The sequence below is a fragment of the Rouxiella silvae genome (genome assembly GCF_002093625.1).
GTDB classification, from domain to species: domain Bacteria; phylum Pseudomonadota; class Gammaproteobacteria; order Enterobacterales; family Enterobacteriaceae; genus Rouxiella; species Rouxiella silvae.
On record NZ_MRWD01000008.1, the window covers coordinates 1 to 57528 of the forward strand.

At 51.0% G+C, this 57528-nt stretch carries 56 protein-coding genes and 1 other RNA gene; 28 read left to right on the forward strand and 29 right to left on the reverse strand.

From position 1 onward, the window contains the following. From BS639_RS04665 to BS639_RS04675, 3 genes are all read left to right on the forward strand, one after another. The coding region (locus BS639_RS04665) for a hypothetical protein (protein WP_407690299.1) at positions 1–435 on the forward strand (435 nt) is incomplete at its 5' end. A 293-nt stretch (positions 436–728) separates the two neighbouring features. Then, positions 729–1097 (forward strand): Hha toxicity modulator TomB, encoded by a 369-nt coding sequence (tomB, locus tag BS639_RS04670; RefSeq protein WP_055776852.1) that lies wholly within the window; start codon positions 729–731, stop codon positions 1095–1097. Between the two features lie 44 nt (positions 1098–1141). Next, positions 1142–1345 carry an HHA domain-containing protein gene (locus BS639_RS04675; protein WP_055778183.1) on the forward strand — a complete coding sequence of 68 codons (204 nt, stop codon included), beginning with the start codon at positions 1142–1144 and terminating at the stop codon, positions 1343–1345. 173 nt (positions 1346–1518) lie between these two features. Here the strand turns inward: BS639_RS04675 and BS639_RS04680 are convergent, their stop codons facing one another. After that, positions 1519–2448, reverse strand: coding sequence for a LysR family transcriptional regulator (locus tag BS639_RS04680; RefSeq protein WP_084982371.1), 930 nt, complete (start codon positions 2446–2448; stop codon positions 1519–1521). Between the two features lie 154 nt (positions 2449–2602). Here BS639_RS04680 and BS639_RS04685 point away from each other — a divergent pair, with 154 nt between their 5' ends. Next, on the forward strand, positions 2603–4390 hold the full coding sequence (locus BS639_RS04685; protein WP_084982406.1) for an adenine deaminase: 1788 nt from the start codon (positions 2603–2605) through the stop codon (positions 4388–4390). Positions 4391–4485: 95 nt separating this feature from the next. Further along, positions 4486–5829, forward strand: a complete 1344-nt coding sequence (locus tag BS639_RS04690) for an NCS2 family permease (RefSeq protein ID WP_055776846.1) — start codon at positions 4486–4488, stop codon at positions 5827–5829. A gap of 74 nt (positions 5830–5903) precedes the next feature. On the opposite strand, the gene ffs is transcribed toward BS639_RS04690, so the two are convergent. Then, positions 5904–6000: signal recognition particle sRNA small type (gene ffs, locus BS639_RS04695), an RNA gene on the reverse strand. 142 nt (positions 6001–6142) lie between these two features. Between ffs and BS639_RS04700 the strand changes: the two genes are divergently transcribed. Next, positions 6143–6451, forward strand: a complete 309-nt coding sequence (locus BS639_RS04700) for an MGMT family protein (protein WP_055776841.1) — start codon at positions 6143–6145, stop codon at positions 6449–6451. A 68-nt stretch (positions 6452–6519) separates the two neighbouring features. On the opposite strand, the gene BS639_RS04705 is transcribed toward BS639_RS04700, so the two are convergent. Further along, entirely contained in the window at positions 6520–7089 is a 570-nt protein-coding gene (locus tag BS639_RS04705; protein ID WP_055776838.1) for a YbaY family lipoprotein, read from the reverse strand. Positions 7090–7380: 291 nt separating this feature from the next. On the opposite strand from BS639_RS04705, the gene tesB reads away from it, so the two are divergent. Then, entirely contained in the window at positions 7381–8247 is an 867-nt protein-coding gene (gene tesB / locus BS639_RS04710) for an acyl-CoA thioesterase II (RefSeq protein ID WP_084982372.1), read from the forward strand. A 119-nt stretch (positions 8248–8366) separates the two neighbouring features. Here the strand turns inward: tesB and amtB are convergent, their stop codons facing one another. From amtB to BS639_RS04735, 5 genes are all read right to left on the reverse strand, one after another. After that, the gene (amtB, locus tag BS639_RS04715) at positions 8367–9653 is read right to left on the reverse strand and encodes an ammonium transporter AmtB (protein ID WP_055776833.1); all 1287 of its coding nucleotides are present in this window, start codon (positions 9651–9653) and stop codon (positions 8367–8369) included. A gap of 54 nt (positions 9654–9707) precedes the next feature. Continuing rightward, a complete protein-coding gene (gene glnK, locus BS639_RS04720; protein ID WP_009639071.1) occupies positions 9708–10046 on the reverse strand; it encodes a P-II family nitrogen regulator in 339 nt (112 codons plus the stop codon). A 355-nt stretch (positions 10047–10401) separates the two neighbouring features. Continuing rightward, entirely contained in the window at positions 10402–12210 is a 1809-nt protein-coding gene (locus BS639_RS04725) for a SmdB family multidrug efflux ABC transporter permease/ATP-binding protein (RefSeq protein WP_324187971.1), read from the reverse strand. Then, positions 12207–13976: a SmdA family multidrug ABC transporter permease/ATP-binding protein gene (locus BS639_RS04730; protein ID WP_084982373.1), complete on the reverse strand. Its 1770-nt coding sequence runs from the start codon at positions 13974–13976 to the stop codon at positions 12207–12209. The genes BS639_RS04725 and BS639_RS04730 overlap by 4 nt, the downstream gene beginning before the upstream one ends. A 92-nt stretch (positions 13977–14068) precedes the next feature. Continuing rightward, positions 14069–14524 (reverse strand): Lrp/AsnC family transcriptional regulator, encoded by a 456-nt coding sequence (locus BS639_RS04735; RefSeq protein ID WP_055776826.1) that lies wholly within the window; start codon positions 14522–14524, stop codon positions 14069–14071. Positions 14525–14646: 122 nt separating this feature from the next. On the opposite strand from BS639_RS04735, the gene BS639_RS04740 reads away from it, so the two are divergent. Then, the gene (locus BS639_RS04740) at positions 14647–15690 is read left to right on the forward strand and encodes a PLP-dependent cysteine synthase family protein (protein ID WP_055776823.1); all 1044 of its coding nucleotides are present in this window, start codon (positions 14647–14649) and stop codon (positions 15688–15690) included. Between the two features lie 60 nt (positions 15691–15750). Here the strand turns inward: BS639_RS04740 and cof are convergent, their stop codons facing one another. Then, positions 15751–16590 carry an HMP-PP phosphatase gene (gene cof, locus BS639_RS04745; protein WP_084982374.1) on the reverse strand — a complete coding sequence of 280 codons (840 nt, stop codon included), beginning with the start codon at positions 16588–16590 and terminating at the stop codon, positions 15751–15753. Between the two features lie 125 nt (positions 16591–16715). Here cof and BS639_RS04750 point away from each other — a divergent pair, with 125 nt between their 5' ends. Beyond that, complete coding sequence (locus BS639_RS04750; RefSeq protein ID WP_084982375.1) at positions 16716–18437, forward strand: SgrR family transcriptional regulator; 1722 nt, start codon at positions 16716–16718, stop codon at positions 18435–18437. Between the two features lie 106 nt (positions 18438–18543). Then, positions 18544–19242 carry a 7-cyano-7-deazaguanine synthase QueC gene (gene queC / locus BS639_RS04755; protein ID WP_084982376.1) on the forward strand — a complete coding sequence of 233 codons (699 nt, stop codon included), beginning with the start codon at positions 18544–18546 and terminating at the stop codon, positions 19240–19242. Here the strand turns inward: queC and BS639_RS04760 are convergent. From BS639_RS04760 to bolA, 10 genes are all read right to left on the reverse strand, one after another. Further along, positions 19234–20187 carry a hypothetical protein gene (locus BS639_RS04760; RefSeq protein WP_084982377.1) on the reverse strand — a complete coding sequence of 318 codons (954 nt, stop codon included), beginning with the start codon at positions 20185–20187 and terminating at the stop codon, positions 19234–19236. The genes queC and BS639_RS04760 overlap by 9 nt on opposite strands. A 205-nt stretch (positions 20188–20392) precedes the next feature. After that, on the reverse strand, positions 20393–20785 hold the full coding sequence (locus BS639_RS04765; protein ID WP_084982378.1) for an acyl-CoA thioesterase: 393 nt from the start codon (positions 20783–20785) through the stop codon (positions 20393–20395). A gap of 104 nt (positions 20786–20889) precedes the next feature. Beyond that, entirely contained in the window at positions 20890–21273 is a 384-nt protein-coding gene (locus tag BS639_RS04770) for a ComEA family DNA-binding protein (RefSeq protein ID WP_084982379.1), read from the reverse strand. A gap of 150 nt (positions 21274–21423) precedes the next feature. Beyond that, on the reverse strand, positions 21424–23304 hold the full coding sequence (gene ppiD, locus BS639_RS04775; RefSeq protein ID WP_084982380.1) for a peptidylprolyl isomerase: 1881 nt from the start codon (positions 23302–23304) through the stop codon (positions 21424–21426). A gap of 284 nt (positions 23305–23588) precedes the next feature. Further along, on the reverse strand, positions 23589–23864 hold the full coding sequence (gene hupB / locus BS639_RS04780; RefSeq protein ID WP_009638628.1) for a nucleoid-associated protein HU-beta: 276 nt from the start codon (positions 23862–23864) through the stop codon (positions 23589–23591). A gap of 216 nt (positions 23865–24080) precedes the next feature. Beyond that, on the reverse strand, positions 24081–26435 hold the full coding sequence (gene lon, locus BS639_RS04785; RefSeq protein WP_055776802.1) for an endopeptidase La: 2355 nt from the start codon (positions 26433–26435) through the stop codon (positions 24081–24083). Between the two features lie 191 nt (positions 26436–26626). After that, positions 26627–27901, reverse strand: coding sequence for an ATP-dependent protease ATP-binding subunit ClpX (gene clpX, locus BS639_RS04790; RefSeq protein WP_055776798.1), 1275 nt, complete (start codon positions 27899–27901; stop codon positions 26627–26629). 224 nt (positions 27902–28125) lie between these two features. Continuing rightward, entirely contained in the window at positions 28126–28755 is a 630-nt protein-coding gene (gene clpP / locus BS639_RS04795; protein WP_055776795.1) for an ATP-dependent Clp endopeptidase proteolytic subunit ClpP, read from the reverse strand. A gap of 430 nt (positions 28756–29185) precedes the next feature. Beyond that, the gene (tig, locus tag BS639_RS04800) at positions 29186–30490 is read right to left on the reverse strand and encodes a trigger factor (protein WP_055776792.1); all 1305 of its coding nucleotides are present in this window, start codon (positions 30488–30490) and stop codon (positions 29186–29188) included. 405 nt (positions 30491–30895) lie between these two features. Beyond that, positions 30896–31210, reverse strand: coding sequence for a transcriptional regulator BolA (gene bolA, locus BS639_RS04805; protein WP_055776782.1), 315 nt, complete (start codon positions 31208–31210; stop codon positions 30896–30898). A 313-nt stretch (positions 31211–31523) separates the two neighbouring features. Between bolA and BS639_RS04810 the strand changes: the two genes are divergently transcribed. The 8 genes from BS639_RS04810 to BS639_RS04845 all read left to right on the forward strand — a co-directional run bounded on the left by BS639_RS04810 (position 31524) and on the right by BS639_RS04845 (position 40640). Beyond that, positions 31524–32102, forward strand: coding sequence for a lipoprotein (locus BS639_RS04810; protein ID WP_055778172.1), 579 nt, complete (start codon positions 31524–31526; stop codon positions 32100–32102). 153 nt (positions 32103–32255) lie between these two features. Further along, a complete protein-coding gene (gene ampG / locus BS639_RS04815; protein ID WP_055776781.1) occupies positions 32256–33734 on the forward strand; it encodes a muropeptide MFS transporter AmpG in 1479 nt (492 codons plus the stop codon). 543 nt (positions 33735–34277) lie between these two features. After that, a complete protein-coding gene (cyoA, locus tag BS639_RS04820) occupies positions 34278–35231 on the forward strand; it encodes a cytochrome o ubiquinol oxidase subunit II (protein ID WP_055776778.1) in 954 nt (317 codons plus the stop codon). A gap of 3 nt (positions 35232–35234) precedes the next feature. Beyond that, positions 35235–37226: a cytochrome o ubiquinol oxidase subunit I gene (gene cyoB / locus BS639_RS04825; protein ID WP_055776775.1), complete on the forward strand. Its 1992-nt coding sequence runs from the start codon at positions 35235–35237 to the stop codon at positions 37224–37226. Then, on the forward strand, positions 37216–37833 hold the full coding sequence (locus BS639_RS04830) for a cytochrome o ubiquinol oxidase subunit III (RefSeq protein WP_055776771.1): 618 nt from the start codon (positions 37216–37218) through the stop codon (positions 37831–37833). Before cyoB ends, BS639_RS04830 begins: the two co-directional genes overlap by 11 nt. Continuing rightward, positions 37830–38162, forward strand: coding sequence for a cytochrome o ubiquinol oxidase subunit IV (locus BS639_RS04835; protein WP_055776767.1), 333 nt, complete (start codon positions 37830–37832; stop codon positions 38160–38162). Before BS639_RS04830 ends, BS639_RS04835 begins: the two co-directional genes overlap by 4 nt. A gap of 17 nt (positions 38163–38179) precedes the next feature. Further along, positions 38180–39067, forward strand: coding sequence for a heme o synthase (gene cyoE / locus BS639_RS04840; protein ID WP_055776763.1), 888 nt, complete (start codon positions 38180–38182; stop codon positions 39065–39067). 160 nt (positions 39068–39227) lie between these two features. After that, a complete protein-coding gene (locus tag BS639_RS04845) occupies positions 39228–40640 on the forward strand; it encodes an MFS transporter (RefSeq protein WP_267893479.1) in 1413 nt (470 codons plus the stop codon). A 334-nt stretch (positions 40641–40974) separates the two neighbouring features. Here BS639_RS04845 and BS639_RS04850 read toward each other — a convergent pair whose 3' ends face one another. The 3 genes from BS639_RS04850 to BS639_RS04860 all read right to left on the reverse strand — a co-directional run bounded on the left by BS639_RS04850 (position 40975) and on the right by BS639_RS04860 (position 42595). Continuing rightward, positions 40975–41466 (reverse strand): YajQ family cyclic di-GMP-binding protein, encoded by a 492-nt coding sequence (locus BS639_RS04850; RefSeq protein WP_055776757.1) that lies wholly within the window; start codon positions 41464–41466, stop codon positions 40975–40977. 137 nt (positions 41467–41603) lie between these two features. After that, positions 41604–41927: an AzlD domain-containing protein gene (locus tag BS639_RS04855; protein ID WP_055776755.1), complete on the reverse strand. Its 324-nt coding sequence runs from the start codon at positions 41925–41927 to the stop codon at positions 41604–41606. Further along, positions 41924–42595, reverse strand: a complete 672-nt coding sequence (locus tag BS639_RS04860) for an AzlC family ABC transporter permease (protein WP_084982382.1) — start codon at positions 42593–42595, stop codon at positions 41924–41926. The genes BS639_RS04855 and BS639_RS04860 overlap by 4 nt, the downstream gene beginning before the upstream one ends. A 102-nt stretch (positions 42596–42697) precedes the next feature. Between BS639_RS04860 and BS639_RS04865 the strand changes: the two genes are divergently transcribed. The 5 genes from BS639_RS04865 (at position 42698) to BS639_RS04885 (ending at position 46217) form a co-directional block, all read left to right on the forward strand. Continuing rightward, positions 42698–43246, forward strand: a complete 549-nt coding sequence (locus BS639_RS04865; RefSeq protein WP_084982383.1) for a helix-turn-helix domain-containing protein — start codon at positions 42698–42700, stop codon at positions 43244–43246. Positions 43247–43404: 158 nt separating this feature from the next. Continuing rightward, entirely contained in the window at positions 43405–44319 is a 915-nt protein-coding gene (panE, locus tag BS639_RS04870; protein WP_084982384.1) for a 2-dehydropantoate 2-reductase, read from the forward strand. Then, entirely contained in the window at positions 44279–44869 is a 591-nt protein-coding gene (gene yajL / locus BS639_RS04875; protein WP_055776743.1) for a protein deglycase YajL, read from the forward strand. Before panE ends, yajL begins: the two co-directional genes overlap by 41 nt. A 73-nt stretch (positions 44870–44942) precedes the next feature. Beyond that, positions 44943–45368, forward strand: a complete 426-nt coding sequence (locus BS639_RS04880; protein ID WP_055776740.1) for a hypothetical protein — start codon at positions 44943–44945, stop codon at positions 45366–45368. Positions 45369–45515: 147 nt separating this feature from the next. Further along, positions 45516–46217 (forward strand): acid phosphatase, encoded by a 702-nt coding sequence (locus BS639_RS04885; protein WP_233427622.1) that lies wholly within the window; start codon positions 45516–45518, stop codon positions 46215–46217. Positions 46218–46310: 93 nt separating this feature from the next. On the opposite strand, the gene thiI is transcribed toward BS639_RS04885, so the two are convergent. After that, on the reverse strand, positions 46311–47759 hold the full coding sequence (gene thiI / locus BS639_RS04890) for a tRNA uracil 4-sulfurtransferase ThiI (protein ID WP_055776735.1): 1449 nt from the start codon (positions 47757–47759) through the stop codon (positions 46311–46313). Positions 47760–48005: 246 nt separating this feature from the next. On the opposite strand from thiI, the gene xseB reads away from it, so the two are divergent. From xseB to BS639_RS04910, 4 genes are all read left to right on the forward strand, one after another. Further along, positions 48006–48248 (forward strand): exodeoxyribonuclease VII small subunit, encoded by a 243-nt coding sequence (xseB, locus tag BS639_RS04895; protein ID WP_055776732.1) that lies wholly within the window; start codon positions 48006–48008, stop codon positions 48246–48248. Between the two features lie 6 nt (positions 48249–48254). Continuing rightward, positions 48255–49184, forward strand: coding sequence for a (2E,6E)-farnesyl diphosphate synthase (ispA, locus tag BS639_RS04900; protein WP_084982386.1), 930 nt, complete (start codon positions 48255–48257; stop codon positions 49182–49184). A gap of 67 nt (positions 49185–49251) precedes the next feature. Next, the gene (dxs, locus tag BS639_RS04905; RefSeq protein ID WP_084982387.1) at positions 49252–51114 is read left to right on the forward strand and encodes a 1-deoxy-D-xylulose-5-phosphate synthase; all 1863 of its coding nucleotides are present in this window, start codon (positions 49252–49254) and stop codon (positions 51112–51114) included. 132 nt (positions 51115–51246) lie between these two features. After that, positions 51247–52221, forward strand: a complete 975-nt coding sequence (locus BS639_RS04910) for an aldo/keto reductase (protein ID WP_055776725.1) — start codon at positions 51247–51249, stop codon at positions 52219–52221. A gap of 83 nt (positions 52222–52304) precedes the next feature. Here the strand turns inward: BS639_RS04910 and pgpA are convergent, their stop codons facing one another. The 6 genes from pgpA to nrdR form a co-directional block, all read right to left on the reverse strand. Then, on the reverse strand, positions 52305–52799 hold the full coding sequence (gene pgpA / locus BS639_RS04915) for a phosphatidylglycerophosphatase A (protein ID WP_055778168.1): 495 nt from the start codon (positions 52797–52799) through the stop codon (positions 52305–52307). Positions 52800–52885: 86 nt separating this feature from the next. Beyond that, positions 52886–53872: a thiamine-phosphate kinase gene (gene thiL / locus BS639_RS04920; RefSeq protein ID WP_084982388.1), complete on the reverse strand. Its 987-nt coding sequence runs from the start codon at positions 53870–53872 to the stop codon at positions 52886–52888. A 92-nt stretch (positions 53873–53964) separates the two neighbouring features. Then, on the reverse strand, positions 53965–54378 hold the full coding sequence (gene nusB, locus BS639_RS04925; RefSeq protein ID WP_055776719.1) for a transcription antitermination factor NusB: 414 nt from the start codon (positions 54376–54378) through the stop codon (positions 53965–53967). Between the two features lie 20 nt (positions 54379–54398). After that, entirely contained in the window at positions 54399–54869 is a 471-nt protein-coding gene (ribH, locus tag BS639_RS04930) for a 6,7-dimethyl-8-ribityllumazine synthase (RefSeq protein ID WP_055776716.1), read from the reverse strand. Between the two features lie 205 nt (positions 54870–55074). Then, positions 55075–56214 carry a bifunctional diaminohydroxyphosphoribosylaminopyrimidine deaminase/5-amino-6-(5-phosphoribosylamino)uracil reductase RibD gene (gene ribD / locus BS639_RS04935; RefSeq protein ID WP_084982389.1) on the reverse strand — a complete coding sequence of 380 codons (1140 nt, stop codon included), beginning with the start codon at positions 56212–56214 and terminating at the stop codon, positions 55075–55077. A gap of 41 nt (positions 56215–56255) precedes the next feature. Further along, positions 56256–56705 carry a transcriptional regulator NrdR gene (gene nrdR, locus BS639_RS04940; protein ID WP_009638660.1) on the reverse strand — a complete coding sequence of 150 codons (450 nt, stop codon included), beginning with the start codon at positions 56703–56705 and terminating at the stop codon, positions 56256–56258. A gap of 152 nt (positions 56706–56857) precedes the next feature. Here nrdR and BS639_RS04945 point away from each other — a divergent pair, with 152 nt between their 5' ends. After that, positions 56858–57415 (forward strand): DUF3251 domain-containing protein, encoded by a 558-nt coding sequence (locus tag BS639_RS04945; RefSeq protein WP_084982390.1) that lies wholly within the window; start codon positions 56858–56860, stop codon positions 57413–57415. Positions 57416–57528: the final 113 nt, after the last annotated feature.

The following is a 57528-nucleotide window of genomic DNA, read 5'->3' on the forward strand; positions in this document are numbered from 1 at the left end:
AATTATTTTTTCTCTTTTGCCACTTTACCTCGAAAATGTGTAATAATTAACGCTGACCATTTTAATGATCAGATAATTCTTATGAAGAAATTGATTACTTATGATACTCAGGGAAAAGAACTCAGCATTGCTGAACTTAAGCAGATAATAGAATCTAATATCCAAGTGATTGAGGACACATTAACTGCCGGGTTAACTTATTATTCGCAAAATGCTCGCTATACGCCGGGCACGCTGGTTATCAAATCTATTGAATTATTACATAATCAATTGTATTCAATGAGTTACACTTATGACTGGACCATTTTCAATGGCTGCCTTGACCTCAACTCAGAAGAAGACGCCAAAGAAACCGTGTCATTTATCGTTAAACCCAATGGTTTGGAGTTTGATATAATAGATTTTGATTCGGCCGGCACTGAGAATGAATTGTAAGTTTCAGTAATAGGTTTGCGCAGTTTTCAAAAATTAGATTATATTTATATTGTGAGTTCATTATTACGTCATGTCAGGTATCCTTGACAACATTCGATACGATAATGAGCGTGGCAATCAACCCTGAACCTGCCGCTTCTCAACAATAGTGATACGAAATATCATTTATTTTTAATAGGGTAATATTTTTTACTAAGCAGTCCCTGGTTCAGCTCGGCTTTTGTTGTTTATTTACAATTTTTGTTTACTCACAGAGTGTTATCACACCGAATAACCATTACGGAGGGGATGATATGGATGAGTACTCGCCTAAGCGACATGATATTGCGCAACTGCGGTTCCTCAACGAAAATTTGTACGACGAAGGAATTGCAACCCTGGGAGACAGCCATCATGGCTGGGTCAATGATCCAACTTCAGCGGTAAATCTGCAGTTGAATGACCTGATTGAGCATATTGCCTCTTTCATCATGAGCTTTAAAATTAAATACCCGGATGAAACGAACCTCAGCGACCTGGTAGAAGAGTATCTTGACGATACCTATACCCTGTTTAGCAATTACGGAATTAACGATTCTGATTTACGTCAATGGCAAAAAACCAAAAAACGACTATTCAGAATGTTCTCAGGGGATTATGTCTGTACCTTGATGAAAACATAAAAGATAATTTAATAAAGAATGTAGATACAGTTGAAAAGGCTATGATGAACAAAACCGACTATTTGATGCGTTTAAGAAAATGCACCACTATCGATACGCTTGAACGTGTTATTGAGAAAAATAAGTACGAACTTTCTAATGATGAGTTGGAGTTGTTTTACTCTGCGGCAGATCATCGCCTCGCCGAGTTAACAATGAATAAGCTTTACGATAAAATCCCCGTCGCCGTTTGGAAGTTTGTACGCTAATTTCTCATCCTTCCCTCATTGAGCCGATATTTTCTCGGCTCAATGCATTTTTACTTATCTTAAATTTATGCCCGATACCGTTATTAATTAATCAGGCTTAAATGTAGGATACATTTATCTTGCTAATGAGTTCCATCTACTGAAACTCACAGCTCTACTCGCCTATTTTCACCCTATAATTTTAGCCTTTGACGAAATGCCTGCAGTAAATATTGAAAACACTGCTCCGTTTGCGGTGAGCGCAAAGGTGAATGGGTTCTCATCATCGCTACCGTACGGGTTAATTCTGGCTGCTGTAAATGCATCACGGTTAATTCATCGTCATTAAGCGTCGACGTATACAGCTCGGGCAATATGGCCAGTGCCAATCTTGAGCGCACTAACCCGTAAAGTGTCTCCTGAAAATCGACCCGATAGGCGATGTCCAGATTTAAACGATGGCTTTCAATAAGCGAGTTAACCAGACGACTCACATTGCCCCTAAGGAAGATAGCAATGGGCCGCTGCGCCAGATGTCGCCAGGGTAAATGATGGCCATCGGCAAGCACGTCGTCCTTACGCATCACCACAACAAAAGGGTCCTCCAGCAGCGGAAAAACCTCTATTTTTGACGGTACCGTGCTGTCGAGCGACCCCAGTCCAAAATCAATTGACCCCTTCTCAAGCTCAATGACAAGCCGGTCATTGGTCAGGTCATGAAACTCGACCCGAAGATGTGGAAAACGCGTTGCCAGCAGCTCGGGAACCGCAGGAAAGAGTAGCGTACTGACCGAGGGCACCAATCCGATTCGCAACGTCCCGTCACCCCCCTGGGCCATAATCTGCAGCATGTCATCGAAAGTATTGTGCGCAATATTCAGCATTCTTTCCGCATAGGGCAAAATCGCCAGCCCCCTATCGGTCAGAGTCACCGCCTGCGCCGTGCGATTCACCAGCTTGCCGCCCAACACGGACTCAATCTGGCGCAGCGCGCTGCTTAATGCTGGCTGACTGATAGCCAAAAGATGTGCCGTAGCCGTAAAGCTGCGCAGTTCGGCGAGCGTAACAAAATACTGAATTTGTTTAAGCGATAACGCAGGCAACCTGCGCCAGGGTTCAGACATAAATCCCCGTCAGTTCAATGATGCAGCAGAAAGTATTCGCCAGCATAACCCCATCTTATCCACTGATAAAATAAATCATCTGTTAAATCGCTGTCGGCCTGCCTACAGTAAGGCCATTCCCTCGTTTTCGACTCCTAATTTGGCAGACAATATGATGACCACAGACAAACCGGCCATTTCGCTGCGGCGGCGCGCGGTTCAGGCAGCGATGGGTGAGACGCCTTTCGACCGGTTGCTAAAAAATGCCCGACTGATTGACATGGTCACCGGTGAAATTCGCGAGGTCGATATCGGCCTGTCCGGCTCGATTATTGCCAGCGTTCATCCGTGCGGTGACGACTTTGAGGCGACAATAACCCAAGACCTGGCTGGAGCCTTCCTCTCCCCCGGTCTGATTGACACCCACGTTCACGTAGAAAGCTCACACCTCCCAGCTCACCGCTACGCGCAAATTGTGGTTGCACAGGGCACCACCACCATTTACTGGGACCCGCACGAGCTCGCCAATGTGCTGGGTGTCGAAGGCGTACGCTATGCGGTGGAGTCAAGCCGCGGCCTGCCGCTGCGGGTGATCTGCGCCGCGCCTTCAAGCGTGCCATCAACGCCCGGCCTTGAGACATCGGGCGCTGATTTTCGCGGTAAAGAGATGCAAACCATGCTTGCCTGGCCAGAAGTTGCTGGCGTTGCTGAAATGATGGACATGCACGGCGTGATCACCGGCAGTGAACGCATGCTGGAAATTCTTGATGCCGGGCTCAGCAGCGGCAAGTTGATCGAAGGGCATGCGCGCGGGCTCAAAGGAAAAGAGCTGCAAGCCTATTTAGCGGCGGGCGTTGGCTCGGATCATGAGCTGACCTCGGCCGAAGACGCGCTTGAAAAACTGCGCGCGGGGCTGAATCTACAAATTCGCGGCTCGCATCCGTATTTACTGCCTGACATTGTCAGCGCACTTAAAACGCTGCCCCATCTGTCATCGCAAATCACGCTGTGCACCGACGACGTACCGCCAGACTTTTTGCTTGAGCGGGGCGGAATGATTGCTTTGGTCAATACGCTGATCGACTGCGGTTTACCCGCACAAGACGTGCTGCGCATGGCAACCTTTAACGCTGCTCTGCGCCTACAGCGTGCCGATTTGGGCCTGATTGCCGCTGGCCGCAGTGCCGATTTCTTCACCTTCGATTCGCTGGAAAAGATCTGCCCCGACAAAGTTTTTGTCGGTGGACAATGCATCGCCGACGGTGGTCGCATGCTGATTGAAGAAACTGAACCTACGACCCTGCTTCAGCCACCGCGCGACACCATGCACCTTACGCCGGTCGAAGAGTCTGACTTCGCCATCCGCATTCCAAGCGTCAACCATGGCAAAGCTACGCTACGACACATCAAGGGCGCGCGCTTCACCCAGTGGAGCGAAACCACAGTAGACGTACGGGCAGGCGTGGTGCAATTACCGGCGGAGTTTAGCCTGATTTGGGTTCTGCATCGTCACGGGAAATACCCGGCAAAGCCTCAGCTTGCACTGCTAGAGGGTTGGGGGGAATTACGCGGCGCGATTGCCACGTCCTATTCCCATGACGCGCATAATTTGGTGGTGCTGGGGCGTGACCCTGCCGAAATGGCGCTGGCGGCAAACCATCTTATTACCTGCGGCGGTGGCATGGCGTTAAGCCAGAATGGAAAACTGCTGGCCAATGTCGACATGCCGATTGCCGGGATGCTGTCTGACTTACCCGCCGAGCAGTTGGCCGCGCAGTTTAAAAATCTGCGCGATTTGAGTGCCAAAATTGCCGATTGGGAGCCGCCTTATCGGGTGTTTAAAGCGATTGAAGGCACCTGTCTGGCCTGTAATGCCGGCCCACACCTGACGGATTTAGGGCTGACCGACGGTGGAACGCGACAAATTATCGACCCGCTGACCGACGCTTGGGAAGTGCCATAAACAACTGTTTTATGTGAAGGGCAACTTATAAATAACACAAGCAATTGATAGCAAAGCATAAAAAAGATAATTCATTTTGTTCAGGGGAACACAACATGGCACAACCATCCGTTACTAACGCCGTCTCCGGTGGAGGCTGGCTACAAAGACGTTTCCAACTTTACCAACGTCAAACCAGTGTGAAAATAGAGTGTCTTGCGGGTATTACCGGTTTTTTGGCCGCCGCTTATCTTTTGGTAGTAATCCCAGGTTTGCTGGCAGTCGGCGGCATTGATAAAGGCGCTGCGCTGACAGGCACCATTATCGTTCTGGTTGCCGGCAGTTTGCTGATGGCCTTCTATGCCAACCTGCCGTTTATGGTCGGGCCTGGCATAGGCGGTTCGGTGCTGGTCGGTATCACGCTGGCAGGTGACGGCATTACATGGCCTGTCGGGCTGGGAATAGCCTGCTGGTCTGGTATCTTATTCTTTCTGTTGACCATTTTGGGACTTCGCGAAGTGGTTACCCGATCGATTCCGCAGTCGATCAAGCTGGGCCTGACGGCGTCTATCGGCATCTTTGTTGCCTTGCTAGGCTTTCGCAATGCGGGTCTGGTTACCGCCAACGTTAAAACACACGCCCTTGGGCTGGGTGATTTTACCGCGCCCGGTGCGCTGATTGCGCTGCTGGGTTTATTAATCGCGATAGGGCTGCAGGCGCGTCGCGTTCCCGGCGCTATTTTGTGGGCCATTCTGTTAGCCACGCTGGCCGGTCTGCCTTTCGGCATTACACATTTACCTGCCGAATGGATTTCCCTGCCGCATTCATTAACGCCGCTTATCGGTAAAGTTGACCTGCTGGGCGCGCTTAATATTGCCTTCCTGCCGTTCCTGTTTATCTTTTTTGCCTCAGAGTTTTTCTCGACCATGGGCACGACGCTGGCCGTTGGCGGTGAAGCAGGGCTGCTCGACGAACACGGCAATATGAAGAACATCAATCGTCCGTTCGTTGTCGATTCTATCGCGGCGGCATTAGGTCCTATTTTCGGCATTCCTGCGGCGACGGCGCTGATTGAGTCTGCGGCAGCAGCCGAAGCGGGTGGCAAAACGGGGCTAACGGCACTGACCGCTGCGGTGATGTTTTTACTGATGCTGTTGTTGACGCCGATAGCGCTGATGATCCCGAAAGAGGCAACGGCACCCGCATTAATTCTGATTGGGCTAAATATGTTCAGCGGCTTGCGCAAAGTCGATTTGAGCAACTTTACCGAAGGTCTGCCGGTATTAATGATGGTGATGGCTACGCTGATTTCTAACAGTTTCGGGACGGGTATTGCCGCAGGGTTGCTGTTCTATGTGGCGATAAAAGTCGTGGCGGGGAAAGCACGTGAAGTGCCGGTGAGTCTTTACGTTTTGGCTATTCCGCTGGTGTATTATTTCGCAACACTGACGCACCATTAACACTGGGTTGACGGATAAAATGGGCTTGATGGGGAAAGAAGGAAAATAGTGCGGTGGGGCCGAAATGGTGGAGGCCCTGCCAGCTACATCCCGGCACACACGACACCTGCTATGGCTGCTTCCTTCCGGACCTGACCGAGTTAACAAGTTAGCGTTGCGGGAGAACCAACAGGGCCCCCATTGACGTTGACGGCTTCAATACTGCGAAGCGGTGGGCATTATCAGGGATGGCCTAAACAAAAGCAAGTTAACTGCCGACAACCGTTGTTTTCTTATACAATCAACGGTGAATTCTTTTCACAAAGGTGTTTGCATGTCAGAAGTCGACAATTTTCGCCAGCGGGTGTTTCAAATCATCGCGGCTATTCCCTTGGGGCAAGTGACCACTTACGGCGAAGTCGCTCGCCTTGCAGGTTCACCGCGCGCCGCGCGTCAGGTCGGCGGTGTCTTGAAGAAATTGCCTGAGGGTAGCAGTCTCCCCTGGCATCGTGTGGTCAATCGTCACGGTGAGATTTCACTTCAGGGAGAAGATTTTAAACGACAGCGTCATGCGCTACTGGCCGAAGGTATTATCTTTAAAAAAGGGCAAATTGATTTGCTAAAGTTTGGCTGGAAGTTGTAACTCCCTTCTCCCGCAGGCGGAAGAAGGGACGGACTTAACGGCCCAATTCATTAATTAATAAGACTTAATTAATAAGAGGTAATAGGAGCCGGTTGGGGTACAGGTACCGCGTTAGGGGCTGTATCACCCGTGTTACCCATAGGACCTAAACCCGTAGGTTTGGTCGCAACAGGGACTGCCGTTACCGGAACCAGGTTCAGGTCAGCACGGGTGCCTTTCGCACCGTTAATCACTTCTTTAATGTTGTCGGTGATAAACACCAGACGGTCGTTCACCGTTACGGCAGCACTCAGGATAATACGGGCATTAGGCTGGATGTCCTGCGGGTTATACGGCAGGATGAAGCTGAATGGTGCCTGTTTACCGTCGGTGCGTGCCACTTTCTGCGCAATCACGCGAGAAGGTGCGTCCGCCAATGAGGCATCCGACAGAGTTACCGTCAAGACCGCATCAGGCGGTAGGGCAACGCGCTGCGAAATGTTCACCATCCCCGAAACATTGGGTCCGGTAATGGCCGGTGCCGACGTCGGGCTAGCGCTCGAATTGGGTGAAGACTGCGGCGGTGCCTGATGCTGTGTAGCACAACCTGCAAGAGCAAAAGACAGCGCGGTTCCACCTACTATCTGCCAAAGTTTCATTGATCGTACTCCTTTTATGATCATCTGCACGACACGGTTTTCTATATGCCGATTTGATTGGAATGGATTATTTAACCACTCGTATCAATAACTATGGCACACAAAACTGAATTATTCCTGCCGTGGCCTTAATCAACCCTTCTGCTGCTATGCGCTATCTACTATCATAAATTAAGTAATTCTCGCTGTGACAGACGATTAGCGTCGTTTTTTGCGCCGGTGAGTCGCCAAAATTAACGGCATTTATGAGAAAATTCCGACCCAGTAATCCCTACATTCACGAGGCAACCTATGACTCAGGCACTAAATAAACTACTGGATCTCCTCAATCTTGAAAAAATAGAAGAAGGGTTGTTTCGTGGTCAGAGTGAAGATTTGGGGCTGCGCCAGGTATTCGGCGGACAGGTGGTTGGGCAGGCGCTTTACGCCGCAAAGCAGACAGTACCTGGCGATCGTGGCATTCACTCTTTTCACAGCTATTTTTTGCGTCCAGGTGACAGTAGCAAGCCGATTGTCTATGACGTAGAGAACCTGCGCGACGGCAACAGTTTCAGCGCGCGTCGCGTTAAAGCCGTACAGAGTGGCAAGCCGATATTTTACATGACGGCGTCGTTCCAAAGTCTGGAGGAAGGCTTTGAGCATCAAAACAGCATGCCAGAAGTTCCGGCACCGGAAACGCTTATCACCGAGACCGAGATAGCCAAAAAGTTTGCGCACATCATTCCCGAAAAAGTCAGGGAAAAGTTTATCGGTCAAAGACCCATAGAGATGCGTCCAGTTAAGTTTCACAACCCGTTGCAGGGCAAGGTAGAGCCTCCGGAGCGCGCAGTGTGGATAAAAGCCAACGGCGCTATGCCGGACGACCTGCGAATTCATCAGTACCTGCTGGGCTATGCTTCAGACTTCAACTTTTTACCCACCGCCCTACAGCCGCACGGTGTGGGCTTTCTTGAACCGGGCATGCAGGTCGCCACCATCGATCACTCAATGTGGTTCCATCGCCCTTTCCGTCTCGATGAATGGCTGCTGTACAGCATTGAGAGCACCTCGGCTTCAGGCGCGCGGGGATTCGTTCGCGGACAGTTTTACACCCGAGAAGGCGTGCTGGTTGCCTCCACCGTGCAGGAAGGGGTCATGCGGCAGAGAAAGCCGGAGTAAGTGTCGCGTTATTTAGGGTGGCCAAAAATCAAAAAGAAGGGGGACGATAATTATCGTCCCCCTTTTTGCTATCTCATCATGCCCCATTTACAGGGAGAGTATAGGTTCGCCCACCAGGATTACTGGTTGTAAGCATTTTCGCCGTGGCTGTTAACGTCCAGACCTTCGCGCTCTTGTTCTTCAGGAACACGCAGACCCACAACCATGTCAGCAATTTTGTAAGCGATGAAAGCAACCACGCTTGACCAAACCAGAGTAACAACAACACTCAACAGCTGGATCCAGACTTGGTGACCCATAGTCACGCCTTCTGCATAACCGGTACCGCCCAGAGAGCTGGCACTGAATACGCCGGTCAGGATACACCCAACGATACCGCACACGCCGTGAACGCCAAACACGTCACAGGTGTCATCAACGTTGAGCCATTTTTTCAGGGTGACAACACCCCACAGGCCAGCAACGCCGCCTACTAGACCAATAATCAGAGCACCACCGACGCCGACGGTACCACAGGCTGGGGTGATAGCAACCAGACCCGCGATAGCACCGGAACATGCGCCCAGCAGAGAAGGTTTGCCGCGCACCATCCACTCAACCAGCACCCATGACAGGATTGCGCCTGCGGTTGCCATCACAGTGTTAAGGAACGCCAGCGCTGCGATTGAGCTTGCCGCACTTGCAGAACCGGCGTTGAAGCCGAACCAGCCCACGTAGAGGATAGCTGCACCGGTGAACACCATTGGCAGGTTGTGTGGTTTGAATGCTTCTTTACCGAAGCCCGCACGTTTGCCCAACAGGTAGGCACCGACCAGACCCGCGCTTGCTGCGTTGATGTGAACAACAGTACCGCCCGCAAAGTCCAGCGCGCCGTCTGCTGCCAGGAAACCACCCGCCCAAACCATGTGTGCGATTGGGATGTAGGAGAAGGTCAGCCAGATAACAGTGAAAATCAGAACCGCAGAGAAACGAACGCGCTCAGCGATGCCGCCCACGACCAGCGCAACCGTAATGGCCGCGAAAGAGCATTGGAAAGCAACGTGGATCATTTGCGAGAAGGTGCCGGTGACAGATGTCAGACCGATACCTTTTAGCATAGCATTGCTGAAGCCGCCGAAGAATGCGTTACCTTCGCTGAAGGCCAGGCTGTAACCGTAAAGCATCCACAGTACGCAAACCAGAGCAAAAGTGACGATAACCTGAGTCAGCATCGACAAAACGTTTTTTGAACGCAGTAAACCGCCGTAAAACAGTGCAACGCCCGGTACGGTCATAAACAGCACCAGCGCAGTACAAATCATCATGAAGGCATTATCAGCGCCATTGGCTACCGGGTCGGCAGCCATTGCCAGCGTAGGCAGCATCGCTACCGCAGCCAGGCCCATCATGGATAAGAGTTTTTTCATTATCAATCTACCCCTGTTTCTCTTATATAAAAGTTCTAATATCCGAGTCTGTAATTACAGCGCTGCTTCGTCGGTTTCGCCGGTGCGAATACGAATAACACGTTGCAATTCGGCAACGAAAATTTTGCCATCACCGATCTTGCCGGTGTAGGCCGCTTTACTGATCACGTCGATAACTTCATCGAGCTGATCGTCAGCGATTGCGATATCTATTTTTACTTTTGGCAGGAAGTTGACGCTGTACTCAGCACCACGATACAACTCCGCATGACCTTTTTGGCGACCAAAACCTTTAACTTCTGTTACGGTCAGCCCTTGAATGCCCACAGCAGACAATGCTTCACGCACGTCTTCCAGCTTGAAAGGTTTGATCACCACAGTAACCAGCTTCATTTTGCCACTCCTTAAATTAAGAGCTTATCGTGATGCGACTCACGCCCAATACAAAAGGGTTAAAGCAAAGGCTGTGCCAAATGTGTACAAAGTTGACGATTCAGCTAATTAACGCCAACCTGCGCCGTATTCGGTTTATTCAAGAAGCTCTTTGGCAAGATTAGTGCAGCAATAGATGAACAAAGTGTAGCCGATTGAGCACCAATTTGGTGCGTGGTGGTCACAAAGAGTGCAGAGGTATCAGAGCCCGCTGAGGCGCTGCATGATGATGGTGCGTTGAATCAATAGGAAGGATATTGAGGTGAGCGAAAAACGCGTCATAAAGCCGACACTTCGTCGACTTTATGACCTGAGTTTAGGCAAGCGGAAGCGCTTCAGACTGCTCGGCGCAGGCAAGCTCTTCACCCGCCAATTGCAGCTGATACATCTGATAATAGCGACCTTTTTCCTGCAGCAGCTGGAAGTGATTACCCTGCTCAACCGCCTGCCCACGATGCAGTACCAAGATGTTATCGGCGTCCACAATGGTCGAAAGACGGTGGGCGATAACCACCAAGGTGGTTTGCTGTCTTATGGCACGTAGCGCTCTCGAAATAGCCTGCTCGGTGCCGGAGTCGATATTTGCCGTTGCCTCGTCGAGGATCAGAATCTCGGGCGCTTGCACCAAAACACGTGCCATCGCCAGCAGCTGTTTCTGTCCAACGGAGAGATTATTGCCCTGCTCACCGAGCCGCGTGTGAATACCCTCGGGCATGGCCTTGACCAACGGCGCTAACTGCACGGTTTCAAGCGCGTGCCAGACCTGCTCTTCGTCAACATCGCGACCGAGGGTAACGTTGGCCAAAACTGTTTCTGCCAGCACAACCGGGTCCTGCTGCACCATCGCTACGCCCTTGCGCAGGCAGGAGTGGGACAGACTGGTCAACGGGCGACCATCAATCAGGATTTCTCCACGATTCAGCGGATAGTATCCCATCAGCAGGTTGGCTAAAGTGCTCTTGCCGCTGCCGGTGTGTCCAACCAGTGCCACAAATCCGCGTGAAGGCACATGCAACGAAATATCTTCAAGCACCCACTTGTCATCACGATAGGCAAAACTGACGTCGCGAAAATCAATTTCGCCGCTGGTCAACGGCTGTACGTCTTCACCGTACTCCTGCTGCGAGCGGTCCATTAAATCAAAAATGCGCTCGCCGGCCACCACCGCCTGCTGAAGAATTGACTGCTGCGAGGTGAGCGCAATCAGCGGTTCGTTGAGTCGCGAGAGATAGTTAATAAAGGCATAGAGCACGCCGACGCCAATACTGCCCTCCTCGCTAAAACCAAACAGTACCAGCAGCCCGCACAATATTAACGAACCAAAGAGGCTGAGCAGTGGGCGAAGCAGGAAACCTTCCAGTTTCAGCGTTTTCATGCGCGCCAGGTAGTGCGACTGACTGGCGCGACTTAGGCGCTCACCAAAGCGTTTTTGCTGACGAAACTGCTGCACCACGCCCATGCCATTAATTACTTCATTAAAGCCGTCGTTGATATCGGCCAAATAGGTGCGTACTTGCCGCACCACCGGTGTGCTGTAAACCTGATACAGCGCCATAACCACCAGCACAGCAGGGAAAATACAGATAGCAATCAGTGCCATGCGCCAGTCGAGCAGGAACATCGCCACCAGCATGGCACCAATCAGAGCAATACTGCGCAACACCGTTGACACCACGGTAACATAGAGGTCACGGATGACTTCGGTATCATTGGTGACGCGCGAAATAAGCTGCCCCACCGGCTGGGTATCGAATGCACTCAAAGGTTGGCGCAGCGCGGCGTCCATCACGTCGGTGCGCAAGCGCTGTACCACGCCGACCGCCGCGCGGTTAAACAACAGCGCCTGAGAATAGTGCAGGCTGGCGGCCAATATTTGCAGCACGATAAAAGTGACGGCAAGCAGGCTGACCATGCCCAGCGGCAACAGGCCTTTCGACACATAGTTGTCAATGAAATAGCTGATGAGGATCGGACCAAGCACCTCGGCAGCGGCGGCTATCCAAAGCATGACCACCGCAATAGACAGCGGTTTGCGGTAGGATTTCCCGTAGACCAGCAGCCGTTTGAGCGTGGGCCACAGTTTGATTTTTTTGGCGGGTGCCGCGTTTGAAAGAGTCTTACTCACGGTTTAACGGGCTCCTGTTGGGCAGGAACTTCATCCAATGCCGCTTCAAGCTGTTGATAACGATGCATATCACGATACCAACCTGCGTGGGTAGAGAGGGTTTCATGATTGCCTCTTTGGGCAATCGCTCCCTTATGGAACACCAGAATTTCTGCCGCATCAAACAGAGCAGACAGGCGGTGCGCACTGATAATCACCGTTTTATTGCTGCCCCACTGGCGCAAATTCTGCAAAATCTGGTGCTCGGTGCGGCCATCGACGGCGCTGAGGGCATCATCAAGAATCAAAATTTCAGCATCAAGCAGCAGGGCACGAGCAATCGAAATACGCTGCTTTTGACCGCCAGACAGCATCACGCCCCGTTCGCCCACTTCGGTTTCATACCCCTGTGGTAAACGCAAAATATCGTCATGAACACAGGCCATTTTCGCCGCCTGTTCAATTTCTGCCTGCGTGGCGTTTGGGCGACCCAGGGCAATGTTTTGCGCCACGGTGTCTGAAAATAGAAACGGTGTTTGGCTGACGATGGCCATTTTCGAACGCCAGTCGTCGAGCAGAACGTCGCTCAGCGTCTTATTCTGATAGCGAATGCTGCCTTCTGTGACATCAAACTGTCGCTGTATCAGGGATAGAAGCGTGCTTTTTCCTGCGCCGGTCGGGCCGCAAAGCCCCAGCATTTTGCCCGGGGCAAGGCGAAACTGAATGTCCTGCAGGGCGGGCGAATGGGTTTTAGGATAGTAAAAGTTATCAATATCAACATCGAGACTGCCGGGGTCGGCCGAAAGAGGCTGAGTACCGTCAACCACGCACGGCGCTTCTCGCAGAAGGCTGCGAATGCGGCTGTAGGCGGCGCTGCCTCGTTCCACGATGTTAAACATCCACGCTAATGCCAGCATCGGCCAGATCATTAATCCCAGATACATCACAAAGCTGGTGAGCTGGCCAAGAGTAAGATGGCCATTGACTACCATCCAACTTCCGCCACCGATAGCCAACATGTTAGCCATGCCGATAGAAACATAAATCGTTGGATCAAAGCGGGCATCGACGCGGGCAACGCGCATATTTTTGACGCCGGTGTCCTGCGCCACGTCGGCAAACTGTGAAGACTGATGGTTTTCGAGACCAAAAGCTTTGATCATGCGAATGCTAGTCAGACTCTCCTGCGCCTGATCGTTTAATGACGAAAAGGCCGCTTGGGCAACTTTGAAACGTTGATGCAGCTGGTCACCGTAGCGCTTAATCACCACCGCCATAATTGGCATAGGCACCAGGGAAAGCAGGGTTAGCTCCCAGCTGATTTGCGTCGCCATCACGATAAGCACGGCGAGGCCCATCACCAGCGAATCCACCAGCGTTAACACCCCTTCTCCGGCGGCAAAAACCACGCGGTCTACGTCATTAGTCGCGCGAGCAATCAGATCGCCAGTACGGTGACGTAAATAAAAGGCCGGATGCTGGCGGCTCAGCTGACGATAAAAATTCTGGCGCAGTTCGACCGCCAACTGATAGGAGGCGCCGAACAGCAGCACGCGCCACACATAGCGCAGCAAATAAACTAAAATGGCAGTGCCAAGGATAAGCCCGAGCCAACCAAAGAGTTTATTTGCAGGCAGCGTTTTGCTGGTCACGCCATCAATAATGATGCCCACAAGTTTTGGCGGCAACAGTTGCAGAATGGCGATGATAATTAACAGAGCGACGGCTCCCAGATACCTACGCCATTCGCGGCGGAAATACCAGGCCAGTTGGGCAAACAGTCTCACGCAGATTTTTCCATGATTTTAGTTTTAAAATTCTTTGATTTTCCGCCTTAGGATAACACCGATAGCCGCCTATTCTTACGAAACTTTTTTGCTTAAAGAGGTAAATGCGTGGTCGATTTTATTCTCTCCATCGCAAAATTTGAGGTGACATCCAATAGCCCCGGCACGGCACTGACCAGCTTCTTGTAGAAGTTATCGTAGCTTTTCATATCGGCCACCTGCACCTGCATCAGGTAGTCATATTCTCCGGCCATTCGATAAAATGACAACACCTCGGGAAACGATTCAATCTGCTCAACGAAGTTCTGATACCACTGGCTGCTGTGCTGCTGCGTCTTAATGCGCACAAAGGCAGTAAGCGTCAGCCCCAGTTTTTCAGCATCGAGAAGAGCGACTTTACCCAGAATAACGCCCTCTTCTTCCAGCTTTTTAATGCGTTTCCAGCACGGCGTGGAGGTCAAATTGACGGCCTCGGCCAATTCATTGAGCGACAGCGTACAGTCTTGCTGTAGGAGCGCCAATAGCTTGCGGTCAGTTTTATCTAACATTTTAACATCCAGGAGAATAATTTTCTCTATAACTGCCTTTGTTCATTAAAAATAGCAACCTTTTTCCTTAAAGACCAAGGTAAGCTACGTCCTATTAAATTTAACTTCTCTGGAAACACGCAATGAACAGCTGCTGGGTTAAAAATGCCATTAAAGAGATCGACGCAGATTTTCGACGATCTGCGGATACTCATCTGATCCGCCTGAGTATTGTGGATTTTCCGGGGATTTCGCTGTATCTAAAAGATGAAAGCACTCACCCAACTGGCAGCCTTAAGCATCGTTTGGCGCGTTCGCTGTTTTTATACGGCCTGTGCAATGGCTGGATTAAGCAAGATACGCCGATTATCGAATCTTCCTCTGGCAGCACCGCCATTTCAGAAGCCTACTTTGCGCGCCTGTTGGGGCTGCCGTTTATCGCCGTCATGCCTGCTTGCACTGCGCCGCGTAAAATACAGCAAATCGAATTTTACGGCGGCAAATGTCATTTTGTAGAAAACTCGAGCCAGATTTATGCGGCTTCCGAACAGCTGGCCAAAGAGTTGAAGGGTCACTACATGGACCAATTCACCTATGCCGAGCGTGCAACCGACTGGCGCGGTAATAACAACATTGCCGACAGCATTTATCGTCAGATGACCCTAGAGCCCTATCCGGTACCGCGCTATCTGGTGATGAGTGCCGGAACGGGCGGCACGTCAGCGACGCTGGGCCGCTATATCCGCTATCAGGGGCATCAAACGGAGCTGGTGGTGGTTGACCCGGAAAATTCTGTATTTTACGATTGTTATCAACAGGGTAACAAAGATATTGTCGCCCAGTGCAGCAGCCGCATTGAGGGCATTGGCCGCCCGCGCGTCGAACCTTCATTTATTCCTGGGGTAATTGACCGCATGATGCGTGTGCCTGATGCCGCGAGCGTTGCCACAGTTCACTGGCTGGAAACGATGCTGGGCCGCAAGGTCGGCGGTTCAACCGGCACCAACGTGTGGGGTGCCCTGCTGCTGGCAGAGGAGATGCGTGAAAAGGGAGAGAAAGGCTCGATTGTGACGCTGATTTGCGACAGCGGCGAGCGCTATCAGCATACCTATTTTAATCCACACTGGGTGGCCGAAAATCTCGGCGATCTGTCGCCGTTTCGTGAAAAACTCGCTAACCTGCGTTGATTTTCAGCGCTATGGATCGGAAAAAAGCCGACGTTAAGCACGTCGGCTGGCTGTAAGACCTTAGTATTCGGGGGAATAGGTCAGGGTTGGTGAGTTCAGCCAATGTTGTAAAAAGTGCGAAACTGCCTGGTCTTTGCAATGTCCGATCACTTCAAGATGCGCAACCTGCTGCTTGAGCTGCGGCAACGCGTTGCCCATCACCAGCCCTCTGCCTACGCTTTCAAGCATTTCTCGGTCGTTCATTGCATCGCCAAACGCCATGCATTCACTGAGCGATATCGCCAGCCTGTCGGTCAGCAGGGCCAGCGCGCTGCCTTTATTACTGCCGACCGGCATAACGTCGAGACAGTCGTAAGCCGAGAAGCAAAAATCCAGCCTGTCGCCAAAACAGGTCTGCAGTACGGGTAACAGCGCCAACAGCTCGTCGTGTGCGGCGCAGAAGCAGACTTTACTGTTGCCAGAGGCTGAAATATTCTCCAACTCACTGAGCTGGTAACGGAACCCGCTAAATTGATGGGCATGCAGTAGCTCTGGCATATCTTGATTCGTTACCCAACCGTCGTCACGAAAAACGTGAAAGCTGGCTGCCGTGGGCCATTTATGGGTAATCAGTGTCTTAAAACTTTCCTCGGGCAAATTGCTGGCGTGCAGCAACGTGCCGTTAAGGTCATGCACGCGCGTCCCGTTGCCGGTTATCAGATAGCCGGGGATATCGATATTCGCCAAAATTTGTTTCATTTCGAGATAGTGACGGCCGGTGGCAAACACCAGCGTAACCCGGCGCTCGGCCAACTGACGCAGGCTGGAGAGCGTCTTCTCTCCCAACCGGTGATCTGGCATCAGCAGCGTACCGTCCATGTCAAAAGCGGCTAAACGAAGCGGTTTTTCCTGTTCCAACATGCCGTTCTCCCAGAGCTAAAATTGCTGCTTACCCGTCATTAACGGAAGAAATTTCTGCAAAAAGTATCGTCTATTATATGCTGAACAAATAGTGACAACTTATTAAAAACACTTCCGGATTTATTATGCGTTTGCAGAACCGCCTTAACCAGTATCAACGTTTATACGATAAAATCGGCCTCGACGTGCAGGCGGTGACCGTGGCGTCGCTGGCGGCAATTTTTTTCTGTAGCGAACGCCATACGCGAACGCTGTTAACACAGTTTCAGGAGTCAGGCTGGATAAGTTGGTCATCACAGGCCGGGCGAGGAAAACGAGCACAAATAAGTTGCCTTAAAACGCCCGAAAGCCTGAGAGAATCCTATCTGCAAAAGTTGTTAAACGAGGGAGAACACTCGGCCGCGCTCCAGCTTACACAGCTGGATCCGCAGCATCTTAACTCCCTCTTAGCACCTCATTTAGGTGGCCAATGGCAGGAAGATGCGCCGACGCTGCGTATCCCCTACTATCGCCCAATGCAGGTACTTGACCCACAAACGCTCAACGGACGCGCCGAGCAGCACATCGCGCATACGCTGCACGCTGGGCTGACTCGCTTTATTACCGGTCAACCCACCCCGCAGCCGGATCTCGCACACCATTGGCAAATAAGACAAGAAGGCGAGGTTTGGCAGTTTTTTCTGCGTAGCCAACTTTATTGGCATAATGGAGAACCCTTGCTCACCCGCCAACTGTGTCAGCTGTTTGAGAAGCTGCGCCACTCTGCGCACAGCCGCCACAGTCTGGAAAATGTTGAACGCATCTCTCAACCTCACGCGCTTTGTCTGCAATTTAATCTAAAAAAACCTGACTACTGGCTGGCCCATCGTTTGGCCGACCTTAGCTGCCTGCTGTTTCACCCAACGGAACCGACCATAGGTTCAGGCCCATTCAAACTGGCTCACTTTGCCGCCGAAAGAGTCAGGCTAGAACAGCATCCTTATTACCATCTGCAGCGCCCTTACCTTTCGGCGATTGAATATTGGATTTCGCCGCAGCGTTATGAGCCAAAGGGTAACGATAACGTCAGTTGCCAACATCCGGTGCAGATAATACTCGGTGAAAAAAGCGAAATGGGTTTACTCAGGCCAGTCAAGCGTAGCACCAGTCTGGGTTTCTGTTATTTGGCCGTAAATCTTCAAAGACAGCACCTCACTCCTGCGCAGGCGCAAAAAATAATTGCTTTGATTCAGCACTCGGGGCTTCTTGATAACTTGCCTATCGACCACTCTTTGGTGAAACGTAGCCGTGAAATGCTGCCCGGTTGGCCGCTGCCTGAACGGAATGAAAATCATGCGAGAATAAATGACGTACAGCTCCCCCCCAAGCTTGCACTGATGTTTCATCCGCCGATAGAACTGAAACTTTTGGCCGATGAACTGAAGGTTATTCTTGCCACCCACGGGTGTGAGTTACACACCTCGTATCATCCCGGACGACTTTGGGACAGCGTCGAGCAGTTGGCCGAGGTGGATTTACTTCTCGGCGATCGGCTCATTGGTGAGGCTCCCGTCGCCACGCTGGAAAACTGGCTGCGCCAGGACCTGCTATGGCCCACGATTCTTGATGCTGAAAGTCTCGAGCAGCAAAATTGTCGCCTGCTTGAAATACAGCAGTTGCCCTCTGAATCGCTGCGCGAACAAAGGCTGCGTGAACATTTTTTCCAGCTCATGAAGCAGGGCAGCATTACGCCATTGTTCAATTATCAATACCAGGTCAGTGCGCCGCCGGGCGTTAATGGCGTGCAGCTTACCGCCTGGGGCTGGTTTGATTTCTGCCAGGCATGGTTGCCGCCGCCGCTCGACTAAGGTGACTGATTTTTACTATTAACGACTGCAAAACGTCAGTAACATACCGGCATTGAATGTTGCTTTCTTGCATGCATGCAGCCTTAACATAATAAAGGATTTAACGATGAAAAGAGCCGTGGTGGTTTTTAGTGGCGGACAGGACTCTACAACCTGCCTGGTGCAAGCGCTGACGCAGTATGACGAAGTACACTGCATCACCTTCGACTATGGCCAGCGTCACCGCGCCGAAATCGAGATCGCGCAAAAGCTTTCTGTCGAGCTTGGTGCAAAAGCACATAAGGTTCTCGACGTTGGCCTACTTAACGAATTGGCGGTCAGCAGCCTGACTCGCGATAACATCCCGGTGCCACAGTTTGGCGAAGGCGCAGAAAACGAATTACCGAGCACCTTTGTGCCAGGCCGCAATATCCTCTTTCTCACGCTGGCGGCGATTTATGCCTACCAAATTCAGGCAGAAGCGGTGATTACCGGCGTATGCGAGACGGACTTCTCTGGATATCCTGACTGTCGTGACGAATTTGTCAAAGCGCTCAATCATGCCGTATCTCTGGGTATCGCACGTGAAATCCGCTTTGAAACACCGCTAATGTGGCTAAACAAGGCGGAAACTTGGGCACTGGCCGATCATTACGGCAAGCTACCTATGGTGCGTAATCAAACGTTGACCTGCTACAACGGCATTGCCGGTGACGGCTGTGGTGAATGCGCCGCCTGCCACCTGCGAGCTAAAGGTTTGGCTGAATTTCAGCAGTTCCCGGAAGCAACAAAAGCCAGCCTGCGTGAAAAAACCGGCCTAATGTGATTGTTTAATTAATCTTATTGCGCTGATTCGCTCCTGACAGTCCTCTTCTGTACTGTGCGGATGCAGCGCTTTTATCAACGCATGGTAAAGGTTGTTTTCATCGCGCGGGCTTACGGCAATTTTTCTGATCCCTCCTCTAGGCCTAATGGCATCATAAACCAGCTTATTATTTTCTCTCTGTAACAAAAGCCACATTATTTTTTCTGGTGCGACCGTTGGCGGAAGTTGTGCAATTTCATGTCCGTTAGGTGCAAATATTGTTGAAAGTTGACCCTCTGTATCGTTGATGCAAAAGAAGCAGGTACTTTTTTTTGCGACGGCGGCTATTGTCTCGTTGTTGGGAATGGCCTGGATGTGAAGCTGGTGAAAAAGCGTAGTCTTCTTGCGCGACAGAAATCGCTCTCCTGCGGGTTTAAGCCCTTGAGTCGAAACGAGACGCCGCCAGTTCGCCAGATTTATTTTCATGTTGAGCGCAAACTTTGCTACCCCAATCCTTTGTCTTTCCTTACGCGTCATCTTACTCCACTTTTCAAGATGCACGATTTCTACTGGGACCAGCTCGTGGCGCGAGAGTCTTTGATGCCCAACCACCGTCAGCCCTTGAAGATTAATGTTCCTTATTAGCTTCTTAAAACTAATATTATGTTCAGAAGCAAAATTTTCGGTACCCTTTTTCTTTCTCTCCTCGTCACCCATTGATAGCCATTTCCTGAGATGATGATTCTTCAAGGGCATAAACTTCGTAGCTTGGCATTGATTAGAATTCGCCATTGGAGTCATCACGTTGCTTTCACGGTATGGCTGATTAGAGGAAGGGGCCGCGGCCAGCATACCCTGGCGGATGCTGGTTATATTACGCGCAAGAGCATTGACTGCTGCGGGTGTAAAAGATGAGCTTACTGAAGATAACTGAATGTTCGGAGCCCCGATTGTTTGAGGAAACATTGTTTTTCCCTAACTTACGTCGCACATAAAAAGAGGCTCTATGTTGCAGAGTTTGTAGGGTTGCAAATACAAAAAAACGCTTAAAAACCTCTGATTTCCCTGCCTAATTAACGGCCGCACGCTTTGAATACCGCACTAAGCGGCGTCATATTCAGCCGCTCTGAGTGATCGACTATCTCCTTAAAAGCGCATATTTTTATCCGCGTTATTCTTCAAGCTCACGGAGTTTGTCCCTTAATTCACCTTCCAGTGGCAACGCTTTTTGGGTGCGAAGATCAATACAGACAAAGGTCAGCGTTGCATCAACCACCGTTTCGCCGTTGCAGGTAATCACCTGTGTCAGCACGCCGCTTTTAGTACTGAGTTGCAAAAGCTGGCTGTTAATTTGCAGCTCATCGCCAAGTACCGCAGGTTTACGGTAGTTAATATTTATATTGACCAAAATGAAGGCAATTTTGTTTTGCGCCATCCATTTAAAGCCCTGCTTATTGTCCAGCCACTCCCAGCGCGCCGTTTCAAGAAATTCCAGATAACGCGCGTTGTTAACATGCTGATAAACATCAATGTGAAATCCACGAACTTTAATCATTGTTTGCATAGTGATAAACCTGCCGTTGAAGAAGCCAATTAACTGGTCGGACTTCTTCAGATTAGCAGAAGAACGCGGCGAGAAAAGTCTTCACCTCATCGCCGCGATCCGCATCACAATTTCAAACGGGACTGATTACGCTGAAATAAAGAAGGGCCGATGCCGGGCACTTCCTGCAGTTGTTCTATCTTGGTAAAAGGTCCCATATCGGTGCGGTATTCAACAATGGTCTGCCCTTTCTTAAGCCCCACGCCACTCAGTGCTTTTGAAAGATCTTCGGCAGTGGCATTGTTCAAACTGACCTTATCTTCCTCCGCCTTGCTCGCATCGGTATCTTTGACCGCCGATTTTGCTGCGCTTTTGCCGTTAACGGCAGATTCCTCGATGCTGCTCGAAACCGCGCCCTTAGCGGAATTCTCCTTCGCCGCCTGCGTGCTCAACGGCATAACCGCAAGTCCTAAAGCCAATGCCAGGGTAGTGATTGATAATTTGTGCATGCTGTAATCCTCCATGTTGTTTCAGCACGGACAGAGTGGCGCAGCGGGAAGGCAATAACAAATGGTAGAAATCAGAAATGGAAAAGGCCGCGAAAGCGGCCTTTGGTTGTTGCAGGTCATTGCAGTCAGGCTCCGTGAAGCCTCGCACTTTTACTGATTCTGTGCAGCACTGCCTAACTTGATTTTAGCCTGTTGGCGAAGGTTGCCCAGCAGCGCGTCAAAGGTATTATTTGACGAAGTCTGTTGCAGTTGTTGGTTAAACTGAGCGGCCTCTGCATCAGGCAGTTTGCCCTGAGTCACGGCGGTGAGCTTGATAAGCACGGTATTGCCCTGAGGGTCTCGTGAAATACCGTAGCTTGGCTTATCTGCCGTAGGCTGGGCTAGCGCATAAACGTTTTGCTCAAAGTCGGAAGGTTGAGCGGTACGCTGCACTTTCTGCACGTTGCCAAAACTCAAGCCAGCGGCTTTCAAGGCGTCGTCGCCTTTACCGGCATTCAGCGCAGTCAGCAGTTTCTCAGCATCAACGCGCGCCTGATCTTCTGCCTTCTGGCGTTTGACCATCTGCGTCAATTGGTCTTTCACATCGGCAAACGGCTTAATACCGGCCGCTTTGTGAGAGTCCACGCGAACCACAAATGCGCGATCGCCATCAACGGTGATAACGTCCGAGTTGTTGCCCGGTGCGCCGTCGTGACCAATCAAGGATCCGTCAAACAGTGACTGAACAACCGGCTTGAAATTGATAGCCGCTGGGATGCTCTGCTCAGTGAACCAGTCGGTATGCTGGGCTTTAGTGCCCGCAGCATGCTCTGCCGAGGCCAGGGATTCGTTGTCGTTGCTGGCAGCGTCGCTCACTTTCTGCTGAAGCGCGTAGTAAGCGTCGAGCGCTTTCTCTTGCTTAAGCTTGTCTACGATACTGTCGTGCACATCGGCCAGCGGCTTAACCTGCTCTGGCATAATGTCTTCAAGACGCAGAATAAAGTAGCCGCTGTCTGATTTGATAACGCCTGAGGTCTGGCCTTTGGTGTTCAGATTGGCACTTTTGAATTCTGGCAGCGTGGTTTCAGGTTCCATCCAACCCAAATCACCGCCCTTCTTGCCGCTGAGGGTATCAATAGACTTGGCTTTTGCCAGCTCTGCAAAATCAGCGCCGCCTTTTAACTGCGCGTCGATGGCTTTAGCATCAGCGTCGTCTTTGGCAACGATGACGCTGTAACGACGACGTTCAGGCTGACCAAACTCGCTTTTATGCTGGTCGTAGTAGGCAGAAACGTCGGCATCAGTCACCTGAGTTTTACCCTGCATCGCCGCTGCGTCCATTTCGATATAGCTGACTTTCAGCTGCTCAGGCGCCACAAAGCTGTTTTTATGCTGGTCATAGAAAGCTTGTAACTCGCTGTCGCTTACCTGCTGTTTGCCCGCAAGCGCTTCAGTGTTGAAGGTGGCGATATGAACATCACGCTCCTGCAGCACCAGCTGTGACATAGATTGGGTTTCTACTGGCAGCACGAAGTCTGAATCGCCATAGGCCTGAGCCAATTGCTGACTCACCAGTTGCTGTTTCATCAGTTGTGCGAAATTATCAGCGGTGTAGCCCATACCCTGAATAGTTTGCAGGTATTTGGCATTATCAAACTGATTGTTGGTCTGGAACTGAGGCGTGGCCAGAATGGCGTCTTTGATTTGCTGATCGCTCACTGTTACGCCCAATTTTTTGGAGTATTGGTCAAGCAGAGTCACATCGATCAGATTATTAAGAGACTGCTGACGCAGCTGCTGCATATAGCCGTCGCTGCCGGCCAGTGCGGCAAACTGATCGCCAAGCTGCTGTTGCAAGCGGCTGCGCTGATTACCAACGGCGTCGTCAAGCTGTGCACGGCTGATTTCCTGGCCGTTTACTTTCGCGGCGTAGTCACTCGACCCACCGATCAGGTAATTGCCTACACCGGTTAAAACAAAAGATAAAACGATCAGACCAAGAATAATTTTGAGCACGACGTGATTAGCTGCCGCGCGTAAGTTGTCCATCATAGTGAAGCAACACTCCGCTGTATTTGGGGTTTAAAACTTGGGCTGCGTGGGTTGTACCAACGATCCCTGTGACACCCATCTGGGTGCTGCACAATAAACTGCGTGTTTACACTGACACTTCGTTTCGAGCGGTGTTCAAAAGAATCACTGTTAACAGGCAATACCTTTAAGCAAAACCTTCTGCGGCCACGGACATAGGCATGCAAAAGTAAAAAAAGCGCATCTCTGCGATGCGCCTTATATAGTACCTTACCAACCCTGAGACGTCAGGTTATTGTTAGTAATTATCCGTTTACTGCATCTTTCAACGATTTACCTGCACGGAAGCCAGGAACTTTGGCAGCCGGAATACTGATTTCTTTACCGGTTTGCGGGTTACGGCCTGTGCGAGCTGAGCGCTCACGAACTGCAAAGGTACCGAATCCAACCAGTGCAACTTCTTCTCCCGCTTTCAGAGAATCAGTTACCGATGCAAGCACCGCGTCCAGCACACGTCCAGCGGCCGCTTTAGAAATATCCGCACCGGCTGCAATTTTGTCGATCAGTTGTGACTTATTCACGTTTTCATCCCCTCTTAAAATTCTATCGTCACGCCGAAATTTCCCTACGGACGTGACAGCGCAGCTGTTATATCAAGCTTGTCAGGGGTATGCAAGCTACCCAGAACCCGTTGCACCCTTCTGACAGGTTTACTAACTTAACGGCACAAAAAAAGGCTGGCAAGTGGGAATTCACCTGTCAGCCTTAGTTTTGCTTACACTTTATGCATTAGGTCACTATTTTGCAGCAACCGGCAGTGCGCCGAAGGCTGGATTTTGCAATGCAAAGTTCAGCACGTCGTCGATACGCTTAACCGGGTGGATCTCTAAATCAGCCAACACGTTGTCTGGGATCTCTTCCAGGTCACGCTTGTTATCATCAGGGATCAGTACCACTTTGATACCACCACGGTGTGCAGCCAGCAGTTTTTCCTTCAGACCGCCGATCGGCAGAACCAGACCACGCAGCGTTATCTCGCCGGTCATGGCCACGTCGGCGCGAACCGGGTTACCGGTCAAACAGGAAACCAGAGCGGTACACATTGCGATACCGGCGCTTGGGCCATCTTTCGGCGTCGCCCCTTCAGGTACGTGAACGTGAATATCACGTTTTTCGTAAAAATCAGGGTTGATACCCAGCTTTTCAGCGCGCGCACGTACCACGGTCAGCGCGGCCTGAATCGACTCCTGCATAACCTCACCCAGAGAACCGGTGTAGGTCAGCTTGCCTTTACCCGGCACGCAGGCGGTTTCGATAGTCAGCAGCTCGCCGCCCACTTCGGTCCACGCCAAGCCAGTAACCTGTCCTACGCGGTTTTCAGTGTCTGCACGGCCATAGTCAACCTTCTGCACGCCGAGATAGTCTTTGAGGTTATCGCCGTTAATGACAATGTGCTTGAGCGTTTTGTCCAACAGCAGCTGTTTAACCGCTTTACGGCACAGCTTGGAGATTTCACGTTCCAAACTACGCACACCGGCTTCGCGGGTGTAGAAGCGAATAATGCCGATAATGGCGCTGTCTTCAACGGTCAGTTCATTTTTCTTCAGCGCGTTGCGCTCGATTTGTTTCGGCAGCAGGTGCTGTTTGGCGATATTCAGTTTTTCGTCTTCGGTATAACCCGACAGGCGAATCACTTCCATGCGGTCAAGCAGCGGCGCCGGAATGTTCATCGAGTTAGACGTCGCCACGAACATCACGTCTGACAGGTCGTAATCAACTTCCAGATAGTGGTCGTTAAAGGCCACGTTCTGTTCTGGATCAAGCACTTCCAGAAGAGCCGACGCTGGATCACCACGCATGTCGGAAGACATTTTGTCGATCTCGTCGAGCAGGAACAGTGGGTTCTTCACGCCCACTTTAGCCATTTTCTGGATAAGTTTGCCTGGCATCGAACCGATATAGGTGCGACGGTGACCGCGAATTTCCGCTTCATCACGCACGCCACCCAGCGCCATACGCACATATTCACGACCGGTTGCACGGGCAATTGACTGCCCCAGCGAGGTTTTACCCACGCCTGGAGGCCCAACCAGACACAGGATTGGCCCTTTAATTTTGCTGACACGCGTCTGCACGGCGAGGTACTCAAGGATACGGTCTTTCACACGCTCAAGACCAAAGTGATCGGTATCCAGTACCTCCTGCGCCTTACGCAGGTCTTTTTTAACTTTGCTGCGAGCGTTCCATGGCACCTGAAGCATCCAGTCGATATAACCCCGGACTACGGTGGCCTCGGCGGACATTGGTGACATCATTTTCAGCTTTTGCAGCTCGGCTTCGGTTTTTTCACGCGCATCTTTCGGCATTTTGGCCGCTTCGATTTTGCGTTTCAGCGCTTCGTGTTCGTCAGGCGCGTCATCCATCTCGCCCAGTTCTTTCTGAATAGCTTTCATTTGCTCGTTCAGATAGTACTCGCGCTGGCTTTTTTCCATCTGTTTTTTGACGCGATTACGAATGCGTTTTTCAACCTGCAGCAGGTCAATTTCCGATTCCATCATCGCCATCAGGTACTCAAGACGTTCAGTAATGTCGAACATCTCCAGCACTGACTGTTTGTCGGCAAGCTTTAACGGCATGTGCGCGGCGATGGTGTCCGCCAGGCGCGCAGCGTCTTCGATGCTGTTGAGTGATGTCAGAACTTCAGGCGGAATTTTTTTATTCAGCTTGATGTAACCTTCAAACTGATTAATGGCCGTGCGAACCAGCACTTCCTGCTCGCGCTCGTCTACCGCTGGCGATTCCAGGTATTCGGCATGGGCAGCAAAATGCTCACCGCTGTCGGATAACGTGGTAATACGCGCACGCTGTAGGCCTTCGACCAGAACTTTTACCGTTCCATCAGGAAGTTTAAGCATCTGTAAAATAGAGGCTACGGTTCCCACTGAGAACAAATCGTTGATACCAGGTTCATCCGTCGACGCCTCTTTCTGCGCAACGAGCATGATTTTTTTATCATTATCCATTGCTGCTTCGAGACAGCGAATTGATTTCTCCCGGCCAACGAACAGCGGGATAACCATATGCGGATAAACCACCACATCGCGCAGAGGCAATACGGGGATTTCTATGCGTTCGGAACGCTCAGGGTTCATAGAGCTCTCTCTTAGTTTAGCTTCCGCCAGGTTAAGGAAATCTCGTGAAACACGAGTCAGCGGGTTTCAGCAAGTCGTTAACTGAGTATATGGGGATGAATGTCTGACATTCAACGACAAGAATGCGAGGAAAAAAAAATGGGGGAACAAATCCCCCATTTCTCATCTAAACCGCTGGTTAAATTGGCTAATTATTCGCCAGAAGCCTGTTGGGCCTCAGGTTTGCCATAAATCATCAGCGGTTCGGATTGCCCGGCAATCACGGACTCGTCAACAACGACTTTGTCCACACTGTCCAGAGATGGCAGATCGTACATCGTATCCAGCAAAGCAGCTTCAACAATAGAACGCAAACCACGAGCACCCGTTTTACGGTCCATCGCTTTCTTCGCGATAGCAATCAATGCCTCATCGCGGAATTCAAGCTCAACGCCTTCCAGGTTGAACAATGCCTGATATTGCTTGGTCAGCGCATTTTTAGGCTCTTTGAGAATTTGAATCAACGCCTCTTCACTCAGTTCGCTCAGCGTTGCCACAACGGGCAGACGACCAATGAACTCAGGGATAAGACCAAACTTGATCAAATCTTCAGGTTCTGCCTGAGCCAGCAACTGACCTTCGGTTGCTTTCTCTGACTTGCCTTTCACTTCTGCACCAAAGCCGATACCGGTACTGGTATTCAGACGCTGCGAAATCACTTTATCCAAGCCGGCAAATGCGCCGCCGCAGATAAACAGAATTTTTGAGGTATCAACCTGCAAAAACTCTTGCTGAGGATGCTTACGTCCGCCCTGTGGAGGAACCGCAGCCACAGTACCTTCAATCAGTTTCAACAGCGCCTGCTGCACGCCTTCGCCCGATACGTCACGGGTGATAGACGGATTGTCAGACTTACGAGAAATCTTGTCGATCTCATCGATATAGACAATGCCGCGCTGCGCTTTTTGTACGTCGTAATCACATTTTTGCAGCAGTTTCTGAATAATGTTTTCAACATCTTCACCCACGTAACCGGCCTCAGTCAGCGTGGTAGCATCTGCCATAGTGAAAGGGACATCAAGGAAACGCGCCAGCGTTTCTGCCAACAGCGTTTTACCGCTACCGGTTGGACCAATCAGCAAAATGTTGCTCTTGCCAAGTTCGATACCGTTGCTGGTATCGCCATTACGCAAGCGCTTGTAGTGGTTATAAACCGCAACTGCCAGAACTTTTTTCGCAGGTTCCTGACCGATAACATAGTCATCGAGGTGTTCACGGATTTCGTGCGGTGTTGGCAGCGCGCTGCGTTCGCGATGCGGTGCGACCTCTTTAATCTCTTCGCGAATAATGTCATTGCATAGATCGACACATTCATCGCAGATATACACTGACGGCCCGGCAATCAGCTTACGCACTTCATGCTGGCTTTTGCCGCAAAAAGAGCAGTACAGCAGCTTTCCTGAACCGTCTTTGCGCTTATCTGTCATCAGTAAACCTCTTCTTTAATATCTGTCCCGCGGACAACACACGGCGGCACGACCATTTAACTCAACAGACAGGTCAATCACTGACGCAGCTTAAGTCTATTGAACAATTCACTCATATCGGATGCCTTAGGGTAAAGCATCGTGCGGCGACTTTCACGCCGCCACACTCAAAAACATGCGTATGAGTTTAACTATAGACCATCGCGTCAGCAGAAAAACGCCAATTAGAGTTCGCCGCGATGGGTCATAATCTTATCAACCAAACCATACTCTACAGCTTCGGCGGCTGACAGGAAACGATCTCGCTCAGTGTCACGCTCTATTTCTTCAAGAGATTTGCCCGTATGTTGCGCCATTAGCGTATTCATACGGTGCTTAACCTTCAGGATCTCTTTGGCGTGGATATCGATATCCGTCGCCTGGCCCTGGAAACCGCCCAGCGGTTGGTGAATCATCACGCGAGAGTTAGGCAACACATACCGTTTGCCCTTGGCACCGGCGGTCAGTAGGAAGGAGCCCATTGAACAGGCCTGGCCCATACAAATAGTGCTGACGTCCGGCTTGATGAATTGCATGGTGTCATAAATTGACATCCCCGAGGTGATCACGCCGCCCGGTGAGTTGATATAGAGGTAAATATCTTTCTCCGGGTTTTCGGCTTCCAGAAACAGCATCTGGGCCACAATCAGGTTAGCCATATGGTCTTCAACCTGTCCGGTCAGGAAGATAATACGTTCCTTTAACAGACGAGAAAAAATATCGTAAGAGCGTTCACCACGTGAAGTCTGCTCTACAACCATCGGTACCAGAGCCATGTTTGGCGCAAATTGTTCTCTTTCACCACTGTATGACATAACCGTCTCCTAATAGAATTCTCTTTAGCGCGAGTTGAAACCGATTCTACTTGAGATAAGCGATGATGACTATGCTCAAGCGGCCAAGTCGCCACATACACGGCTGACGGTGGTTATCAGTCAGAAGCTAACAGCAAAGTTGCCCTTGTAGCACTAGACAATTGGGGAGGAGAGGCAAAATTTCAAGCCTTGCATAAAATTCTTTTCTTCCCCGGATCCATTGAGCAAGCAAATAGCTCAATTAATGTACTTGTCGCCATTTTTTCGGTTATCACTCTGATAAATATAGTGCAATGTCTAATAAATATAGAGTACCGGCATCCGAAAAAACCAGCTAACAGCCAAAAAAGACAAAAAAGACAAAATAAAAAGCCCGTAGCGCAAACTACGGGCTTAGACTTCTGAATAAAACTCCCCTGCGGCGTAAATCTTATGCTGGGGTGTTTTGGTTCATCAGCTCGGTAAAGGTCGTGGCTTTCTCAGTCACTTTCGCTTTTGACAGCAGGGTCTCGACGGCTTGTTCTTCCAACGCGACGTTACGCATGTTGTTCATCAGCTCTTTATTTTTGCTGTAGAATTCAACAACTTCTGATGGATCTTCGTAAGCGGAAGCCATTTCTTCGATCAGCGCTTTAACGCGATCTTCGTCAGCTTTCAGTTCGTGCTGGCTGATAACTTCACCCAACAGCAGGCCGACAACAACGCGTTGCTTAGCTTGCTCTTCGAACAGCTCGCGTGGCAGTTCCAGGGCTTGTTTCTCGTTGCCACCGAAACGCTGTGCAGCCTGACGACGCAGAACGTCAACTTCGCTGTCGATCAGTGCTGACGGAACGTCGATTTCGTTAGCCTTGACCAGACCTTCGATTGCCTGAGACTTAATGCGATTACGCACCGCGCCTTTCAGCTCACGGTCCATATTTTTACGCACTTCGGCACGCAGACCTTCAACAGAACCATCAGCAACGCCGAAACGTTTGATGAACTCTTCAGTCAGTTCTGGCAGTTCGCGCTCTTCAACTTTCTTGAGCACGATAGCGAACTTGGCTTCTTTCCCTTTCAGGTTTTCAGCGTGGTAGTCTTCTGGGAAGTTCACGTCGATAGTGAATTCTTCACCGGCTTTATGACCGACCAGACCTTCTTCGAAGCCTGGGATCATGCGGCCCTGGCCCATAGCCAGTACGAAATCAGACGCTTTGCCGCCTTCAAACTCTTCGCCGTCGATAGAACCAGAGAAATCAACGGTGACGCGGTCTTCAGCTTTAACGGCTGCTTCAGATTCTTTCCAGTCAGCCTGCTGCTTGCGCAGGGTTTCCAGCATAGTGTCAACGTCAGCTTCGTTAACTTCAACAACCGGTTTTTCTACTTCGATGCTTTCCAGATCTTTCAGTTCAACTTCTGGATAAACTTCGAACTCAACGGTGAAGTTGAAATCTTCGCCCACTTTGTAGTCGCCTGGAACATAGTTAGGCGCGCCAGCTGGATTGATTTTTTCTTTGATGATTGCGTCAACAAAGCTGCGCTGCATCACGTCGCCCAGTACGTCTTGACGGACGCTGGCGCCGTAACGCTGTTCAACGATGTTTTTTGGAACGTGGCCCTTGCGGAAGCCGTCGATACGAACATTTTTAGCCGCTTTGGCCAGTTCGCTGGTCACTGCTTTTTCAATGCTGTCAGCAGGAACAGTAATAGCGATACGGCGACCAAGGCCTTGAGTGGTTTCAACAGAAACTTGCATCTTGTTACCTCAAAAAAATCACAGTGCTCGGTCAATCCCGAACCGGGACGCATCAAGCAGAACCCAAGCTCAGTGTTCGAGAAAGTCCCGAAACCATTCCGGAAAAATAAGACGCGACATTATAGCGGCGCAACAGCAGCGAGTCGAGGACGGTTATCTCAAAGCCTGATTCTTCATGGCTCGTCCGTGATGGCGCTCGCTTACTTGCGAGTTCAATCCCTCGAAATACATCATGTTGCAGAACCTAAACTACCTTGCCGTTAGCCTTTATGTAGACATAACAAAAAACGGCCCGCAGGCCGTTTCGAAATTCACCTCTACTAATACAGCAACTTGGGGGCAAAGTTCCAGAGATACTGTCGATTAATAGATATTTAGTCCTTATTTTGCTTAAAAAAAGCCGTTTCAGGCAAGCGTTCCTGCACCACGACAGGGTGGAGAAGCGGGAACGGTGTCCTGTAACCCCTCCCACTCTTTCAGCGTGTAGGTGTGCAGCGCCAGTGCGTGAACGCTGCCGGCCAGCTCCTCAGACAACACAGAATAAATTGCGCGGTGGCGGGATAAAAAGCGCTCACCCAGGAATTTATCGCTGACCATCACGACCTTAAAGTGGCTCTCTGAACCAGCAGGCACGTTGTGACGATAACTTTCGTCCGTTACGTCCAGATGCGTTGGTTCAAACGCTGCAGCTAACTTTGCTTCTATTTGCTCGCGAATCATAGCCATCTCCTTAAAAACACATCTTGCAGAGAACTCCGCCAAACTATTTCGCCGTCTTAGATCAATAATAGGCTGTTTTCCGCTTTATTCTTACTTTCAATGAGAAAATATTGCTTATGTGAACAAATAGCCGTTTGGAATGCAAACGAGAAGGTTCTTTAACTATTTTTTCGCACAAAGGCGATAAATTCCCAACTTTCGAGGTCCAATCTCATGGCACGCTAAACATCGGCAATGCTATGATGCTGCCAATTCTACAATGAAAACACGCCAACTCCTGACTTTGAAAAGATGGAAAATTGAGAAAATGACCATGTTGAAGAAAATTCTTTTCCCTGTACTGGCATTATTTATGCTTGCAGGTTGTGCTACCAGCAGCAACACATTAAATATTTCACCGAAAATTGCTCTGCCGACTCAGGATCCTACCCTGATGGGCGTAACAATCAGCATTAACGGTGCCGATATGCGTCAAGACAAAGCACTCGCTAAAGTTAACCGCGATGGACAGCTGGTTTCTCTGACTCCTTCCCGTGATATGCGCTTCCTGCTGCAAGAGTCACTTGAAAAACAAATGACCGCTCGCGGCTACATGATTGGGCCGTCCGGTGCAGTTGACCTGCAAATCGTTGTCAATCGACTGTATGCCGACGTCCAGGAAGGCAACCTGCGTTACAACATCACCACTAAAGCCGACATCTCAATTATCGCTACGGCGAAAAACGGTAACAAACAGGTTAAAAATTACAACACCAGCTACAACGTTCAGGGCGCGTTCACGGCGACCGATGCGAAAATCACTAACGTGATTAACACCGCGCTGGGTGATGTCATTTCAGACATGGCACAGGACACCAGCGTGAGCGACTTTATTAAAGCCAACTCACACTAGTCTTTGCCTCTTCTGCCCGGTGATTCCGGGCAGAAACCTTTGATTATCCTCTCCGTTTACACGCCACCCGCCAATCCTTCCTTTATTATCCGCGTTTATCCTTTATCATGCCTTTGCGCCCCCTATTCAATGGCCTGCTGGAACACGGATGCTATGCTGAAACAGTACTTCAAAATCTTCACCCAACGTAATACCGCGATCCTGCTCCTGCTGGGTTTTGCATCCGGCTTACCTCTCGCCCTGACGTCCGGCACGCTGCAGGCCTGGATGACGGTCGAAAATCTCGATCTCAAAACCATCGGCATTTTCTCGCTGGTCGGCCAGGCCTACGTGTTCAAATTTTTGTGGTCACCGATGATGGACCGGTATACGCCGTCATTTTTGGGACGCCGCCGTGGCTGGTTGATAGTGACGCAGCTGCTGTTGGTGGTTTCCATTTTCGGCATGGGCTATATGAACCCGGCCAACGATCTGTTCTGGCTGGCCGCGCTGGCGGTGCTCATTGCCTTTGCCTCCGCCTCGCAGGACATTGTATTTGACGCCTATAAAACCGACCTCTTAAGCGCCGAAGAACGCGGCAACGGTGCGGCGGTGTCGGTGCTGGGATACCGGCTGGCCATGTTGGTCTCTGGCGGGCTGGCATTGTGGCTGGCCGATCGTTATCTCGGCTGGCAGCATACCTACTGGCTGATGGCGGCGCTGATGCTCATCGGCGTGGTGGCCACTCTGTTTGCCCCTGAGCCAGAGGTAAATCAGCCGGCGCCTACCAGCATTGAAATGGCAGTGGTTGCGCCCCTTAAAGACTTTTTTGGCCGCAATAATGCCTGGCTTATTCTTCTATTGATCGTCATGTACAAACTCGGTGACGCCTTCGCCGGGAGCCTGAGCACCACTTTCCTTATTAGGGGGGTGGGATTTGACGCGGGCGAAGTTGGGCTGGTTAACAAAACGCTCGGACTGCTGGCGACTATTTTCGGCGCACTGCTCGGTGGCGTGCTGATGCAGCGCCTCAGCTTGTTCAAGGCGCTAATGCTATTTGGCATTTTACAGGGCGTGTCGAACGCCGGTTACTGGATACTGGCCATCACGGATAAGCATCTCTATTCGATGGGCACGGCCATCTTCTTCGAAAACCTCTGTGGCGGTATGGGCACGGCGGCCTTCGTCGCGCTGTTGATGGCACTGTGCAACAAATCCTTTTCCGCTACCCAGTTTGCTCTGCTTTCTGCGCTTTCGGCGGTCGGGCGAGTTTACGTGGGGCCGATTGCCGGTTGGTTTGTCGAGGCAAACGGCTGGCCCCTGTTCTACCTGTTTTCCATTGTTGCCTCTGTTCCAGGCCTGATATTGCTGGCACTGTGCCGCCAAACCCTTGAACACACTCAGCATTCCGATTCGTTTCTACCGCGGATTCATTTTGCTTCCGCCTATCGCTGGGCGCTGCGTATGCTGCTGGTTGGCAGCGTGTTACTGGCCGTGTGGGTTATTCTCCTTATTACCGACGGATTAAACTGGACTGATTTGTCGCAGGTGGCCGCCAAAATCGTACAGCTTGGCGCACTGCTTTGTCTGGTGGGTATCGCGCTGGGCAGCCTGCTGGATTTCCTCGCTCTGCGCCGCCATCAGCGGGTTTAGCGAAACACTGGCAAGAGTGTAAAACTGGTCTACACTGCTCATATCGACCGCCTTTACAGCGTCATATCTTCTCTTCCCTAGGTGCACATTTGTTGTGTATCCTGGGGATTCAATGTTGTTATTTCGTTAATATCTTGATTTACTCTTAACGCCATCAAAAAAAGCCTTCACACCAATTAAAAATTATTTCCCGCTTACAACTTGTTTCAGACATCTTTTTTTATCAGCGATTTTTTAATTTTAATTTCACGCAATTTCAACATTCTGTTTACATAATTTATACCTATCGTGATCATTAAAAAAAGGCACTAAATATCCATACTGTTGCTACGTCTTGTTTTTCCTCCACATAGTGAAGGAAAAGAGCGCAAGGTACTGTTGCCACAAGGAAATTGTCACTTCCCGTAACATGTGTGACCACGTTAACATAAAGTGTGGGACGTGCATTTACACTGCTTTAAGCGTGTTTACAGTACCGTAACCTTCCCGTAAAATGCCCGCACACATGAAGCGACAATAGAGCCCTGTTATTGAGGTCGTTAGATGAGACTTAAGAAATACAATAAAAGTATTGGGATGTTGTCTATATTTGCATCCACTGTAATGTTAAGTGGTTGCAATACGGCACTGATGGATCCCAAGGGAGCAATTGGACTGGAGCAAAGAACGCTGATTTTAACAGCGATCGGATTAATGCTGATCGTCGTTATACCAGTAATCATTATGGCTTTTGCATTTGCATGGAAGTATCGCGCTTCTAATACAGACGCTAAGTACAGTCCTAATTGGTCACACTCCAACAAAGTAGAAGCTGTGGTATGGACCATCCCCGTTATCATCATTGCCATTTTGGCAACGATAACGTGGAAAACCACCCATGAGCTTGACCCCTATAAACCTATCGTGACTAACGAAAAGCCGATGGTCGTTGAGGTAGTTTCTCTCGATTGGAAATGGCTGTTTATTTATCCAGAGCAGGGTATCGCGACGGTAAATGAGTTGGTTATCCCTAAAGATGTGCCCGTTCAGTTCAAATTGACGTCCGATTCTGTCATGAACTCCTTCTTTATCCCGCAGTTAGGGGGGCAGATTTACGCGATGCCTGGAATGCAGACTCAGTTGCACTTGATTGCAAACGAAGCCGGCACCTATAAAGGCATTTCAGCAAACTACAGTGGTCGCGGCTTCTCAGGTATGAAGTTCAACGCTATTGCTACCCCTACCCGTGCAGATTTTGATACGTGGGTTGCTAAAGTTAAGCAAGCGCCGAATCAGCTTGCAGCAATGACTGATTTCAAGAAGCTGGCAGCGGACAGTATCGACAACCCAGTCGAATACTTCTCTACCGTTCAGCCGGACCTGTTCAAATCAATCATTGGTCAATATTCGCATGATATGAATATGCCAGCTGGGCACACAATGCCTATGCCAGCAGGTACAGACATGAAAGGCATGGATATGGGTGATAAGTCTCACACTGCCGGAGCCGGGGAATAAACGATGTTCGGAAAACTAACGCTAAGTGACATTCCATTTGACGTACCAATCGTCATGGTTACTGTTGGCGCAATCATTCTCGGCGGTCTCGCCCTGGTTGCCGCAATAACCTATTTCGGTAAATGGAAATATCTGTGGTCAGAGTGGATTACCTCTGTTGACCACAAAAAACTGGGTATCATGTACATCATCCTTGCGATTGTCATGCTTATCCGCGGCTTTGCTGACGCCGTTATGATGCGTAGCCAACAGGTTATGGCGTCTGAGGGCAGTCCCGGCTTCTTGCCACCTCATCACTACGACCAAATCTTTACCGCGCACGGCGTAATCATGATCTTCTTCATGGCGATGCCTTTCGTTATCGGTCTGATGAACGTGGTGGTACCGCTACAAATCGGTGCGCGCGACGTTGCCTTCCCGTTCCTGAACAACATCAGCTTCTGGTTTACCGCCGTTGCTGTGGTACTTATCAACATCTCTCTGGGTATTGGTGAGTTCGCACAGACTGGCTGGTTGGCCTATCCGCCGTTGTCAGGTAAGGAATACAGCCCGGGCGTGGGGGTCGATTACTGGATATGGAGTCTACAGATATCCGGTATAGGGACCTTGCTAACCGGTGTTAACTTCTTCGCCACCATCATGAAGATGCGTGCGCCTGGTATGCCGCTGATGAAAATGCCGGTATTTACCTGGGCTGCACTGTGCACCAACGTTCTGATCATTATCTCGTTCCCGATCCTGACCGTTACCATTGCACTGCTGACTTTCGACCGCTATCTGGGCACCCATTTCTTTACCAATGATATGGGCGGCAACATGATGATGTACATCAACCTGATTTGGGCCTGGGGCCATCCGGAAGTGTATATCCTTGTTCTGCCAGTGTTCGGTGTGTTCTCTGAAGTTACCGCAACCTTCTCCAAGAAACGCCTGTTTGGTTACACCTCATTAGTATGGGCAACCATTGCCATTACTGTGCTGGCGTTCGTGGTATGGCTGCACCACTTCTTCACCATGGGTTCAGGCGCTAACGTCAATGCCTTCTTCGGCATTATGACGATGATTATTTCTATCCCTACCGGGGTTAAAATCTTCAACTGGCTGTTCACCATGTATCAGGGTCGTATCACCCTGAACGCCGCTATGCTGTGGACCATCGGTTTCATCATCACCTTCTCTGTGGGGGGGATGACCGGCGTTCTGCTGGCGGTTCCTGGTGCTGACTTCGTGCTGCACAACAGTCTGTTCCTGATTGCTCACTTCCATAACGTGATTATCGGTGGTGTGGTCTTCGGTTGCTTCGCAGGTATGACTTACTGGTTCCCTAAATCATTCGGCTTCACGCTGAACGAAAAATGGGGCGTGCGTGCGTTCTGGTTCTGGATTATCGGTTTCTTCGTTGCCTTTATGCCGCTGTACGCACTGGGCTTCATGGGGATGACCCGTCGTCTGAGCCAAAACATCGATCCGCAGTTCCACGCGTTGCTGGTTGTTGCAGCGTTCGGTGCCGCGTTAATCGCCATTGGTATCGCTTGTATCTTCATTATGTTCTACGTCTCTATTCGTGACCGTGAACAGAATCGTGATTTGACCGGTGACCCATGGGGCGCACGTACTCTCGAGTGGGCAACCTCTTCTCCTCCTCCGTTCTACAACTTCGCCATCGTGCCACATATCCACGACCGCGATGAGTTCTGGGACATGAAAGAGAAAGGTACTGCTTATAAGAAACCGGCTAAATATGAAAAAATTCATATGCCTAAGAACAGTGGCGCAGGCTTCGTCATCGCTATGTTCAGCCTGGCCTTCGGTTTCGCAGCAATCTGGGACATGTGGTGGTTAGTGATCGTCGGCTTACTGGGCGTGGTCATCACTTGGATCTGGAAAAGCTTCGACGAGGATGTTGATTACTACGTTTCAGTTGAAGAAGTTGAGCGTATCGAAAACCAACATTATGAAAATATCAGCAAAGCGGGCGTGAAACATGGCAACTGATTCCCTGAATCCCCACAGCGCGGTCCATGATGATCATGGGCACCACGACGCGGGTGAGACTAAAGTCTTTGGCTTCTGGATTTACCTGATGAGCGACTGCGTATTGTTTGCAAGCCTGTTTGCAACCTTCGCAGTACTGGTACACGGGACCGCTGGCGGTCCCTCTGGTAAAGACATTTTCGAGCTACCGTTTGTATTGGTAGAAACCTTCTGCCTGCTGTTTAGTTCTATTACTTACGGCTTCGCAATGCTGGGTATGAGCAAAGGTAACGCAGGCGCTGTTAAAGGCTGGCTGTTTGTTACTTTCCTGTTCGGTCTTGGCTTCATCGGCATGGAACTCTATGAGTTCCATCACCTGATTGCTGAAGGTTTCGGTCCGGATCGCAGCGGCTTCCTGTCTGCCTTCTTTGCACTGGTTGCTACGCACGGTCTGCACGTAACCTGCGGCCTGATTTGGATAATCACTATGATTGTACAAATCAACCGTCGCGGTTTGACCGCTGTTAACCAAACGCGTCTGATGTGCCTGAGCCTGTTCTGGCACTTCTTGGACGTAGTGTGGATTTGTGTATTCACCGTTGTTTATCTGATGGGAGTTCTGGCATGAGTCATTCAACAACCTCTCACGGCGGTGCTAGCCACGGTAGCTTCAAGTCGTACATGATTGGCTTCGTTCTGTCGATTATCCTGACGGTAATCCCGTTTGCGATGGTGATGAGCAATACCGCATCACACTCGCTGATTTTGGGCACTGTCATTGCTTCGGCAATAATCCAGATCGTAGTTCATCTGGTGTATTTCCTGCACATGAATACATCATCGGAAGGACGCTGGAACCTGATTGCGTTCCTGTTCACCGCTGTGATTATCTTTATCGTTGTTGTGGGCTCACTGTGGATTATGTATAACCTCAACCTCAATATGATGGTCAGTTAAAAGCCGAGCTGCATGTGATGATTAAGAAATACCTGCAAGTAACTAAACCAGGAATTATTTTCGGTAATTTAATTTCTGTCGTCGGGGGATTCCTCCTTGCTTCCAAAGGAAGCATTGATTTCCCTCTCTTTCTCGCTGCATTTGTAGGCGTCTCGTTGGTGGTTGCGTCGGGCTGTGTGTTTAACAACTACATAGACCGCGACATCGACAAGGTAATGGAAAGAACGAAGAACCGAGTTCTGGTAAAAGGACTTATACCGCCGAAAACCACCCTGGTTTACGCTACTATCCTGGGTATTTTAGGCTTTGCACTGCTGTACGTTGGCGCCAACCCGTTGTCTATGTGGTTGGCGGTCATGGGCTTTGTGGTTTATGTCGGCATTTACAGCCTGTACATGAAACGCAACTCCGTGTACGGCACGCTGATTGGTAGCTTATCCGGCGCTGCGCCGCCGGTTATCGGATACTGCGCCGTTACTGGCCAGTTCGATATGGGTGCATTGATCCTGCTACTGATCTTTAGCCTGTGGCAGATGCCGCATTCTTATGCGATTGCTATCTTCCGCTTTAAAGATTATCAGGCAGCAAACATTCCGGTTCTGCCGGTTGTTAAAGGTGTCGCGGTTGCCAAGCATCATATTACGGTCTGGATCCTGGCCTTTATGATTGCCACTTTAATGCTCACACTGAGTGGTTACGCCGGGTATAAATACCTGATCGTTGCCGCCGCGGTAAGCGTATGGTGGTTGGGTATGGCACTGCGCGGATACAAAACTGAAAATGACATCGTATGGGCAAGAAAGCTGTTTATCTTCTCCATCGTTGCCATCACTTCATTGAGTGTCATGATGTCTATCGACTTTAACGCCGCAGCACCGAATAGCTTACTGACCTACGTTTGGTAAGCCGGACGGTTAACAGCAAATGAAAAATGGCCGGTATCGCTACCGGCCATTTTTTTTGAAATGAATACGCTCCCCTACCCAATACTCGCACAGTATAAATATTTTCTTGTCTATATTGTGAAATCTGAAATATCTGCTAATCATCCAGCGATTTACCTGCATACAAAAAAGCCACTACAATAACGCTGTTTGTAATTTTGAGGTAGCAATGAACGATAACCAAATGACCCGTCAGGAAAGCCGGGCAACCTGGGGACTAGGGACGGTATTTTCACTACGCATGCTCGGCATGTTCATGGTTCTTCCGGTACTGACCACTTACGGAATGTCATTATCCGGTGCGAGCGAAACGCTCATTGGTATCGCCATCGGTATTTATGGACTGGCTCAGGCCATTTTCCAGATCCCCTTCGGTCTGCTCTCTGACCGCGTAGGTCGTAAACCGCTTATCGTCTTCGGACTGCTCATTTTCACTATTGGTAGCGTGGTTGCCGCAAGCACAGATTCTATCTGGGGCGTGATTATTGGCCGTGCATTGCAGGGTTCAGGGGCGATTGCCGCCGCCGTCATGGCGCTGCTTTCCGACCTGACGCGCGAGCAGAATCGCACCAAGGCTATGGCGTTTATCGGTATCAGTTTCGGCATTACTTTTGCCATTGCGATGGTGCTTGGCCCCATCATCACCCACGCTTGGGGTCTACACGCGCTGTTTTGGGCAATTGCTGCATTAACAATTTGCGGCATCGTGATCACTCTTGCGGTTGTCCCCTCCCCCGCTTCTCATCTTCTTAATCGTGAGTCGAGCGTGGTAAAAGGCAGCTTCAGTAAAGTGTTGTCCAACAGCAAATTACTGAAACTTAACTTTGGCATTCTTTGCCTGCACATTCTGCTGATGTCGAGCTTTGTGGTGCTACCACAGGTTATGGAAAAGGCCGGATTCCCGCCAAGTGAACACTGGCGCGTCTATCTGGTGACTATGTTGACCTCATTTGTCGCGGTTATTCCGGTGATTATCTATGCCGAGACAAAGCGCCACATGAAACAGGTCTTCGTCGGCTGCGTGGTGGTATTACTGCTGGCCGAAATTGTGCTGTGGTTTGCGGGTCTGCATCTTTGGGTAATAATTGCCGGAATTCAGCTGTTCTTCCTGGCTTTTAACGTGATGGAAGCCATTCTGCCTTCGCTTATCAGCAAAGAGTCTCCGGCAGGATACAAAGGCACGGCGATGGGGCTTTATTCCACCAGCCAGTTCATCGGCGTGGCCATTGGCGGCAGCATGGGCGGCTATATTTTCGGTCATGCCGGTGCCGGTGCGGTCTTCCTGGTGTGCGCAGCCATTGCCGTGGTGTGGTTCTTTGTCAGCATGAGCATGTCCGAACCGCCTTACGTTAGCAGCATTCGAATTACGCTTTCTGAAGATGTGGCGAAAGACGCCACGCTTGCAACGCGCATGAAATCACAGCCGGGCGTTGCCGACGTGGTAGTGGTTGCGGAAGAATTGAGTGCTTACGTGAAGGTTGATACCAAACAGACCAATCGTCAGGCGCTTGAGGCGTTTGTGAGTCAGGCCTGATTGAGGGAACAGCAACTCAACGTTAACCTCCGAGATGCGGGTTCCCCCCCTCCTAACCTCCCCCCGCTGAAAAAGCGCGGGGGGAGGGATCAAAGCTACGCGGCTGCAAAGTAATAGCTGCGAATAGTGCGGCTTTTATCCTCTTCCCTACGAGTGAAAGAGTGGTCAAAGCTACGCGGCTGCGCAGTAGTATCTGCGACTGGTGCGGCTTTTATCCTCTCCCCTACGTGTAAAATAAGAGGCAAAGCTACGCGGCTGCGCAGTAATATCTGCGAATGGTGCGGCTTTTATCCTCTCCCCTTTTGGGGGAGAGCTAGAGAGGGGGAACAGCGACTCAGTCGCGGAAGTTTTTAAACTGGAAAGGTTGGCCCAAATCGCCTCCGCGAACCAGCGCCATTACCGCCTGTAAATCATCGCGCGCCTTACCGGTAACGCGAACTTCATCACCCTGGATCTGCGCCTGAACCTTCAGTTTGCTGTCTTTAATCAGCTTAACGATCTTCTTCGCCAATGCGCTTTCAATACCTGAATGCAGTTTGGCATCTACGCTAAACGTTTTCCCACTGTGAGTCATCTCTTTAGGGATTTCCAGTGCGCCGCCTTCAATGTTACGTTTCAGCAGGGCCGAACGCAGGATATCGAGCAACTGCTCAACCTGAAAATCAGAGACGCTGGCAACTTTGATACTCTCGTCTTTTTCGTTTAATTCAAAACTGGCTTCAACGTTGCGAAAATCAAAACGGTTGGCCAGATCACGGGTCGCGTTATCTACCGCGTTACGAACTTCCTGCATATCAATTTCAGAAACAATATCGAAAGATGGCATTGTTGCTTCTCCCCTAAATTTATTGGTACGTCACTAATTATGAGCATTAAACTCTTCAATGGCGGACATGATACCGACTTACCTCGCCATTGCCAAAAGCAAGCCAACAAATCGGTCACTAATGCCTGCTTTTAAGACTATTTTAGCCCTAATAGCCTAAGTCCTGCGGTAATGGCAGCCGCAACCAGGATAACCACAATCAGCGGACGACCGCGCCAGGCGAGAAATGCCGCCACCGCGACGCCCGTAGGACGCGCAAGACCGGCAAAACCCTCACCTTCATAGAAGGTCGAAATGGCGGCAACCGACAATAAAAGCGTGGTTGCCGCGTCGGCCAGCAGCGCGTTGGCCGCGGGCGACAGTGATAAACGATTACCCAACTTAAATCCAGCAAAACGCAGCAGGTAGGTTCCCGCAGCCAACAGCGCGATACCCCCGATGATAAGAGCGTGACTCATCATTTATGTTTCCTCCAGGCCGCAAGACCAAGAAGAGAAAACAACACCGGCAGTCCGGTGGTCACCAGCGGTACCGCAGCCAGCGAAATGGCCATGCCGGTAAGCGCCCGACGCCGAGTTTGATGCTTTTTGAGGGCCGAAACGGTGAGGGCCAGTAAAATAGCCGGAAAGACAGCGTCGAGTCCAATCACCTTGATATCGGGGATTATTTTCCCCAACGTTCCGCCAATCAAAACGCCGAGCGGCCAGCAAAGAGCAATGCCGAGCCCACACAGCCAATAGGCGGCCCGAGATTGAGCGTGGCCATTTTGCGAAACGCCAAACACCACGCTTTCATCATTCATAATGTGGCAACCAAGTAGCTGAGTCGCACGATGCTTACCCATCAATCCTTTAACCGTCATCCCAAAAGGCAAATGACGAGCATTCACCAACAGTCCTGCGGCTGCGGCAGCAAACGGACTGCCGCCCCCAGCAACAATGCTGATAAAGAGGAATTCCGACGCTCCTGCCAACACCAGCAGTGAAAGCGCCATCGGTACCCACAGCGGAAAATCACTGGCCGTGGCCAAAGAACCGTATGATAGCCCAACAATTCCGTCGGCCAGACAGACCAGTGCTATCGCCTTAATCACATCGCCCCCGAGCGGCGTAATCAATGTTTTACGCATTTTTACTATCCCATAACGAACGCTAAGGCTGTTATAATGAACAATTGGCGTATAACTTTCAAGACGAACGAACGTTCGATATAAAAAACACCGGTAGCCATTATGACTCAACCCATCAGTATTATTGCGAAAGCGCTCGTTCGTGAACGGCAAAGAACCGGCCTGTCTTTGGCCGAAATCTCTCGTCGCGCCGGAATAGCAAAATCCACCCTGTCGCAGCTGGAGTCAGGCAACGGCAACCCGAGTATCGAAACGCTGTGGTCGCTTTGCGTCGCGCTGGATATTCCCTTTGCTCGGCTGATGGAACCACAGGTTATTACCTCGCAGGTTATCCGATTCGGCGAAGGGCCGTCGGTAACGGCCGAGATGGCACATTATAAAGCCATTCTGCTCGCCACCTGCCCGCCCGGTGCCAGGAGAGATATCTATCAACTGATTACCCAGCCGGGAGACGACCGCCATTCACATCCGCATTCTCCGGGGTCGATTGAGCACATTATCGTGACCAAAGGCCGCGCACTAGTAGGCCCCACCGATAATCCCGTGGAATTAAATCCTGGTGACTATATTTGCTACCCAGGCGATCAACCGCACATTTTCAAAGCATTAGAGCCAGACACGCATGCCATCCTGATCTCCGAGCAAAATTAACGGCCAGGTTAAAAGTGTGATCTGCTGCACAAAAGGCTATACTAAGAAGATAGATTTTACATTTTTGCAACATCGTGTGTTTTGCAAAAAATCCACCATTTATGCTCCTGTAGATTTGATGTTTCAGCAGCAGAGATACGGAGTATAGAGGAGTAGAAATGAAGATTACTGTTTTAGGGTGCGGTGCCCTGGGGCAACTCTGGCTGTCCACACTGTATCAGCAGGGACACGACGTGCAGGGATGGATCCGTATTCCCCAGCCGTTTTGCGCAGTCAACGTGATTTTCCCTGACGGTCAGGCGTTTAACCGCAATCTGCCGACTAACGATCCTCAACATTTGGCCGAAAGCCAGCTGTTGTTGGTTACGTTGAAAGCCTGGCAGGTCTCAAGCGCACTCAGCTCGCTGCTGCCACTGCTCAACGAAAATTGCACTATTTTACTGCTGCATAATGGTATGGGCACGGTGGATGAACTGCCGGCGCATCGGCTGCCCATTTTACTCGGCGCAACCACCCACGCCGCGCGTCATGAAGGCAATGCAATCGTTCACGTTGCCTCGGGCATCACCCACATTGGTCCCGCCAATGCACGCGGGGCAGCGGCAAGTTATCTGGCAGATCAACTGCACGATGCTCTGCCCGACGTCGCTTGGCACGACAATATTCTGCCTTCATTATGGAACAAACTGGCGGTGAACTGCGTGATTAATCCGCTGACTGCGCTGCATGATTGCACCAACGGCGACCTGATTACCTACGGCGAGCAGATCGAAAAAATTTGCTCGGAGGTGGCGGAAGTGATGGCTATCGAGGGTTATCAAACCCATAAAGAGTCGCTGCTGAGCTATGTTTATCAGGTTATCGACACCACGTCGGCCAATCATTCTTCCATGCTGCAGGATATCCGCAATCAGCGGCATACAGAAATTGATTACATCACCGGTTATGTCTTGCGACGTGGCCGCAGTCACGGTCTGCAACTGCCGGTGAACAACCGGTTATTCGAGAAAATTAAAAGAAAGGAAAATGATTATGAGCGTTTCAGCTCTGGTATGTCTGGCACCTGGCAGTGAAGAACTGGAGGCCGTTACCGCCATTGACCTGCTGGTTCGCGCTGGTATAAAAGTCACCACTGCGAGCGTGGCCGGTGACGGTAATCGCGAAATTCGCTGCTCACGCGGTGTGACACTGTTAGCCGACGTGGCGCTGGTTGACGTTGCCGACGAAGAATACGACGCGATTGTGCTACCCGGTGGTGTAAAAGGTGCCGAATGTTTTCGCGACAGTCCGTTGCTGGTTGAAAAAGTCCGTCATGTTAACGTTACCGGAAAACTGGTTGCCGCTATCTGCGCCGCACCCGCACTGGTGCTGGAATATCACGACCTGTTCCCGGTGGGGAACATGACCGGTTTCCCGGCGCTAAAAGATAAAATATCGCCAAACAAATGGATGGATAAGCGAGTGATGTTTGACCCACGCGTAAACCTTCTGACCAGCCAAGGACCGGGAACCGCTATCGAGTTTTCGTTAAAAATGATTGACCTTCTGGTGGGTAAAGCCAAGGCCGCCGAGGTTGCCGCGCAGCTGGTGCTCTATCCCGGCGTGCATAACTATCAGGATTAGGCATGATGTGGCTCGCAAAAATAATGGGATGTTATGAGCGAAATGTGTAAGTCACGATCAACCTCGCTGCACTATGATTGCATTTTTAACCAAGGACGAAGAAAAAGTGCAATCTATTAGCCCATCCATGAGTAAAAGCATTTCTTATGTACGTGATGTCTTGCCCGTTTATCCCAATGGATCCAGCGACATTGCCAAACAACTAATATTTGGCATTTTAAAAATTCAAAATAACGGGAATGAATTAAAAAGCAACACATCCGCATTTAACAAAAAATGCAATAATGCATTGAGAACCCTAACTAAAATCGACTCTTATGCTAATGGTAGGCCGTTGCAAAACGCAGTTTTGAAAATTTCAGCTCGTATCGACAAAATTTTTGAATCTTCAAAATATGCCCTGTTACAAGATAAAGATCCCGAGCTGTACATAAATACAAAGTCAGATACCAAAGTGTTAGATCTTTATATGCACGGTGCGGCCATCCATCAGCGGTAAAGAGTCGATCCTCATCACAATCGCACGCCCTTCTCATTGCAGTCCTATCAGTGATTGATATGATTTTATTTCTAAACATTTCATAAAGTAATAAATTCATTTTCAATCACTATAGGGAAATAGCACGTGAAGAAATTAACCTCAGCCCTGCTCGTCAGCTTGGTATTAACCGGCTATGTTCACGCCGAAGACAAACACTACCTCACGCTACAGGAAACCGCCGACAGCGTGCAGCTTCTCCCCGCACCTCCGGCCTTTGACAGCGTGGCCTTTCTGGCTGACAAAGCCGCCTACGAGCAGGGTAAGTTTTTAAGAAACACGCCGCGTGGCGCGCAGGCCTACAGTGATGCCGACTCTTCAGCAGATAACGTCACCAAGAATTTCTCGGCGCCGTTTGGCTTTGATATTAATGCCCAAAACACCCCAGCGACCTTTGAGCTGATTGCAACCATGAAAGAAGATGCCGGTGATTACGCCACCAAATCGGCAAAAGAAAAGTATAACCGCATCCGACCATTCGCCTTCTTCCACGAGCCAACCTGCCGTCCAGATGATGAAAGCAAATTAGCCAAAAACGGCTCTTATCCATCGGGTCATACCGCTATTGGCTGGTCGATTGCGTTGGTATTGGCAGAAATTAACCCGCAGCGCCAGAACGAAATCCTCAAACGTGGATTTGAATTAGGCCAAAGCCGCGTCATCTGTGGCTACCACTGGCAGAGTGACGTTGACGCCGCACGCGTGGTTTCATCGGGCGTGGTCGCACGACTGCACAGCAATCCTGAGTTTGTGAGCCAGTTAGCGAAGGCCAAGGAAGAGATTGCAAAAATGAAGCAAAGCGGAAAGTAAGCCTGCTTTAAATAGATTTTCTAGAAAATTGCACAAAAAAAAGGGACTGCATCTGCAATCCCTTTTTCTTTAATGAAGCGTTTCTTCCGCTGATTACGGACGATAGACTTTAACGTTTTTAAAACCCTGCTCATGCAGATACAGCGCCTGCAGGCGACTCATCACGCCGCGGTCACAGTAGAGCAAATAGGTTTTACTCTGGTCGAGAGAAGCAAACGCACCGCCCAGCTTGTAAAACGGCACTGCCACCGTCTCCACGCCTTCCAGTGTCAACGGATGCTCTTCCTGCTCGTCGGGTGCGCGAATATCCAACACCACCTCAGTCGCAGAGAATTCGGCAACCGTTTCAACTTCGGCCACTTCCTGCTGCGTTTCTTCAGCGATGGTACGGATGTCCTGATTTTTCGCTTCGGAAATAACCTTCTCCAGAATTGAGAAATCAAACTGCGCTTCTTCGGCTTCGATTTTGGCTTTAATCGCTTTTACCGTGGGGCTTTTGGAAATCACACCGCAGTATTCCGGCATGGTTTTCGCAAAGTCTTCGGTACCGATTTGACGCGCGATATCAATAATGTGCTGTTTATCGTGAGAGATAAGCGGACGCAGAATCAGCGTGTCGGAGGCGTTATCAATCAGGCGCAGGTTTGACAGCGTCTGGCTGGAAACCTGGCCGAGTGCCTCACCGGTCACCAACGCCTGTACGCCGTAGCGCTCGGCAATGGTAGAAGCCGCGCGGACCATCATGCGCTTAAGCACCACGCCCATCTGGCCGTCTTCGATTTTCTCAAGAATTTCACCCACCACTGGCTCAAAGTCGATAGCAATAAAGCGTACGCGGTGCGAGCTGCCGAAGCGATTCCACAGGTAGTAAGCGACCTGTTTAACGCCAATTTCATGTGCGGAACCGCCCAGATTAAAGAAGCAGTAGTGCACACGGCTGCCGCGACGCATCAGCATATAGCTGGAAACGCCGGAGTCAAAGCCGCCCGAAATTAACGACATCACATCTTCCTGCGTGCCGATAGGGTATCCGCTCAGCCCCTGATAGCGGCGCTTAATCAGTACCAGCTGGTCATCGTTAATTTCAAGCTTAACGGTGACGTCCGGATTAGTGAGGTTTACTTTGGCTGATTCAATGTGCTGGTTCAGACCACCGCCGACGTAGCGCTCAACCTCACCGGAGCTGAAGCTGTGCTTGCCGCGGCGCTTAACGCGCACACAGAAACTTTTGCCTTCAAGCTCATCACGGTAGGCTTCGAGCGTCTGTTCAAAGATGTGGTGCACATCGTTGAATGGGCGATCTTCGACTTCCAGAACGTGATGGATCCCTGGAATACGGCAGAGCATTTCAACAATCACGTCATGTTTGCTTTCGTCTTTGCTGCGAACTTCGATATGATCCCAGTGGCGCACAACAGCCAGGGTCTCATCGCTAGGCTTCACAACGTTACGAATGCTGCTTGCAAGTATTTTAATGAAGCGCAAACGAACAGATTGGCTCTTGATGGTGATTTCTGGAAACAATTTAATGATAAACTTCATGGCATTCTTTTGTTAGCGGGTGAGAATACTGGGTCGTAAGTGTGTGAATAAGGATCTAGAATCAACTATTGGTAAACGTATGATTCACGGATACTGCGCTTACCAATAGATTCTGCGGCGCGGAGTATAGCATTTAAATCGGGTACTTTGCGCGCAAAAGGATGCATCATAATAGCTGGTTACCTGCGTCGTAAATATCTCATGCGGAGTTTACGGCCCCTAGACCTTCGATATTGAAAGAGAATTATGCCAAAAAAAGCTGCACCACCTGCCAATTTCGAAACTGCATTGGCTGAACTGGAACACATCGTCGCCCGCCTTGAATCAGGGGAACTTCCGCTGGAAGACGCGCTGAATGAGTTTGAACAGGGCGTACAGCTTGCCCGACAGGGACAACAAAAATTACAGCAAGCTGAGCAACGCGTTCAAATCCTGCTCGACAGCGATAACGATGCCCCTTTGCAACCTTTTACACCGGAAGCTGAGTAATTCCTGATGTCCGAAACAGAACAAAAAATCGCAGCCCCATGTTTCAGTCAGCAACTTCGCGAGATGCAACAGCGTGTTGATGGCGTACTTGCCGCCCGCGTCGCCGAGCTGCCTTTTTCCGATACGCCGCTGGTGGCGGCGATGCGCCACGGTTCACTGCTGGGCGGCAAACGCATGCGTCCTTATTTAGTGTATGCCAGCGGGCAACTTTTCGGGCTAAACCTCAGCAATCTGGATGCTCCGGCGGCAGCAATAGAGTGCATTCATGCCTATTCGCTGATTCATGACGATCTTCCTGCAATGGATGACGACGATCTGCGCCGTGGCCAACCTACCTGCCACGTCAAGTTTGGCGAAGCCAACGCAATTCTGGCCGGTGATGCTCTGCAAACGCTGGCGTTTTCTATTCTTGCCGACGTCGCGATGCCCGACGTCGCAGTCGAAGATCGCCTGTCGATGATTTCCGAGTTGGCGCGCGCCAGCGGCGTTGCCGGTATGTGCGCCGGTCAGGCGTTAGACCTCGCCGCAGAGGGCCAACAAGTTGATTTAACCGCGCTGGAGCTTATCCATCGCCATAAAACGGGCGCGCTTATCCGCGCTGCGGCACGCATCGGTGCGCTGGCGGCAGGAGAACGCGGACGCGCTGCGTTGCCCCTGCTTGACCGCTATGCCGAGGCAATTGGCCTCGCCTTCCAGGTTCAGGATGATATTCTGGATGTCATTGGTGATACCCACACGCTGGGTAAACGCCAGGGCGCGGACCAACAGCTTGGTAAAAGCACCTATCCGGCCCTATTGGGTCTGGAAGGCGCGCAGGCCAAAGCCAAAGACCTTTATCAGGAAGCCGTTGCCGCCCTGGATGAGCTGGCCACACATTCTTACAACACGGCCCCATTGCTGGCGTTAGCCCGCTTTGTTATTGAGCGCGACAGCTGATTTTACTGCGATAGCTGCCGCTGCGAATTTCCAAATTACTTGGATGAGCCTCTTATATGAGTAACCAATGAGTCTTGATATAGCCAAATACCCAACGCTGGCCTTGGCGGAGAATCCTGAAGAACTCCGCTCGCTTCCTAAAGAAAGCTTACCAAAGCTCTGCGACGAGCTGCGCCAGTATCTGTTGGACAGCGTAAGTCAGTCCAGCGGACATTTCGCCTCCGGTCTCGGCACCGTTGAGCTAACTGTCGCCATGCATTATGCCTACAACACGCCATTCGACCATCTGGTGTGGGACGTCGGGCATCAGGCTTATCCGCACAAAATACTGACCGGCCGCCGCGACAGGATCTCAACTATTCGTCAGAAAAACGGGCTGCATCCTTTCCCTTGGCGCAGTGAGAGTGAGTACGACGTGCTGTCGGTGGGTCACTCTTCAACCTCAATAAGCGCTGGTCTGGGCATGGCAGTTGCAGCCGAACGTGAAGGCAAAGGGCGTCGCACTATTTGCGTCATTGGCGACGGTGCCATCACTGCCGGCATGGCGTTTGAGGCAATGAACCACGCCGGTGATATCAAGTCCGATATGCTGGTGGTGCTTAACGACAACGAAATGTCGATTTCTGAAAATGTCGGCGCGTTGAATAATCACCTGGCACAGTTGCTGTCCGGCAAACTTTATTCCCGACTGCGCGAAGGCAGCAAAAAAGTGCTTTCCGGCGTTCCGCCTATCAAAGAGCTGATTCGCCGTACCGAAGAGCACCTGAAAGGCATGGTAGTGCCCGGCACGCTGTTTGAAGAGCTTGGTTTCAACTACATTGGCCCGGTTGACGGGCATGATGTGGTTGCGCTGACCCAAACGCTGAAAAATATGCGCGATTTAAAAGGCCCGCAACTGCTGCACGTCATGACGCGCAAAGGCAAAGGCTATGCGCCGGCAGAAAAGGATCCGATCAGCTGGCACGCCGTGCCGAAGTTCGATCCCGCCAGTGGAACCTTGCCGAAAAGCAAAGAAGGTTTGCCGAGCTACTCGAAGATCTTTGGTGACTGGCTGTGCGAAACCGCCGCCGGCGACAGCAAACTGATGGCCGTTACGCCAGCAATGCGTGAAGGTTCGGGCATGGTTAAATTCTCCAAGTCCTTCCCGCAGCAGTATTTCGACGTCGCAATTGCCGAACAGCATGCAGTGACCTTCGCCGCAGGCTTGGCAATCGGCGGTTACAAGCCGGTGGTGGCGATTTATTCGACCTTCCTCCAGCGCGCCTATGACCAGGTTATCCACGACGTGGCGATTCAGAACCTGCCGGTGCTGTTTGCCATTGACCGCGGCGGCATTGTCGGTGCCGATGGGCAGACGCATCAGGGCGCGTTTGACCTTTCGTTCCTGCGCTGTATTCCGAACATGATCATCATGACGCCAAGCGATGAAAATGAATGCCGCCAGATGCTGCATACCGGTTATCACCACCAGCAAGGCCCAGTCGCCGTACGTTATCCACGTGGCACCGGCACAGGTGCGGCCTGTGAACCCCTGGCCTCCTTGCCCATCGGTAAAGCCGTCGTGCGTCGTGAAGGTGAGAAAATCGCCATTTTGAACTTCGGCACACTGCTGCCTGAAGCCAAAGCAGCGGCTGAAAAACTTAACGCCACGCTGGTCGATATGCGCTTCGTCAAGCCTTTAGACAATGAACTGATCCTTTTACTGGCCGCGAGCCATGACTCACTGGTGACGGTTGAAGAAAACGCCATCATGGGCGGTGCAGGCAGCGGAGTGAATGAGCTGTTGATGTCTAAACGCGTTCTCGTTCCCGTGCTGAACATCGGCCTACCGGACCTGTTTGTGCCGCAGGGTACGCAGGAAGAGATCCGCAGTGATATTGGCCTCGACGCCGCAGGCATCGAACGTCAGATAAACGACTGGCTTGCCTGATTAGCCTTGAAAATCTCCCTTTTATTTAGCAAAAAGGGGGATTTATCCTTTCCAACACCTCTTCCCCCCCTTTCCCTCTTCAGACTACGCTACAGTTAAAGCCTGTATAAAAAGTTTGTTTTAGAGGACATCATGCAATATACCCACTTTGGAACAACCGGCCTGAACGTGTCACGCCTGTGCCTCGGCTGTATGACCTACGGTGAACCTTCCCGAGGAAAACACGCCTGGACGCTGCCGGAAGAGAGCAGCCGTCCGTTGATCAAACAGGCGATAGACGCCGGAATTAACTTCTTTGATACCGCCAACAGCTACTCTGACGGCAGCAGTGAAGAGATCGTCGGGAAAGTTCTGCGCGAATACTTAGCGCGTGATAAATACGTGCTGGCAACCAAAGTCTTCTTCCCGTTGCCTGATCTAAAAGGCGGCCTATCTCGCGCCTCGATTCTGCAATCGATTGACGACAGCCTGCGTCGTTTAGGCACCGACTACGTTGACCTGTTGCAGATCCACCGCTGGGACTACGACACGCCAATCGAAGAAACCCTTGAAGCACTCAATGACGTGGTTAAGGCCGGTAAAGCGCGCTTTATTGGCGCATCATCGATGCATGCCGCCCAGTTCAAACAGGCGCTAGATATTCAGCAGCAGCAAGGCTGGGCACCCTTTGTCTCGATGCAGGACCAGTACAATCTTATCCAGCGCGAAGAAGAGAAAGAGATGCATCCGCTGTGCGTGGAGAGAAACATTGCGGTGCTGCCGTGGAGTCCACTGGCGCGCGGGCGTTTGACGCGTCCGTGGGGAGAAACCACCGCGCGCTCCGTTTCCGATGAGGTGATCCCGACGCTGTACGGTGACACGGAAGAAGCCGATGCAAAAATTGCCGAACGCGTAGAAAAGATTGCCGCCGACCACGGCGTGCCGCGTGCACAAATTGCGCTGGCGTGGATTTTGAACAAACCGGCCGTAACGGCACCGATCATCGGCGCCTCGCGGGCAGGCCATCTTGAAGATGCCATTGCAGCGCTGGATATCGCGCTGAGCATTGAAGAGATCGCCGAGCTGGAAATGGCCTATCAGCCGCATCAGGCAACCGGTTTTAAATAATACTAATCAAGAAATGCAAAACGGGCGATGGAGTAGACCTCCAAACGCCCGTTTATTCTTCGGCTATCCTAAGCTGGAAGCCTTTAGAACAAACCCGCAGGCCAGTGATGGCCAATCAGATAGATAATCGCCGCGCCAAACACCCCGGCGACCACGTCGTCAATCATGATGCCCATGCCGCCCTGAACGTTGCGGTCAAACCAGCGAATAGGCCACGGCTTCCAGATATCAAGAATACGGAACACCACGAATCCTATTAATACCCACTGCCAGTCATTGGTTGGCAGCGCCATCAGCGTTATCCACATGCCAACAAATTCGTCCCACACGATGCTGCCGTGGTCATGAACGCGCATATCTTTGGCGGTTTGACGACACAGGTAAACGCCGATACAGATTGAGAACATCACCACCAGCGAATAGACCTGCCAAGGTAAGTAAGTCATCACAATCCAGAACGGAATTGCCGCGATGGAACCGGCGGTGCCGGGTCCAATGGGGAACAGACCACTGCCAAAGCCGGTTGCCAATAAATGCCAAGGGTTGCGCAGATTCAGGCGTTTTTTAGCCGCTGCCATATCAGCGGCATCGTTACCGGTTCTGCCCTTGTGGCGCATCGGGCGCTTTCTGTTTCCTGCGTTGCCGCTGGCGTTGTTTTCGACGGTCACTGTGCAATCTCCTGTGCGAAATGGTCGTATCCCTGCCACTCGAGTTCAACAGTCTCACCCGAGCGCTGATATTTGATACCTTCGGAAAGCGGCGCAATCTGCCCTACGCAGGTAAAACGCACGCCCAGATGACCGAGTGCCACTTCCAGCGCACCGCGGTTAATTTCAGGCGCGGTGAAGCACAGCTCATAGTCTTCCCCTCCAGTGAGCGCCCACTTCAAGGCCTGCTCAGGATCGACGTGTTGCAGCATCTCACTCGAGTAAGGCAGAAGGTCAAGGTCGAGACGCGCGCCGCACTCACTGGCCTTGAGGATGTGCCGCAGGTCGGAAACCAGGCCGTCGGAGATATCAATCGCCGATGACGCCAGCTGGCGCAGCGCTTGCCCCTGCAGTACGCGTGGCTGCGGGCGAAGATGGCGCTTAATTAACGCCTTGCTGGCCTGCTCATCGTTTATCTGCAAGCGGTCCTGCAAAATGGTCAGCCCCGCCGCGCTGTCGCCGAGCGTGCCGGTGACGTAAATCCAGTCGCCGACCCGCGCTCCGCTGCGCAGCAGTGCGCGTCCAGCCGGGATCAGGCCCTGAATAGTCAAGGTCATGCTCAACGGGCCGCGCGTCGTATCACCGCCTATCAGCTGCATACCGTAATAATCGAGCTGTTCAAACAAGCTGTCGCTGAAGGCCTCAAGCCAGTCGGCGTCAACCTTGGGCAGTGTCAAAGCCAGTGAAACCCAGGCAGGGTCAGCTCCCATCGCCGCCAGGTCGCTGAGGTTTACCGCCAGCGCCTTGTAGCCAAGATCGGCAGGAGAAATAGTGCTAAGGAAATGAATACCTTCGACGAGAGTGTCGGTACTTACTGCTATTTGCTGCTTGTCAGTCACAGTCAGCAAGGCGCAGTCGTCGCCAATGCCTAACTGTACGTCCTGACGTGCCGTTCTGTAACGGTTGAAATAGCGCGCAATTAAATCAAATTCACCGCATGCCATAGTGTGATCCCAGATTATGACGATCCTGCGTTTCACAATGCATTAAGGCCGGATATCCGGCCTTAATGAAACGCGTTCTTTGATGAGGAACGTTACTTCTTACGAATGTGCGGGCCTGCTTTGTCCAGCACACCGTTAACAAACTTGTGACTATCTTCAGCACCGAAGGTTTTAGCCAGTTCGATAGCTTCGTTGATTGCCACTTTATAAGGGACGTCCTGGCGTTTGCTCAGCTCATACAGAGCCAGACGCAAAATCGCACGTTCAACCTGACCCAATTCTTCGAGCTGGCGAGACAAATACGGAGCCATCAGCGCGTCGAGCTTATCGGCTGAGGTGGCAACACCTGACAGCAGCTCACGGAAATAGGTAATGTCGACATCTGTGACATCCTGCTCGGTCAGGAACTGTAATTCAACATCGGCGATGTCGTTTTTAGACAACTGCCAAGAATAAAGCGCCTGTACGGCACATTCACGGGCGCGGCGACGAGCAGCAGGTTTCACGGAATTCCCCTTAACTAGATTCAGGCCTTAATGGCCTTGATAACATTTATCATTTCAAGCGCGGTCAGGGCAGCTTCTGCACCTTTATTACCGGCTTTAGTTCCCGCGCGTTCGATGGCTTGTTCAATGCTTTCTGTTGTTAGCACACCAAAGGCAACTGGGATTTCACTGTTCATTGCAACACTGGACAGTCCAGAGCTACATTCGCCAGCGACGAATTCAAAATGGGCTGTGCCCCCACGGATAACGGTACCTAGAGCAATAACAGCGTCATACTTTTTGCTGTTAGCCAACGCACGTGCGGCGAGTGGCAGCTCATAAGCACCTGGAACCCATACGACGGTGATGTTGTCGTCTGCAACCTGTCCAATACGTTTTAACGCATCAACCGCGCCAGAAAGCAGGCTGTCGTTGATGAAATTATTAAAACGGGCAATCGCGATGGCTACTTTCGCGTTAGGAGTTGCTACAACACCTTCAATAACGTTCATAGAATTTCCTTAGGATGGGTTAAATCGTTATGTTTTTTATTAAAAGCCCAATACCGGCTTTTATTAAAAGCTTAATGCTAAATAGCATCGACCCAGCCCATGCTTAGCCGCAGGGGGGCGGATTCTATCATATTATTCCCCTGCCTGGACACACGGTTTTGTAAACCTGGGCAGACAGATAAAAAATAAACCGCCATCAAGGCGGTCAGTAGACCGGTTTAAGGCGTAAACGCAGGTCAGGACCCACTTGCCTGATGTCGCTAAATTCAAAATTTGGGGCATCGACGAGGCTTTCAAGTCCCGGTAATACGCACAGCGCGCGGCCGTTTTGACCCAGCAACTTAGGTGCCATATAAACGATCAGCTCGTCCACCAGCCCGGCCTGAAGCAGCGCGCCAGCAAGCTCAGATCCAGCTTCTACCCAGACGGAGTTCACCTGACGTTTCGCCAACTGCATCATCAGAATGACCAAATCGACGCGATTGTCCGAGGTCGCCGGCACAGTCAACTGCTGCACAGCGTCGGGCCAGACCTTATCGTCGGCCTGTAGACGGGCCAAAAGCGTTTCACCCGGCTGCTGTACCAGCTTGTGCTGTGGGGTGACACGATTTTTGCTGTCAACGATCACCCGTAAGGGCTGGCGAACGTCCTCGGCAGATGCACTGGCGTTTGAAGAAAGCGCCGGATACTGGCTCTGCGTCTCGTCACCCAGTTCACTCCAGCGCACGGTCAATGACGGGTCATCGGCCAGCACGGTCGCACTTGAGCTAAGAATGGCGGAACTTTCGGCACGAAATCGCTGAACGTCCTGGCGAGCCGCAGCAGACGTTATCCACTGACTTTCACCCGAGGCCATAGCGGTTCTGCCGTCTAACGAGGCGGCCATTTTAAGCTGAACATAGGGAAAACCGGTGCGCATGCGCTTAAGAAAGCCCAGATTAACGGCCTCGGCTTCACTGAGCATCAGTCCGTTACTGACCTCAACGCCCGCCTGCTTAAGGCGATAAAGCCCGCGGCCTGCGACTTCTGGGTTGGGGTCCTGCATCGCGGCAACCACACGTGAAATGCCCGCGGCCAGCAGCGCATCAGCACAGGGCGGCGTGCGGCCATGATGACTACAGGGTTCGAGGGTCACATAGGCGGTGGCGCCGCGTGCACGTTCACCGGCCATGCGCAACGCGTGAACCTCTGCGTGAGGGCCACCGGCTTTTACATGAAAACCTTCTCCGACAATTTCGCCTTTGTTAACGATAACGCAGCCTACGTTGGGATTTGGCGTAGTGGTGAACCGGCCTTTACGCGCGAGTTCAAACGCTCGCGCCATGTAGTATTCGTCGCTGAACATAGCCTTCCCTGTAGGGTTATCTGCCGTGGCGAGTGGATGTTTTAATCTTGAAGTCGGGCAATTTCTTCACCGAATTCACGAATATCTTCAAAACTGCGGTAAACGGAGGCGAAGCGAATATAGGCGACTTTATCCAGCCCTTTCAACGCATCCATCACCAAGTTACCAATCATTTTGGCGGGAACTTCTCGTTCACCGGTGGCACGAAGCTGAGATTTAATGTGACTGATCGCCATTTCCACATCGTCTGAGCTCACAGGGCGCTTTTCGAGCGCTTTCAAAAAACCGCTGCGCAGTTTATCTTCATTGAACGGTTCACGGACCTCGTTACTTTTAATCACGCGTGGCATAACCAGCTCCGCGACTTCAAAGGTGGTGAAACGCTCACTGCACACCAGACACTGACGGCGGCGGCGAACCTGGGATCCATCGCCTACCAGGCGTGAATCGATGACTTTCGTGTCAACAGCTGCACAAAATGGACAATGCATAGAACTTCCTGCTCGGATAATATCTGGACAATAGTTTAGCGCGAAGTGGCGCGACAACAAAGGCTGTCGCAACGTTGGCGCACTATCGTGATAAACTTTGGCACTAAACCCTACACCAAAAGACAGAAATCGCAGAAAAGGACTTAAGGTCAATGACTCCCTCTTATCGTGCCGTTTTCGCGGTGACCGCCCTGCTCAGCCTGGCGGGATGCGCACAGCAGGACCCTCAGTTGCCTGCACTAACCAAAGAAGTGAATCAGCTAAACCAAAAACTTGACCGGTTGACCGATCTCGCCGGGGCGCTTGAGCATCAAACCATGCTCAACCGCCAGTCAACTAACGGCGTTTATCTGCTGCCTCAGGCCAAAAGCCCGGCCCTGCTCAATACCGAATTCGCCCAGTTAAGTTTGGCAATAGAGTCCGTGGCTTCTGACAGCACCGGTACCAGCGCAGTGCTGAAGATTAAATCGGTCTCGGGTAAACCCCTTCCAGCGTTCAGCGCCGTGGTTGATTGGGGGCAGCTCGACCAGGTCACCGGCAAACCTTTAACGGTAGATATGCAATCGCAGGTCATTAACGTCACGCCAAGGTTACTGCCTTCGAGCGAGCAAACTACCGAAGTGCGCTTTGGCAACGTAACGCCCGAGACGCTGGGGTTTGTGCATCTGCATCAGCTGACCTTAACACCCGCAGCTCCAACGCAGCCGTAAGTCTGGCCGTAATGCATAAAAAAAGCCTCGCGGTGATTAAACAGCGAGGCTTTTTTATTACTTCAATATCAATGCTATCAGTTCATCCAGACGCCTCACGAGGCACCCATACT

Bases quoted from the DNA above. Each gene is read 5' to 3' on its own strand.
- BS639_RS04690 (WP_055776846.1), top strand. From the start codon at position 4,486: ATGGCACAACCATCCGTTACTAACGCCGTCTCCGGTGGAGGCTGGCTA.
- ppiD (WP_084982380.1), bottom strand. From the start codon at position 23,304: ATGATGGACAACTTACGCGCGGCAGCTAATCACGTCGTGCTCAAAATT.
- bolA (WP_055776782.1), bottom strand. From the start codon at position 31,210: ATGATTCGCGAGCAAATAGAAGCAAAGTTAGCTGCAGCGTTTGAACCA.
- cyoA (WP_055776778.1), top strand. From the start codon at position 34,278: ATGAGACTTAAGAAATACAATAAAAGTATTGGGATGTTGTCTATATTT.
- BS639_RS04765 (WP_084982378.1), bottom strand. From the start codon at position 20,785: ATGCAAACAATGATTAAAGTTCGTGGATTTCACATTGATGTTTATCAG.
- tig (WP_055776792.1), bottom strand. From the start codon at position 30,490: ATGCAAGTTTCTGTTGAAACCACTCAAGGCCTTGGTCGCCGTATCGCT.
- dxs (WP_084982387.1), top strand. From the start codon at position 49,252: ATGAGTCTTGATATAGCCAAATACCCAACGCTGGCCTTGGCGGAGAAT.
- panE (WP_084982384.1), top strand. From the start codon at position 43,405: ATGAAGATTACTGTTTTAGGGTGCGGTGCCCTGGGGCAACTCTGGCTG.
- queC (WP_084982376.1), top strand. From the start codon at position 18,544: ATGAAAAGAGCCGTGGTGGTTTTTAGTGGCGGACAGGACTCTACAACC.
- BS639_RS04855 (WP_055776755.1), bottom strand. From the start codon at position 41,927: ATGATGAGTCACGCTCTTATCATCGGGGGTATCGCGCTGTTGGCTGCG.
- nrdR (WP_009638660.1), bottom strand. From the start codon at position 56,705: ATGCATTGTCCATTTTGTGCAGCTGTTGACACGAAAGTCATCGATTCA.
- BS639_RS04835 (WP_055776767.1), top strand. From the start codon at position 37,830: ATGAGTCATTCAACAACCTCTCACGGCGGTGCTAGCCACGGTAGCTTC.
- BS639_RS04860 (WP_084982382.1), bottom strand. From the start codon at position 42,595: ATGCGTAAAACATTGATTACGCCGCTCGGGGGCGATGTGATTAAGGCG.
- BS639_RS04850 (WP_055776757.1), bottom strand. From the start codon at position 41,466: ATGCCATCTTTCGATATTGTTTCTGAAATTGATATGCAGGAAGTTCGT.
- BS639_RS04735 (WP_055776826.1), bottom strand. From the start codon at position 14,524: ATGTTAGATAAAACTGACCGCAAGCTATTGGCGCTCCTACAGCAAGAC.
- ampG (WP_055776781.1), top strand. From the start codon at position 32,256: ATGCTGAAACAGTACTTCAAAATCTTCACCCAACGTAATACCGCGATC.
- xseB (WP_055776732.1), top strand. From the start codon at position 48,006: ATGCCAAAAAAAGCTGCACCACCTGCCAATTTCGAAACTGCATTGGCT.
- lon (WP_055776802.1), bottom strand. From the start codon at position 26,435: ATGAACCCTGAGCGTTCCGAACGCATAGAAATCCCCGTATTGCCTCTG.
- BS639_RS04945 (WP_084982390.1), top strand. From the start codon at position 56,858: ATGACTCCCTCTTATCGTGCCGTTTTCGCGGTGACCGCCCTGCTCAGC.
- ispA (WP_084982386.1), top strand. From the start codon at position 48,255: ATGTCCGAAACAGAACAAAAAATCGCAGCCCCATGTTTCAGTCAGCAA.
- ribD (WP_084982389.1), bottom strand. From the start codon at position 56,214: ATGTTCAGCGACGAATACTACATGGCGCGAGCGTTTGAACTCGCGCGT.
- clpX (WP_055776798.1), bottom strand. From the start codon at position 27,901: ATGACAGATAAGCGCAAAGACGGTTCAGGAAAGCTGCTGTACTGCTCT.
- BS639_RS04740 (WP_055776823.1), top strand. From the start codon at position 14,647: ATGAACAGCTGCTGGGTTAAAAATGCCATTAAAGAGATCGACGCAGAT.
- glnK (WP_009639071.1), bottom strand. From the start codon at position 10,046: ATGAAGCTGGTTACTGTGGTGATCAAACCTTTCAAGCTGGAAGACGTG.
- clpP (WP_055776795.1), bottom strand. From the start codon at position 28,755: ATGTCATACAGTGGTGAAAGAGAACAATTTGCGCCAAACATGGCTCTG.
- yajL (WP_055776743.1), top strand. From the start codon at position 44,279: ATGAGCGTTTCAGCTCTGGTATGTCTGGCACCTGGCAGTGAAGAACTG.
- BS639_RS04760 (WP_084982377.1), bottom strand. From the start codon at position 20,187: ATGTTTCCTCAAACAATCGGGGCTCCGAACATTCAGTTATCTTCAGTA.
- cyoE (WP_055776763.1), top strand. From the start codon at position 38,180: ATGATTAAGAAATACCTGCAAGTAACTAAACCAGGAATTATTTTCGGT.
- cof (WP_084982374.1), bottom strand. From the start codon at position 16,590: ATGTTGGAACAGGAAAAACCGCTTCGTTTAGCCGCTTTTGACATGGAC.
- pgpA (WP_055778168.1), bottom strand. From the start codon at position 52,799: ATGGCAGCGGCTAAAAAACGCCTGAATCTGCGCAACCCTTGGCATTTA.
- BS639_RS04680 (WP_084982371.1), bottom strand. From the start codon at position 2,448: ATGTCTGAACCCTGGCGCAGGTTGCCTGCGTTATCGCTTAAACAAATT.
- amtB (WP_055776833.1), bottom strand. From the start codon at position 9,653: ATGAAAAAACTCTTATCCATGATGGGCCTGGCTGCGGTAGCGATGCTG.
- BS639_RS04865 (WP_084982383.1), top strand. From the start codon at position 42,698: ATGACTCAACCCATCAGTATTATTGCGAAAGCGCTCGTTCGTGAACGG.
- BS639_RS04880 (WP_055776740.1), top strand. From the start codon at position 44,943: ATGATTGCATTTTTAACCAAGGACGAAGAAAAAGTGCAATCTATTAGC.
- BS639_RS04675 (WP_055778183.1), top strand. From the start codon at position 1,142: ATGAACAAAACCGACTATTTGATGCGTTTAAGAAAATGCACCACTATC.
- ribH (WP_055776716.1), bottom strand. From the start codon at position 54,869: ATGAACGTTATTGAAGGTGTTGTAGCAACTCCTAACGCGAAAGTAGCC.
- BS639_RS04700 (WP_055776841.1), top strand. From the start codon at position 6,143: ATGTCAGAAGTCGACAATTTTCGCCAGCGGGTGTTTCAAATCATCGCG.
- BS639_RS04910 (WP_055776725.1), top strand. From the start codon at position 51,247: ATGCAATATACCCACTTTGGAACAACCGGCCTGAACGTGTCACGCCTG.
- tesB (WP_084982372.1), top strand. From the start codon at position 7,381: ATGACTCAGGCACTAAATAAACTACTGGATCTCCTCAATCTTGAAAAA.
- BS639_RS04705 (WP_055776838.1), bottom strand. From the start codon at position 7,089: ATGAAACTTTGGCAGATAGTAGGTGGAACCGCGCTGTCTTTTGCTCTT.
- BS639_RS04750 (WP_084982375.1), top strand. From the start codon at position 16,716: ATGCGTTTGCAGAACCGCCTTAACCAGTATCAACGTTTATACGATAAA.
- thiI (WP_055776735.1), bottom strand. From the start codon at position 47,759: ATGAAGTTTATCATTAAATTGTTTCCAGAAATCACCATCAAGAGCCAA.
- BS639_RS04810 (WP_055778172.1), top strand. From the start codon at position 31,524: ATGTTGAAGAAAATTCTTTTCCCTGTACTGGCATTATTTATGCTTGCA.
- BS639_RS04685 (WP_084982406.1), top strand. From the start codon at position 2,603: ATGACCACAGACAAACCGGCCATTTCGCTGCGGCGGCGCGCGGTTCAG.
- BS639_RS04830 (WP_055776771.1), top strand. From the start codon at position 37,216: ATGGCAACTGATTCCCTGAATCCCCACAGCGCGGTCCATGATGATCAT.
- thiL (WP_084982388.1), bottom strand. From the start codon at position 53,872: ATGGCATGCGGTGAATTTGATTTAATTGCGCGCTATTTCAACCGTTAC.
- cyoB (WP_055776775.1), top strand. From the start codon at position 35,235: ATGTTCGGAAAACTAACGCTAAGTGACATTCCATTTGACGTACCAATC.
- BS639_RS04770 (WP_084982379.1), bottom strand. From the start codon at position 21,273: ATGCACAAATTATCAATCACTACCCTGGCATTGGCTTTAGGACTTGCG.
- tomB (WP_055776852.1), top strand. From the start codon at position 729: ATGGATGAGTACTCGCCTAAGCGACATGATATTGCGCAACTGCGGTTC.